Here is a 57671-nt window from a genome sequence, read left to right on the forward strand (position 1 = left end):
CATCCACAGCCCTGATCGCCTCAAGTACCCGCAGGTACGCAAGCCGGGCAGCCAGGAATGGACCCGGGTTTCCTGGGATGAAGCGCTGGACCGCGTCAGCGACCTGATCAAGGCCGACCGCGACGCCAACTTCATCGAGAAGAACGCCCAGGGGCAGACGGTCAACCGCTGGCTGACCACCGGATTTCTCGCCGCTTCGGCGGCGTCCAACGAAGCCGGTTACCTGACCCACAAGGTCATTCGCAGTCTCGGCATGCTGGGGTTCGACAACCAGGCACGTGTCTGACACGGCCCGACGGTGGCAAGTCTTGCCCCGACGTACGGCCGTGGCGCCATGACCAACACCTGGACCGATATCGCCAACGCGAATCTGATCCTGGTAATGGGTGGCAATGCCGCTGAAGCGCATCCGTGCGGCTTCAAATGGGTGACCGAAGCCAAGGCCCACAACCAGGCACGCCTGATCGTGGTCGACCCGCGTTTTACCCGGACCGCCTCGGTGGCCGACTATTACGCGCCGATCCGTACCGGCAGCGATATCGCCTTTATGGGCGGGCTGATCAATTTCCTGCTGACCGAGGACAAGATCCAGCACGAATATGTGCGCAACTACACCGACGTATCGTTTATCGTCAAAGCCGGCTTCGGCTTCGAGGACGGGCTGTTCAGCGGCTACGACGCGGCCAGCCGCACCTATACCGACAAGTCCTCCTGGGGGTATGAGCTGGGCGAGGACGGTTTCGCCAAGATCGACCCGAGCCTGCAACACGAGCGCTGCGTCTACCAGCTGATGAAACAGCACTACAGCCGCTACAGCCTGGAACTGGCGAGCCAGACCTGCGGCATGCCCCAGGACGCCATGCGCAAGATCTGGGACGAAATCGCCACCTGCTCGCAACCGGGCAAGACCATGACGATTCTCTATGCCCTGGGTTGGACCCAGCACTCCATCGGCTCGCAGATCATCCGCAGTGCGGCCATGGTCCAGCTGTTGCTGGGTAACGTCGGCATGCCCGGTGGCGGGGTCAATGCCTTGCGCGGTCACTCCAATATCCAGGGGCTGACGGACCTCGGGCTGTTGTCCAATTCGCTGCCCGGCTACCTGACCCTGGCTTCCGATGCCGAGCAGGACTACGACACCTATATCGCCAAGCGCGCCCTCAAACCCTTGCGTCCCGGCCAGTTGTCCTACTGGCAGAACTACGGCAAGTTCCATGTCAGCCTGATGAAAGCCTGGTATGGCGCCAATGCCACCGCCGAAAACCACTGGGGCTACGACTGGCTGCCCAAGCTCGACAACCCCGGCTACGACATCCTGCGCATGTTCGACCGGATGGGCCAGGGGCTGGTCAACGGCTATATCTGCCAGGGCTTCAACCCGATTGCCGCGCTGCCCGACAAGAACCGGGTGACCGCGGCGCTGGGCAAACTCAAGTGGCTGGTGGTGATGGATCCGCTGTCCACTGAAACCTCGGAGTTCTGGCGCAACGCCGGACCTTACAACGATGTCGACACCGGCAGTATCCAGACCGAGGTCATTCGCTTTCCGACCACCTGCTTCGCCGAGGAAGATGGCTCGCTGACCAATAGCAGCCGCTGGCTGCAATGGCACTGGAAAGGCGCCGAGGGGCCTGGGGAAACCCGCACCGACGTGAAGATCATGAGCGAACTGTTCCTGCGTCTGCGCAAACGTTATCAGGCCGATGGCGGCGCTTTCCCCGAGCCGATCCTCAAGCTCAGCTGGCCGTACAAGATCGCTGATGAACCGTCACCGGAGGAACTGGCGCGGGAAATCAACGGTTACGCCAGCGCGGACTTCACCGATGCCACGGGGACTGCCATGAAGGCCGGCCAGCAACTGGCCGGATTCGCCCAGCTCAAGGACGACGGCAGCACCGCTTCGGGCTGCTGGATCTTCTGCGGCAGCTGGACCGAGCAGGGCAACCAGATGGCCCGGCGCGACAACAGCGATCCCTACGGCATGAAACAGCACCTGGGTTGGGCCTGGGCCTGGCCGATGAACCGGCGCATTCTCTACAACCGTGCATCCGCCGACACCCAGGGCAAGCCCTGGTCGCCGGAAAAACGCCTGGTGTGGTGGAACGGCAAGGCCTGGGGAGGCACCGACGTGCCCGACTACAAACCCGATGTATCGCCGGAAGCCGGGATGAACCCGTTCATCATGAACCCCGAGGGCGTGGCGCGGTTCTTTGCCGTGGACAAGATGGCCGAAGGGCCGTTCCCGGAACATTACGAGCCGTTCGAAACCCCCATCGGCATCAACCCGCTGCACCCGGACAACAAGAAGGTCACCAGCAACCCGGCGGCCCGGATCTTCGATTCGGTCTGGGACAGTCTGGGCGTGGCGAAGGATTTCCCCTATGCCGCGACCACTTACCGGCTGACCGAACATTTCCACTTCTGGAGCAAGCACTGCAAGCTCAACGCCATTGCCCAGCCCGAGCAGTTCGTCGAGATCGGCGAGCTCCTGGCCAAGGAGAAAGGCATCGCCGCCGGCGACCGGGTGCGGGTCAGCTCCAAGCGCGGGCATATCGAGGCGGTGGCGGTGGTGACCAAACGGATTCGGCCGCTGCAGGTCAACAACCAGGTCGTGCACCACATCGGCATCCCGTTGCACTGGGGATTCACCGGGGTGGCGCGGCATGGCTACCTGACCAACACCCTGGTGCCGTTCCTCGGCGATGGTAATTCACAGACCCCGGAATCCAAGTCATTCCTGGTCAACGTGGAGAAAATCTGATGGCCAGCCAAGACATCATTGCCCGTTCGGCGACCACCACCTTGCCGCCCTCCGTGCGCCAGCAGGAAGAAGTCGCCAAACTGATCGACACCACCAAATGCATCGGCTGCAAGGCCTGCCAGGTGGCGTGCTCGGAATGGAACGAGCTGCGCGACGAGGTCGGCCATAACCATGGCACCTACGACAACCCCCAGGACCTGAGTGCCGAAAGCTGGACCCTGATGCGCTTCACCGAGCATGAAAATGCCGCCGGCAACCTGGAGTGGCTGATCCGCAAGGACGGTTGCATGCACTGCGCCGACCCCGGCTGCCTGAAGGCCTGCCCCAGCCCGGGGGCGATCATCAAGCACGCCAATGGCATCGTCGATTTCAACCAGGACCATTGCATCGGTTGCGGTTACTGCATCACCGGTTGCCCCTTCGACATACCGCGCATCTCGCAGAAGGACCACAAGGCCTACAAGTGCACGCTGTGTTCGGACCGGGTGGCGGTGGGACTGGAGCCGGCCTGTGTGAAAACCTGCCCGACCGGGGCGATTGTCTTTGGCAGCAAGGAGGACATGAAGGAACACGCCGCCGAACGCATTGTCGACCTCAAGTCCCGCGGCTTCGACCAGGCCGGCTTGTACGACCCGGCCGGGGTCGGCGGCACCCATGTGATGTACGTGCTGCACCACGCCGACCAGCCGTCGCTGTACGCCGGCCTGCCGAACCAGCCGAGCATCAGCCCCTTCGTCGAATTGTGGAAAGGCATCAGCAAACCCCTGGGCCTGCTGGCGATGGGCGCGGCGGTGCTGGCGGGCTTTTTCCACTACGTGCGCATCGGCCCGCAACGGGTGGAGGAGGACGAGCATCCGGCACCCCCGGACAGCAGCGTCCATCAGGTCGATCCGAGCGTGCATGTCTTTGATCCGAAAACCGGTGAGGAGCCACGGCCATGAGCGACAAGCCGATCCTGCGTTATACCGCCAACCAGCGCACCAACCACTGGCTGGTGGCGATCCTGTTCTTTATGGCCGGTCTGTCCGGGCTGGCGCTGTTTCACCCGTCGTTGTTCTGGCTCAGCCAACTGTTCGGCGGCGGTCCCTGGACCCGTATCCTGCATCCGTTCATGGGCCTGCTGATGTTCGTGCTGTTCCTCGGATTGGTGATCCGCTTCTGGCGGGCCAACTTCTTTATCGCCAACGACCGCTTGTGGCTCAAACGGGTAGATCGGGTGATCCGTAACGAGGAGGAGGGCGTACCGCCGATCGGCAAGTACAACCCCGGGCAGAAACTGCTGTTCTGGACGCTGCTGGCCTGCATGCTGGTCTTGCTGTTCAGCGGCGTGGTGATCTGGCGGGCGTATTTCAGCCAGTACTTCGGCATCGGCAGCATTCGCCTGGCGGTGTTGCTCCATGCCCTGGCGGCGTTCGTACTGGTGTTGAGCATCATCGTGCATATTTATGCCGGTATCTGGATCAAGGGCTCGGTCGGGGCCATGCTGCATGGCTGGGTCAGCCGTGCCTGGGCACGCAAACACCATGAGTTGTGGTACCGCGAGGTGACCCGGAACGAAGCCTCGACCGCCGAGCCACGGAAAAAGGGATAAGCGCTTGAGCACGATATTGGAACCTGGACAGATCGAGGCTTCGGCCAGTTCGCCGCCGTTTCTGCATCTGCCGCCGCCGACGCTGTTCGCCCTGCGCGCAGCGCGGCTGGAGCAGTTGGCGGTCGGGCATCCGCTGGCCGAATATATCGGACTGGTGGCCGGGCTTTGTCGGGTGCAGCAGCAACTGCTGGATCAACCGCCAAGCACCGCGCTTCCCGATCCTGAGCGCCAGCGGTTGTGCCTGGAGCATGGCCTGCCGCCGCTGGCTGCTGACAGCCTGGTGCGCGAGGATCTTTGGCTGCCTTGGCTGGATGCCTTGTTGTCGGCTTATGCCACCCGTGTCCCCACCGTGCGACAGGCCATCAGCACCTTGCAGGACACCCGGGTCGGGCAACGTAAAGTCTGGGCGCTGGCCTTGCTCGGGGGCCAGTATTCCGGCCTGCCGGCAGCCTTGGTGCCGTTTCTCGGGGCGGCCTTGCAGGCGGCCTGGAGCTATTGGCTGCTGAGCGTACCGAACCTGGCCTTGAAAGCCGGCGATAGCCTGAGCCAATGCCCGGCCTGCGGTTCGCCGGCCATGGCCGGGGTGATCCGCCACCGGGGCAAGTTCAATGGCCTGCGTTACCTGGTGTGTTCGCTGTGCGCCTGCGAGTGGCATGTGGTACGGGTCAAATGCATCTACTGCGAACAGAGCAAGGGGCTCAAGTACCTGAGCCTGGGGGATGACGGCCACGAAGCGGGTCATGCACCGTTACGGGCGGAAATCTGCCCGGGCTGTAACAGCTATCTCAAGCTGCTCTATCTGGAAGAAGATGCCGAGGCCGAGGCGCTGTCAGCTGATATCACCAGCCTGGCGCTGGATATTCGTCTCGATCAGGAAGGGTATCTGCGCCAGGCACCGAATCTGTTGCTGGCGCCAGGGGGCGATTAGGCGATGGCGTCCGGATGGGCGCGGCAAGGCTCAAGGGCCTCTTCGCGGGCAAGCCCTGCTCCTACAGTATTTCGTTGTTCCCCGATTTTGTGTACGACACAGCATTGTAGGAGCTGGGCTTGCCCGCGAAGAGGCCAGTAAGTCTTGCCTTGGCTATGCGACCGCCATCGCCGGCAAGCCAGCTTCCACAAAAAACGCCGTCGTGCCCCGCCCTCAAGGAACGAGCGAGGCGTCTACACTCAGGTTTCCGCATCGCGTCTTCAGGAAACCGCTGATGTCCACGAGCCTTGTCGCTGTCCCGCCACGCCTGCCCTCCATCGATAGTCTCCTGCGCGACCCTGCTTGCCAGCCCCTGGCCGAGCGCTACGGTCGGGATGCCTTGCTGGCGACCTTGCGGCAGTTGCTCGACGAACTGCGTGAACCGGTCCGTTCGGGCCAGCTCACGGCCAACGAACTGACCCCGCCCGTTCTGGCGGGCCGAGCTGGCGAACGTCTGTTCAACCAGCACCGCAGCCGTGTGCAACGGGTGTTCAACCTGACCGGCACGGTGCTGCACACCAACCTCGGCCGGGCGCTGCTGCCCGAAGAAGCCATAGACGCCGTGCAAACCGCCGCCCGTTACCCGCTCAATCTCGAATTCGACCTGCACAGCGGCAAGCGTGGCGACCGTGACGACCTGATCGAAGGCCTGATTCGCGAACTGACCGGCGCCGAAGCCGTTACCGTGGTCAACAACAATGCCGCCGCCGTGCTGCTGGCCCTCAACAGCCTCGGGCAACGCAAGGAAGGCATCATCTCCCGGGGCGAGTTGATCGAGATCGGCGGGGCCTTTCGCATCCCCGATATCATGGCCCGCGCCGGTGTCCGCCTGCATGAGGTGGGCACCACCAATCGCACCCATGCCCGAGACTACGAAACCGCCATCGGCCCACGTAGCGGCCTGTTGATGCGGGTGCATGCCAGCAACTACAACATCCAGGGCTTTACTGCCCAGGTGCCCACCGCCCGGTTGGCAGAGATTGCCCATCGCCATGGCTTGCCGTTGCTGGAAGACCTGGGCAGCGGCAGCCTGCTTGACCTCACACGCTGGGGCCTGCCCGCCGAACCCACGGTGCGCCAGGCGCTGGAAGACGGCGCCGATATTGTCACCTTCAGCGGCGACAAATTGCTCGGTGGCCCCCAGGCCGGGTTGATTGTCGGGCGCAAGGAGTTGATCGCGAAGATCAAGAAGAACCCGTTGAAACGGGCGTTGCGGGTCGACAAGCTGACCCTTGCCGCGCTGGAGGCGGTGCTGGGGTTGTACCGTAACCCGGACCGATTGGCTGAGCGGTTGCCCAGCTTGCGCCTGCTGACCCGACCCCAGGCGGAGATCCTTGCCCAGGCCGAGCGTCTGCGCCCGTTGTTGGCTGGCGTCTTGGGGGAGGGCTGGAGCGTCTCGGCGATGCCGGCGCTGGGCATGATCGGCAGCGGTAGCCAACCGGTGGCGCGGCTGCCCAGCGCGGCCTTGTGCCTGCGGGCCAATACCTCGAAGCGCCTGCGCGGGCGCACTTTACATGGGCTGGAGGCCGCGTTGCGGGGGTTGCCGATTCCGGTGTTGGGGCGCATCGATGATGATGCCTTGTGGCTGGATCTGCGTCAGTTGGATGACGAGGCGGTCTGGGTGGCGCAGCTTGCGGGGTTGAACCTCGGGACTGCGTCATCGTTCATCGCGAGCAAGCTTGCTCCTACAAAAAGCGGGCCGCAGGGGAGTCGGACGAGGTGATCGTCGGCACGGCGGGGCATATCGACCATGGCAAGACGAGCCTGCTCCAGGCGCTGACCGGTCAGGCCGGCGACAAGCGCCGCGAGGAGCGCGAGCGCGGCATCACCATCGATCTGGGTTACCTCTATGCCTCGCTGGCGCCCGGCTGCGCGCTGACCGGTTTTATCGATGTGCCCGGCCATGAGCGATTTATCCATAACATGCTGGCCGGCGCCCAGGGGATCGATCTGGTGTTGCTGGTGGTGGCCGCCGATGACGGGGTGATGCCCCAGACCCGCGAGCACCTGGCGATTGTCGAGCTGCTGGGCATTCCCCGGGCGTTGGTGGCGATCAGCAAGTGCGACCGGGTGGACCTTGCGCGCAGGGCCCAGGTGCGCACCGAGATCCAGGCATTGCTGGCGTCCGGCCCTTATGCCCGGGCACCGTTTATCGAGGTTTCCAGTGTCACCGGTGAGGGTATCGAGATCTTGCGTCAGGCATTGCTCGAAGCCCAGGGCGAGGTCCGGCGACGCAGTGATGAGGGCGGCTTTCGCCTGGCGATCGACCGCGCCTTCAATGTACCGGGCAGCGGTATCGTGGTCACCGGCACGGCTTTGTCCGGTCACGTTGGAGCCGGTGATGTCCTGGCCCTTGGACCTACCGGCAAAGCGGTGCGGGTCCGTGGTCTGCACGCGCAGAATCAGGCGGCAAGCAAGGCGTTCGCCGGGCAGCGGGTCGCTTTGAACTTGAGTGCCGAGCGCCTGGCGCTCGAGCAGATTCATCGCGGTCACTGGCTGCTGTCCGAGTGGCTGCATGCCCCGACCCAGCGGCTGGATATCGAACTGCGATTGCTCGCCAGTGAAACCCGCCGGTTCGAACACTTCAGTTCGGTGCATATTCACTTGGGCACCCAGGATGTACTGGGCCGGGTAGCTTTGCTGGATACCACGCAGTTGGCGCCGGGAGGCCGAGCCTTTGCCCAGTTGCTGACCCATGCACCCTTGCAGGCCGTGCACGGTGACCGTCTGGTGTTGCGCGATCAAAGCGCACAACGGACCCTCGGTGGTGGCCGGGTGCTGGATCCCTTTGCGCCAACCCGTCAGCGCCGCAGCCCCGAGCGCCTGGCGCAGTTGCAGGCGTTGGCGCAGGCCCAAAGCCTGGAGACGGCATTGCCGACACTACTCGCCGGCAGCACCGGCGGTCTTGATCCGCAACGCCTGGAGCGTCAGTTCAATCGTCCGCGCAACAGCTGGACGCTGCCCGCCGATATCAGTGTGATCGCCACGCGCCAAGGCTCGTTGCTGTTCAGCAGCACAGGTTGGCAAGCCCAGAAGGACGCCTTGCTCGCGCAACTGGCACGCTTTCACAGCCTGGAGCCCGATCAACTGGGGCCGGACCGCGATCGCCTGCGGCGTTTCGCTGCCTTGGCGCTGGAACGGCCGGCATTTATCAGCCTGCTGGACTCGCTGCTCGACGACGCTGCGATTGCAGCAAGCGGCCCCTGGTTGCATTTGCCCGACCATCAGGTGCGCCTGAGCGCAAGCGACGAGAGCTTGTGGCAACAGCTGCAACCGCTGCTGGACCAGGGCGCAATCGATCCTCCGTGGGTACGCGCCCTGGCACTGTCGACCGGGCAGGATGAAAACGCCGTACGCTTGCTGCTGCGCAAGCTGGCGAGGCTGGGGCAGGTGTACCAGGTGGTGCACGATCGTTTTTACACGGAGGCGGCGGTCCGGCAATTGGCGGCTATGCTGGTGCAATTGGCAGCGGATAATCCGACGGTACAGGTGATCGCCTTTCGTGATCGGCTGGGTCTGGGACGTAAACGCTGCATTCAGATATTGGAGTTTTTCGATCGGATCGGCCTGACCCGGCGTGTCGGCAACTTGCGCTTTATTCGTGCTGACAACGCACTGGCCCGGAGTGCGCCGCAAAACCTGTAGGCGCCTGGCTTGCCAGCGAAGTTTTTAGCGCTCTCAAGGGCCTCTTCGCTGGCAAGCCAGTCTCCTACAGGTTTGCAGCGTGCCCAAGGCCTCGTCCAGGCATACAGATTTCAAGGAAGGCAATCGCGCCCGGTGGCGCGGCCGGGCTTCAAACCCGGTTGGGGACGGCATCCGTTCCCGGGCAGGTTCGACTCCGGCTGCCTTCCGCCACTTTGTGGGAGCGGAGCTTGCCCGCGAAGACGGCCGTGAGGTCGCTAAAAGCTTCGCGGGCAAGCTCCACTCCCACAGGTTCTGCATCAGTCTTTGAAAGACTAGATCTGCAGCGAGCGCCAGGCCGCTTCGGCCAACTCGTTCCGGAAAGTCGCGGGGCGACTCTGGACCCGCCCGGATAACCAGGCCCGGCAATAGTTCTCCGCCTGCCCGACAATCAACGACAGCAACAGCTCGGCCGGAACATTCTTGAGGCCGTCGGCATGGGCCGGCTCGCCCAGCCATTCGCGCAACTGTCGGTTACGCGCCTTGTTACGGGTGGCCAGCTCCGTGGCATGGGGCCCCTGGGCCACGACAAAACGCGCCTGGAACTGGAATCGTGCCCATTGCGGTTGCGCGTCGACCCAATCGACATAGCTGTACACCAACGCCTGCACACCGTCCTGCAATGTCTCGGCAGCCGAGAGATAACGCTCACGCAAACCGGCCTGGTCTTCCAGTGCGGCGAAAAACAGCGCCGCCACCAGCCCCTCCTTGTTGCCGAAGTGGTGATAGATCGCTCCCACGCTGGTATCGCATTCGGCGCGGATGGTTTCGATGGTCGTGGCTTCGATCCCGTGCTCGTTAAAGCTGGACAGGGCCTGCGCCAGGATCGCGCGTTTCAGTTCGGCCCGACGGCCCGGGTAACAGCGTTCGAGAAGATCGAGGTTTTCCATGGAAGCAACAACCTGAAGTCCGGTGGCAAGGCAGCAATCTTATGAAACAGAAGCCTGAGCTTGACAGATTTTCCATTAACAGAATATTGTTCTTTTACAGAATATTATTCTGTTAATCGAACAAGACACCCACCGAGGTACACCCGATGAGCCAGTTCCTGAGTATGTTCACCAGTGCAGGTCCGGAAAAATTCAGTCAGATGGCCTGCCAGATCGCCCCGTACTTCAGCACCATCAACCCGTTGATCAGCGAGCTACGCGCCGGGCATTCGCAGGTGCTGGTGCCGTTTCGTCGGGAAATCACCAATCACCTGGGTACTGTCCACGCCATTGCCCTGTGCAACGCCGCCGAGCTGGCAGCCGGGGTGATGACCGATGTGTCGATTCCCGAGGGTGCGCGCTGGATTCCCAAGGGCATGAGCGTGGAGTACCTGGCCAAGGCCAAGACCGACGTACGTGCCGTGGCCGATGGTAGTGCGGTCGACTGGTCGACGGCGGGAGACAAGATCGTCGTGGTGGACATTCGTGACGAGGAGGGTGTGCAGGTGTTCACGGCGCGGATCACCATGAACGTCAAGCTGGCGTAAGCGTTGAACCCGTGGTGCGGCACCCGATGTGCCATTTTGTCGCACCACCGGCCACAGCGACGGTGTTACATTCTGCGCCCATGAAACCCATCCCGTCCCTTCGACCGTCCGGCCGCCGCCGCACCGGTGCCTGGCTCAGCTTGCTGGCCATGCTGCTGGTCTTCGCCGGCCCGCTGATCGGGCAGGGGCTGAGCCTGGCCCACGGAGCCGGTCCGGCGATCGAGGATATCTGCGGCGCCGTGCCCGGCCTGAACCCGGTGGCGCAGCAAGACTCCGTCCCGGCGGATCATCACGGGACGATGCTCTGGGAAAAGTGCGGTTATTGCTCGCTGCTGTTCCAACACCCGGCCCTGAGCGACTCCCATGCCCTGGCACCTCGCCTGGCACTGGTCCCGAGCAGCTTTGCCCACAACCACTTCATCCCCGAGCAAGCCTCGGCCCCGGTTTTTCCGGGGGCCCGTTCTCGTGCACCGCCTCAGGCCAGCGTCTGATCCGCCGCACCGATCATTGTCGAAACGACCTGCTGCCGATAAACCCGACGCCCTGATGTGCGTCAATGTGCATTTATCCGGCAACGCCAGGCCGCGACATCGCTCCATACGAAGGACTACAGAACATGAATGAATTGCTGACTCGCCGCCAGGTCGTTGCCGGCCTTGGCCTGCTCGGCCTCGGCGCGCTGACCGGCTGCGACAGCTCCAACGGCTTGTCGTACAAATACGGCAAGGACCTGAGCGACGAGATCCTCGGGCGGACCTTCAAGCTGAAGGACACCGCGGGCAACGTCAAAACGCTGTCCAGTTACCGCGGCATGATGCCGATGGTGTTTTTCGGCTTCACCCAGTGCCCGGCCGTCTGCCCGACCGCGCTGGCCAGGGCGGTACAGGCCAAGAAGCTGATGGGGGTGGACGGCGATCGATTGCAGGTGATCTTCATCACCCTGGACCCGGAACGCGATACGCCCAAGGTCCTCGATGCCTATGTAAAGGCCTTCGACCCGAGCTTTGTCGCGCTCTACGGCACCCTGGAAGAAACCGCGGCCACCGCCAAGGAATTCAAGGTGTTCTACGAAAAGATCCCCAGCGGTTCGACCTACACGCTGTCCCATTCGGCGACCAGTTTTGTCTATGACACGCGGGGCGTACTGCGCCTGGGACTGTCGCCATCGCTGTCGGCCAAACAGTGCGCCGAAGACTTGCTCACGGTGATGGAAGTCTGCTGATGAATACTCGAATTTATAAGGTTGCGGCCATGAAACCCTTGAACGTCCTGATGTTGTCCCTGCTCGCGTTGCTGAGTATTCCGGCCTTTGCCGAAACCCGCGTGGATGACGCCTGGGTCCGCGCCACCGTACCCGGTCAGCCTTCGACCGGGGCCTTTATGCGGATCACCTCAAGTGACAACGCCAAGCTGCTGGAGGCGAAATCGCCGGTGGCCAAGATCGTGCAGATCCACCAGTCGAAGATGGACAATGACGTGATGAGCATGCAGCCGGTGGCGTTCGTGCCGTTGCCGGCGGGCAAGACCGTGGCCATCGAGCCTGAGGGGTATCACGTGATGCTGATCGACTTGGTGGGGCAGGTGAAGGAGGGCGACGAAGTGCCGCTGACCCTGGTGGTGGAAAACGCCAAGGGCGTCAAGGAATCCATTGAAGTCAAGGCCCGCGCCCGCGCACTGAACAGCATGGCCGATCACGGCGACATGCACTGAAGGTAGACGCCGTATTCAAGGCAAGACCCCGAGCAGTCGCCAGATCCGCTGGATATCGGGGTCGGCCTTGATCAACTCGCCAAGCAGCTCCGGCAGCTCCATATTCCCCCAATCCACCGCACGGTTGATCAGGTAGGGCACCGGGCTGTGGGGCTCGACCCGTTTCAGATAGTCGGAAATAACCTTCAACTGCCGGTAGGCGGCCTGGCGTGACTCGGGTGCCGAAAGCGGCAGGGGGGCTGTTGTCGCGGCGGGCTCCTCGATCGTCGGTTCAGGGGGCAGGCTGACTTGCACAGGCAGCGGTTCCGGATGCATGGCGATAAACTCCCGCAAAGCTTGAACGTGTAGATCGAGGATGTTTTGCAATGCGGCAAAGCTTGGTGCATCTCCACCCAGTTGGCTGTCGCCCCAGCGGTTCAGTCGCTCAACATTCTGCAAACAGGTATTGAACAGCTGTAACCGTGCGTCGAGCTGATCGAGCGGAATTCGCAGCACAGCCTCGCGCCAGTCACGCAGCAGGTCCTGGGACTCCTGCGCCAGGGCCTTGGCCTTGCGCTCCTCGCTTTTGTTCAGCAGCTGTTTCTGCGCGCGCATCCACTGTTCCAGCGTGAGGGTTTCGAACCCGCGCGCCGCGCCGCCCAGCAAGGGCAGGCGAATATTCAGCAACAGGCTGTACTGGCGCACCAGCAAGCCCAGTGGCGAGGCCAGCCAGCTGGCGTCGTCGCCCCGGGGGTAGAGGGTCTGCCCATAACGCTCGCAAAGCCCGACCACCAGTTCCAGTGCCACACACACACCGGGCAACTGATAACGCTGCAACCAGGCCTCTCCCAGCCAGGTCGCCACCAGCAGGTCCTTGCTCTGCTTGCTTAACAGCTCGCTGGCCAGGTTCTCCACCGTCGACCAGTCCGCGCGCTTGAGGTCGGTCTGCCAGACCCCGGTGGGCAGGCTGGCATCGTCTTCGCGACGGGCCTCGCGCAATACGTCGATCTCGGGCGCCGAGCGCAAGCTGATACCGGCCGGATCGGCACCGGGCAGCGGATCGATCAAGCCCGGCAAACGCAGGCGCAGTTGATCGAGGGAGGGTGTGTCGATCGTCATTGTTGGCTCTCGGTACTGGCCACGGGCAACGGGAAGACCGACCCATAGGGCGAGGCCGGCACGCGTGTCGGCAAGGTGCTCAGGGTCAGCGGCTGCTTGCCGCCAACGGCCTTGAGCGACAGGCGCAGGAACATCAGGGCGTTGGCATTGCCCGGCTGCGGCGAGCGCAACGGCAGTTGCAGGGCCAGCGGCCGGTCACCCTCATCCTGGGTCGCGAAGTGATTGCCGGCCTGGTTGGCGTGGATAAACCGCAGCAAGGCCCAGGTGCCGTCGTATGACCAACTGGCTTGCAAGTCGGCCACGGCCAGCGCCGGTTGTTTCGGATCGTCCAGCGGCCGTTGGCTGCTGCCCTTGGCCCAACGCAAGGCCAGGCGAACCGGTTCGCCGACGGTCCAATTGGCGTGGCTGAGGTTTTCCGCCGGATAGCCGACTTCCCGTGGACCGGTGGCCAGGTTCCAGTCAATCACCTGGTCGGCGCCGCGCTCTTCCTCGCGGTCGGTGCGCCAGCGGACTTCCAGGTCCAGGCCGCGCACGCCGTCCTTGTCACGCAGCAACAACGGACCGAGCCAGGCCCGGGCGTTTTGCAGGTTGAACAGGAACTCGGCGGCCGCGGACGATTGTGGCGAGCGGTTGTTCTCCAGGCCGCTGAAGGCGCTGGGCAGGTTTTTGTCGATCAGGTCGAGGAACTCACGGACCCGGTCGGGGTTGGCATCGACCGGCGTGTCGTCACCGCTGAAGGGAAAACGCCCGGCCAGGTAGGTACTGAAGTAATCGCCCAGGCGCTTCCAGGCCACTGCGGCCGTGTAATTCTGCAAACTGTCGCAGCGTTGCCGCGCCCGGTCATGGGCGCTGCGGGCGAGCAGGGCAATATTGCCTTGTCCCATCGGCAGGATGGAATCGGCAAGGATCTTGGCGCAGTTACCCAGGTCCATGTCATTGAAGTCACGCAGGACCATCTGCTGGTACTGCAGCGGTGAACTCGCCGGGTTCTGGTCGCCGTACTTCTTGAGCTCGGCACTCATGTCGACAAAGCTGTCGAGGGTCCCATCATCGCTGGCCGAGAGTCGATCACGCTGCTGGTCGAGCCACTCGATGGCCGGGCGCGCGGTGCTCAGCGAGTCGCCGATCAGCGTGAATTGTCGGCTCAAGGCCAGTTTCAGCGCCGGTGGATCACTTTCCCGGAAGCTGCGCAGCGACAGGTTGCGGGTACCGTCCCATTGACTGAAGTCGATGGGTTGGCGGAACAGTGGCAGGGCCGCGATCTCGTTCGAGGCACGGCGCATATCGTTCAGCGCACGGGTATTCAACTCTTGCCGCAATAGCTCGATCTGGCGGGAGTCGCCGATATCGCTGAACACTTGCAGCACTTGCAGGGCCTTGTCGGCGGGCAGGTTGAAGGTGGTGCCGCTGTCGATGCTCGGGGGCTTGCTGGCGCTCAGGCTGGAGACGTTGTTCAGGCTTTGCCACATGGCGGTGGCGGTCGCCGAGCGGGCGGCGCTGATCATGGACTTGCGGTAGGGCGCCGGCAGCTCCGCCACATTCTGTTGCAACCAGAGTTGGTAGCTGTCGTGATAGTGCAGCGCCGCATCCAACTTGCCGCTGTCCAGCTCGCGCAGCCCCTGGCCACTCAGCGGTGGGGCATCGTCCTGGTTCAGGGCCATCTGGCTGAAGTCCTGGTGCAACAGCGCCGCAACCACCTGCCCGAGCTTGTCGACGTTGGCTTGCAACTCCAGGGTACCGCTGCTCTGTTGCCGCAAAATGCCCTGTTCCTCGTCGCCCTGTTCCAGCCAGCGATCGTGGAAGGTCCGTTTCGAGGTGTCGGCATAACGCTCGACCTGGTCGACGGCGATGCTGCCGATCAATGCACTTTGCCGGGCCTTTTCGAGCCCTTCCTGATAACCGGGCGCCAACTGTGCGCCGTTGCCCTGGCTCCACGCCGCATTGGTCAGGGTCAGTAACTGGCGCAGTTGGGATATGGAGGCATCCAGTTCTTCAAGCTCGGCGAGACTGTTGCGCTGTCCCCCCTGCAAGGCCCGCAATTGACTGTTCAGGGCGCCGGCCGTGGCACTGAAGTCGGAACTGGCGAACAGGCTGTCAAGCCATAGGCGCATGGCATTGACGTAGCGCGCAGCAATCTGCGGCTTGAGCGGGTCCAGTTGCACGGGGCTGGCCAGCGGGATTTCTGGCGTGGCCAACAGGCTGTTGTAGTCATCGCTCAGCGGCAGGCCCTTGGTCTGGAAATTGAATCCGAACAACTCGTTGGCCAGGGCGATGGCGTCGTCCAGCGGGCGTTGGTCGCCTTGCAGGCTCTGGGCGAAACGTTTGTTGTGGCGTTCCACCGCCAGGGCCTGGTCGAGCACCTGCATGGCTTGTCGGTAGGCCTCTTCATTGCTGCTGCTACCGGCCCTGGGACGCGGCGCCACGCGAGGCGCAATCAGGGTAGTGATTTCGTCCTGCAGCTTGCCCTTGAGCGGCGTGAACAATTGCACCCGGGCCCGGGCGCGCAGCTCCTGCGCCAGTTGCTGGTCCAGTGAGGAGAACCACGAGCCGGGCAGGAGCGAGGTGCGCATATGCCAACGCGGCGCGGCCTGGAGCAGGCGCCAGAAACTGGCGATGCGTTCGCGCGCGGCGTCGTCGTCGACGGTCACCGGGTTATGCGCCTGGTCCTCGTGCAGCAGGCTGCTCAACTGCGTCGCGGCATCGCTACGACCATGCCAGGCCCAGAGCATGCCGATCACCCAGACCAGCCCGATCACGCCCACGGCCAGCGCCACCAGGCGCTGCCAGCGTTGGCGTAATTGCAGGATGCGCGTGATCGGCTGTGCCAGCCCTTGTTCGGCAATGATTCGTTGCCGCCACAGGCGCGCGGTGAACAGTGGCGGCGCCGGGATCGGCGCCGGGCCTTCGGCAAAGGGGTCGGCATCGGCCGCCGGCGCGGCGGGACTGGCCTGGGCACTGAAATAGATGCCGCGCAAACGCGGGGCTTCGCCCATGGCGTTGCCCTGGAATATCGGGTCGCACAAGGAGCGCAGGGGATCATGCAAGGCTTGTAATTGTTTGGGCAGCAAGTACAGCTCGGCATCCACCTGACCACGCAACGTGCCGATTTCCACCAGCAGGTCGGCCAGGGTCTGTTCGACCAGGCCCAGGCCCTGGCTGATCCAGTCAGGGTGCCAAGGGGTTTGCGCCGTGTAGGGCGATGTCCAGCCGAACGGTGCGTCTTTCGCCGCCGTTGGCAGCACTTCCAGCAGTTTGCTGGTACCGGGCAGGCTCTCGAAACCACTCAGGAGCATATACACCGGCAGGCTCAGGCCGAGTCGCTGTTGCAGATCGATGAACTTGCGCCGTACCGCCAGGCCGGCGGCGGCGGTATCCTGATCGGGCGCCAGTTGCTCCAGGTCGCAGAGCCAGATAATGCCATCCGCTGGTCGATTGGCCCGGGCTTGCAGTAGCAGTTCCAGCAGTTGACGCCAGAGCTTGAGCTGCACGCTGGCGCGCTCGCCATGGCTGAACAGCGGCGCGGGCACCACCAGCACCGCGCCGTCGGGGCCGTACCACCAACGTCCGAACCAGGCCGGTTGCGTCGTGCTGGTCAGTCCCCAGCCGGCCAGGAGCGCCTCGATCTGCGGTGCATCGCCGAGCATCAGCACCCACGGCGTCTCATAACGATCGTGCACGCCCAGCGCTTGTTCCCACTCGCTCACCGCAGCGTAGAAGCTGCGATTGGCGCCGTTCAGTCGCGCGGAATACTTCCACAACAGTGCCGCGACCACCACCAGCAGGAGCAGGGCCGCGAGTATTTCACCCAGGTAAGCCATCAGCGCTTGAGCTCCGTGACCAGTGTTTGCCGATCCTGATCAAGAGCAGGCTGCACCCGGTATTGAATGTTCAACCAGAAGCCCTGGCTGATGGCGAGCAACAGCAAGAATCCCAACCCCAAGGCCAGGCCCAGCCGGTAACCGTCGGGCAGGCTGCGGCGTACCGGCAGTTGTTGCGGCGCGATGGCGCTCGGGCGTTGCAGTTGTTGGGCGATGTCGTTGGGTGTGGCGCTGCGCTGGCGGATAAAGGTGAACAGGCTGCGCCGCCATTTTTCGTGCAAGGCCGGGCCACTGCCGTTGCGCAGCCGGCCCTGGAAACCGAGGATCAGGCAGTACAGGTAGACGCTGCCCAGGTCGCGCAGGGCCGGGTCGCGGGTTTCCAGGAGTTTCTTGATGGCGACCGGAATCCGGTCGCCCGCCGAACGCGTACCGAACATGCGGGTTTCCATCGGCAGATCCTGCCAGATCGATTGCCCCGGCCAGTCTTCGAACAACAGGTGTTCGTCCACCAGCCCGACGAAAGCGAAGAGCGTTGCCTTGGCTTGCTGGCCCTGGGCATCGCCGACGGCGGCGAAGGTGCTGCGCCATAGCCGCCGGGCAATCTGACTGACCTGCTCGGCCACTTGCACGACCTGGACCTTGGCTTCGGTGGTATGTGGCAGGGCCTGCCAGAATACCAGCCATTCATTCCAGGCCCGGTTGAAGGCGCTGCTCAGGGGCGCCGCCTCGAAGGTGTCGAACGTCGGCAGTGCGTCATTATCCAACATCGCTCATCAATCCCTGATCCGGTTCAGTCCCGAGTGGCGTCGAATATCATGATTTCAACAGGTTCGACCCTTGCACTGCCCGGTGGCATATACAGGCACAGGTCGGTATCAGGTGCGAACCAATCACCCGCGGCCTGCAAGGTGAACAGACGAATATCCTCGGCAACGCCGTAGGCGACCTGGTCATTGCGCCCCAGCACGTTGAACGCCAACCCATGGGAGCGCTGCTGGATCAGGGGCGGCAATTGTGCCCGGGAGGCCCTGAAGGCGTTTTGCAGCCAATCCCCCGCCGCCTGTGGCGTGGCGCCGGAAGGCATGCGCAGGCCGATGACCAACTGTTGGATCGGCGTCTGGCGGTCCAGCAGGGCGATGGAGAAATGCTTGTCCTTGTAGTCGAAACTGCGTCGAGTGTAGCTGGCGCGAATGTTGTTGAGCTGGCCTTCGATCCAGTCAAGCACCTGGGCGAAGCCTGGCAGCATATCGTCGAACAGCAAGGGGCTGAAACGGGGCAGTGTCTCTTCCGGCTGCAAGCCGTATAGCGCACCCACCAGGCCGGTCAATTGCAGGTACAGCGCCATCGGTGAAGCAACACCGGTATCCAGCGTGGCTTGCAACTCCGGGAGCCGGGAGCCGATCGCGACCAACTGGCCGCGCAGTTCAGCGCCCTCCAGGGTCTTGCCGGCGTCCTGCGCCAGGCGCCAGCGGCCTTTGAGGAAATCGCATTTGCTGCGGGCCAGCAGGCACGCCTTGCTGATCCTTTCGCCGATCACCGAGTCCGGGGTCAACACAGGGCAGGGCGGCACGTAGTCGAGTTGGCTGAACACACCGCCCGAATGGCTGATGCGCAGCAATGGCAGGCAGATCGAGTCGGAGAGTTGGTTTTCCGTGACCAGCCGCACGATGGGGCGCCAGACACATACGGTGTCGGGCGTCGGGGCGTCGCTGCCGTTCAGGTCCACGGCGTTGATATTGAGCGAACGCAGCCGGCCACTGACCTCGCCCAGCAGCCCGGCACGCCACAGCGGATCGACCGCCAGGTAAACCATCAGGGTGCTCTGCTTCTGGAAATCATCGGCAGTCAGCTTGAGTTCGAGCGGATAGTGCTCTTTGTCCTTGACGGCATCCAGGTCGACCACCAGACCGTCGGGCATTACGGCCTCGAGTGCCTTGACGGTGATTTTGCCGCTGTCCTCTACCAGTAATTCAATGTACTGCACACCCCAGTACCAGGGCCTGGCATTGGCTGCGAGCCGGGCACTCACGCCCTCGGCACGCAAGCTCTGCAACTGGAAATGTTGTGGCAGCAGATGCATGCCTTCACTCCAACAGATCGCATCCGGTATAGCATCCGGTATAGCGCGCATCCTTCACTCCTAGCCTTCCTGGAATACGGGTTTCACTGGCCCTGGGCGTCGAGCAGGCGCATCTCGCGGGCGCCGACCTTGAGCCAGATATCCGTTTGTTTGTCGAGCAACAATCGGTGTGCGCCCGGTGTACTGTAGCCCGCGAACAACAACACGCCTTCAGCCTTTTCACCTTGCAGGGGATTGCTCGCGAACGTCACCAGGTTCCCCGGAACCACCTCCAGGCTCCAGATGTTGAAACCCTGGGGGAAATCGCGGCGTAGCTGCTCTCGCTGGGCGAACCACTGGTTGGCCGGCGTGCCCTTGAGACGCTCGAGTAATTGCGGATCGGCGACAGCGACGAAATCCAGGGGCAGTGGTGTGTCGCTGTTGGCTTTGGGCTCGACATCGACTATGACTTTCTGTAGCGCGACCTTGGGCGCGAACAGGCTGCAACCACTTATCTGAAATATCATGAAAAAAGCTAGCGCGCAGCTGCTACCGAGGAACTTAATTCGCTTCATAGGATTCAAATATAGGTTTTGCCAGATATTTCTTGCTTGTCTTATAGACCTCTTCTAAGGTTTTGGACAGTCGATTTTCCTACAGAAAATTCGCACTCAAGCCGTCGGAAAAGGTTTATACCACCAGGAGCGCGTTGCCGTTCGGTAGGCGCGCCAGAAGGAGAAGGGCATGGCCGCTAATCAGGAAAGCAAGCAGAAGTACTTGGGTCGTAACCGCCCCCCGCGTGTGCAAATCACTTATGACGTAGAAATCGGTAACGCCTTCACCAAAGAGGAACTGCCGCTGGTGGTGGGCATCCTGTCCGACCTCTCCGGCAACAACCAGCCGAACAAACCCGACCCACTGTCTTCGCGCGGTTTTGTCGACATCGACCGGGACAGCTTCGACACGGTGCTGAGCCGGATCAACCCGCAACAAAAGTTCAAAGTCGCGAACCTGATCGATCCCCAAAAAGTAAACGACGGCCTGTGGGCCGAGCTGTCCTTCAAGACCATCGAAGATTTCAGTCCGGAAAATATCGTTTCCCAGATCGATGGACTCAAAGACCTCTACAACAAACGTCAGAAGCTGCAGGACCTGCTGATCAAGCTCGATGGCAATGACGATCTGGACCGGAGCCTGATTGCCAGGCTGCACGATGACGCGGCGATTCTGGCCTTCAAGGGCGACCTGCAAAAGGCCCTCGCGCCGCCAGCAGCGGACCCCGCAGCGATTGTCGATCCTGCCAAGACCGACCCCGCGGCCGTCGTCGACCCGGTCAAGGCTGACCCCGCAGTGGCGCCCGTGGATCCCAACAAGCCCCTGGACCCCGCACCGGTTGTCGATCCTACCAAATCCTAGTTGATCAGCTCCCCTCCATGGAGGAATCGCGATGCCTAATGACCCCGCTTTGACGCCCGCAACCACGCCGGCGGCGGCCGCACCAACGGCCGACCAGACAGCTCCAACCCCACTGCTTGAAAGCATCGTCCAGGCGATGATCCTGGGTGCCCAGGATGGCGTCCAGAAGAAGTATGCCCAGCAGATGCTCAGCGTCTTCGCCGACGAAGTGGGCGAAAAGAATGTCCAGGCCGACGAGAACATGCTGACCACCATCAGCAAGCGTATCGCCGATCTCGACACGCTGATCAACGCCCAGCTCAACCTGGTGCTGCACGACCCGTCGTTCCAGGCCCTGGAAGCGTCCTGGCGTGGCCTGCACCAATTGGTGATGAACACCGAAACCGGTGAATCCCTGAAGTTGCGCCTGCTCAACGTCACCAAAAGCGAACTGCAACAGGACCTGGAGAAAGCCATCGATTTCGACCAGAGCGTACTGTTCAAGAAGGTCTACGAGGAAGAGTACGGCACCCTCGGTGGCAGCCCGTTCAGCCTGCTGATGGGCGACTATGAATTCGGTCGCAACAGTGTCGACGTCAAGATGCTCACCAACCTGTCGGGTGTCGCGGCGGCGGCCCATGCGCCGTTGATCACGGCGGCCAGTCCGGCCCTGTTCGACCTCAAGACCTTCGCCGACCTGGGCGTGCCCCGTGACCTGAGCAAGGTTTTCGAAAGCGGCGCGCTGATCGAGTGGAACGCGTTCCGCAAGACCGAGGACTCGCGTTATGTGGCCATGGTCCTGCCCCATTACCTGTCGCGTCTGCCGTACGATCCGCTGAACAATCCGGTACCGGGGATGTCGACCTTCGTCGAGGACGTCAACACCACCGCCGGGGCGACGGCGGCGGCAGCGGCCATTGCCGCCGTTGCGGCGGCCAAAGCCTCGGGCGTACCGCCTGAGAGTGCCGATGTCGATGCGCAAAAGATGGTCGAGCCCGACTCGGCGAAGTTCCTCTGGGGCAACGCCGCCTGGCTGCTGACCCAACGTATCACCAACGCCTTTGCGCAGTACCGTTGGTGTGCCGCGATCCGCGGAACGGAAGGCGGCGGTACGGTCAGCGATTTGCCGGTGTACCAGTTCAATACCCAGGTCGGCGACCTGGCGATCAAGTGCCCGACCGAAGTGGCGATCACCGATCGCCGGGAAAAGGAACTCGACTCGCTGGGCTTCATCGCTTTGTGCCACCGCAAGAACAGCAATGTCGCGGTATTTTTCGGTGGCCAGACCACCAACAAACCGCAGACCTACAACACCTTCGAGGCCAACGCGAACGCACGGATTTCCGGCATGCTGCCGTACATCCTGGCCGCCTCGCGCTTTGCCCATTACCTGAAGGTGATCTTGCGCGACAAGGTCGGCAGCTTCGCCACCCGCGACAACGTGCAGACCTACCTCAACAACTGGATCGCCGACTACGTGCTGATCAATGACAACGCCCCCCAGGAAATCAAGGCGCAGTATCCGCTGCGTGAAGCCCGGGTCGATGTCAGCGATGTGCCTGGACGTCCCGGCAGCTACACCGCCACGGTGTTCCTGCGGCCGCACTTCCAGTTGGAAGAGCTGACCGCTTCGATCCGCCTGGTCGCCGCGCTGCCGGCACCCGCCGCGGCCTGATCCATGCCATGCAGCCCGCCGTGACCCGGCGGGCCCTCCATTTCTGCTAGTCGTGCAAGGAACAACACCCCATGGATGCAATTATTCTCGACCTGGGCACCACGATCAAAGGCGACTCCCTGCTGGAAGGCTATGCCGACAAGATCGAAGTCATGTCCTACAGCCACAACGTGGCCATGCAGGTCACCAACGACGTCAGCAACTCGGAACGGACCTCCGGCAAGCCGCATATCGGTGAGTTCACCCTGACCAAATTCGTCGACTCCGCCACCCCGAGCATCAACGAGTACTGCTGCGGCGGCAAGCCGATCGCCGAGGTCAAGGTCACCGTCGGCCGTAACGCCGCCGAGAGCAACGGCCAGTTGATGCCGTTCATTATCTACACCCTGACCAACGTGGTGGTCTCCAACGTCAGTGTCAGCGGCGGCGCCGGTGGCAAGCCAGTGGAAACCCTGTCGCTGAACTTCACCAAGATCAAGTGGGAACTGACCGCCCAGAAAGACGACGGTACCAAGGAAGGCACTGCAGCCTCCACCTGGGACCTGGCGGCGAACAAACTCATCAAGGGTTGATCGCCTGTTTTCATCCGGTTGGAGATTTTCATGCGTGTTGCGCTGTTCGACCTCCTGGCGGGGGACACGGAGGGCTACTTCGATGCCCGTGATCCGTTGCGGATCGTCGAGTCCATTCGCCTTGAGCTGGAGCGCCTGCTCAATACCCGGCGCACCGAACGGGTTCATGGGTTCGCCCCGACCATCATCGATTACGGGATGAGCGACTGGAGCACCCTGTATGCCGACCGTGAAGAGGATCATCGCATCCTGATTCGCGATATACGGAAGGCCATTACCCGTTTCGAACCACGCCTGGCGCTGGAAGACGTCGATGTACAGGCGCTGCCGGGGCAACGTACACGCATGACGGTGCGCGTGATGGGGCATGTCCGGGGCCTGGAGACGGCCCCGAACATGTCGTTCGTCCTGGAGCTGGGTGAAAGCGGCTTCGAGGTCAGGCATGAGTGATTCGATTGATGCCCGACTGCTGGATTACTATCAGCGCGAATTGACCTGGCTGCATCGTGCCGGCAGCGACTTCGTCGAGAACCATCCGAGTCTGGCCAGCAGCCTGAAGCTGTCGTCCAGTGGCTCCCAGGACCCCCATGTCGAACGCTTGATCGAAAGCTTCGCCTTGCTCGCCGCGCGCTTGCAACGCCGGCTCGACGACGGTTACTCCGAATTCAGCGATGCCTTGCTGGAACAGCTGTATCCGATGGCGCTACGGCCGATGCCGTCCTGCGCCATCGTGCAGTTCGGGCCGGACCCGAGCAAAGGCAGCCTGGCCGCCGGCTATCACCTGCCGCGTGGTACACAAGTGTTCAAGGCCCCGCAGAAAGAGCAGCTCGACAGCCTGTATTTCCGCACCTGCGCCGATGTCACCCTATGGCCCCTGGAGGTTCAGGACGCCAGCCTGATCGAAGGCAGCGCCGCGCAGTCGGTCACCGGGATCGCCAATGCCGAGGCGGCACTGCGTCTGGTGTTGAAATGCAACAATGGCAAGCCCTGGAGCGAATTGCCGATCCAGACCTTGCGCATTCACCTGGCGGGGCCTGCGGGTAATCGTTCCCAACTCTATGATCTGCTGGCCGCCCATAGTCTGGATATTGTCTGCGGCTTGCCCGGCAGCCTCGGCCAGCCACTCGGGGCCCGGCCTTTGCCAGCCGGTTATGACGATAACCAGCGGCTGTTGCCGGAGGAAGACGGCGTGCACCCCGGGCTGCACCTGTTGGTGGAGTATTTTGCCTTTCCGGAGAAGTTCGCCTTTTTCGATCTCGCCCTGAAGATCCCGCCGCAGGCTACGGATCTGCTCGAGGTCTATGTCGCCTTCGATCGCGCCCCCGACAGCCGTATCAGCCTGCAACGCGAAGATATCGCCCTGGGCTGTACGCCGGTCATCAATCTGTTTTCCCGTACCGCTGAAACCCTGCGCCCGGACGGCACGCAAAGCGAATACCGTTTGGTAGCCGACTCACACCGTGACAACAGTGTTGAAATCCACAGCATCCGCAAGCTGGTGGCCGGTACCGCCAACGGCTACCAGACCGTGCCGCCGTACTACGGCTACCAGCATGGGCAAGGGGAGGATGGCCTGTTCTGGCACGCCCGGCGGATCAGTGCCCCCGGTCACTCGCGAGCCGGCACCGACATGATCCTGAGCCTGGTGGACAGCCAGTTCCAGCCGCGCTCCGCGTCGCCTGACGACACCTTTACCGCGCAGGTCTGGTGTACCAACCGGCATATGGCGCAAAACCTGTTGACCGGCACCTCCTTGAAGTTCGAACGCAGCGGTCCGGTGGCCACCATTGCCTTGCTGAAAAGCCCCACGCCGCAATCACTGCCCGACCTGGAGGGGTCTTCACGCTGGCGCCTGATCTCGCAACTCAACCTCAATCATCTGTCGTTGACCGAAGGCCCCCAGGCCCTGGAGGCCCTCAAGGAAATGCTGATTCTGCACAATCTGCGCGACGAGCCCTCGGCTCGCCTGCAGATCAATGGCATTCTCTCGCTGAAAACCGAACGGGTTGTCGGCCGTGCCGGCAAGGATGCCTGGCGCGGCTGGCGCAACGGCCTGGAGGTTCATCTGGAACTGGATCCGAGCAAGTTTTCCGGTAGCAGCCGGGTGCTGTTCTCCGGTGTACTGGCGCACTTTTTCGCGCTGTATGCCAATGCCAACTGTTTTGTTCGCACCGTGCTGGTAGAGGGCGATAAGGAGATCAAGCAATGGAGTCCGAGCAGCAACCCCATCCTGGCTCTCTAGGCGCGCTGCTGCGTCAGGTCCCCCAGCGTTTCGAATTGCTGCAAGCGTTGCTGATTCTGGAGCGCGAGCAGCAAGCGGCTGATTCGCCGGGGACTGGCAGTGACCTCGAAGAAGAGTTGGCGCGTCTACGCGCGCAGCAAACCGTCGACTCGCTGGGTACCGGCAGTGATCCCGAGCGAGAGGTGGTGCGCCTGCGCGGGCCGCTGTTGCCGGAGTTCGCACCGAGTGAGATCAGCAGCTTGCGCCAGGTCCCCAATGCGAAAATGCCCGGGTCCCGGCTGACCCTGCACACCCAGGTGTTCGGCCTCGGCGGCCCGGACGGCCCGTTACCCTATGCCTATCAGGAATGGTTGCAGCAGAGGGCGCGCAACCGCGATCACGGCACGGTGGCGTTTCTCGATCTGTTCCAGCACCGCTTGCTGAGCCTGATGTATCGGGTGCAACAACGCCAGCGAGTAGCCTTGCCTTACAGCCAGCCGGCACTCAGCCCGGTGTACCAACAGTTGCGTGCCTTGTGCGGGCTGTCGTCCAGTTCCGTGGAGCAGCTGACTGTGCTGCCGGAAAGAGCCCTGATCGCCCGCGCCGGATTGCTGGCCAACCGGCGACGATCCCTGGCCGGGTTTCAGAACCTGCTCAAGCACTACTTCGATTTGCCCGTGCAACTGCACGGCTACCAGGGCGCCTGGCAACAGATTGCTTCCAGCGACCAGAGCGTGCTGGGCCGCAAGGGCCGTAACCTGGTCCTGGGACGCAACGCCCTGTGCGGGACCCGGGTCTGGGATGAGCATGCCGGTATTCATATCCGCCTCGGCCCGCAGGAGCCCGAGATGGCCGAGCGCTTTATGCCGGGCCGGGAGGCTCACCAACAGTTGGCGGCGCTGGTGGCCTTCTATTTTGGCGCGCAGCTGCGTTGTACGCTGTCCGTGCACGTCACCAGCAGCGCGACCCTGACGATTGGCCGCGAGCAACCTACCGCTCTGGGTCAGGGAACCCGGTTGAACCGTGTCGCGCGCACGGGAGATTTCCGGATCGACCTGCGTTTGCACGAAGAGGGAAGTGCCTGAGATGGAAATCGCCGTGCTGATCTCACGCTTGAACCATCAGTGCCGCGACGCCATGGAACGGGCCGCCCAGCGCAGTTGGCAGCGTAACCAGCACTTTGTCGAGATCGAACACCTGATGCTGGAATTGCTGGAGATCGAAGGCGGCGACCTGGCTTGCCTGTTGCCGGCGCTGGGGTTGGAGCGCGATCGCCTGGCGAGTGAAATCAATCTCGCCCTGGAGCTGTTCAAGACCGGTAATACCCGCACACCAACGCTGTCCAAACAACTGCTGGCGCTGATCGAGGACGCCGTGGTCCAGGCCAGCGTGTTCGGCACCACGGGGGTGCGTTCCGGGCTGCTGTTGCTGGCGCTGCTCGATCGCGACGAATATCGGGCCCTGCTGCAAGGCAGCATCCCGTCATTGCTCGGAATTGCCCGCGATCCGTTGCGCACCCAGTTCATGGCCTTGACCGAGCACTCCTGTGAAACCGGCCTGCCGGCCCGCCCCGGAAAAGCTTCGTCGCGAGCCGGCGGCGCTGACGCATCATTGCTCGAGCAGTACACCCAGGACCTCACGGAGGACGCCCGCCAGGGGCGCATCGACCCGATCATCGGCCGCGACGGGGAGATCCGCCAGTGCATCGACATCCTCCTGCGCCGTCGGCAGAACAACCCGATCCTGGTGGGGGCTCCCGGGGTCGGCAAGACCGCGGTGGTCGAGGGCCTGGCGCTGCGCATTGCCCAAGGGGATGTGCCGCCGCCCTTGCAGGCGGTCAGCCTGCGGGTACTGGACCTCGGGCTGCTGCAAGCCGGGGCGGGGGTCAAGGGTGAATTCGAACAGCGCCTCAAGGGGGTGATCGAAGGCGTGCGTAACGCCGCCGGCAAGATCATCCTGTTTATCGACGAGGCCCATACCCTGATCGGCGCCGGTGCCGCCGAAGGGCAGAACGACGCGGCCAATCTGCTCAAGCCGGCTTTGGCCCGTGGTGAACTGCGGACCCTGGCCGCCACCACCTGGCTTGAGTACAAGAAATATTTCGAGAAAGACCCGGCGCTGACCCGACGCTTCCAACTGGTCCAGGTCGAAGAGCCGGACGAGCAGACCGCCATACAGATGTTACGCGCCGTGGCCGGCAAGCTGGAGCAGCACCATGGCGTCGAAGTACTGGACGCGGCGATCCAGGATGCGGTGAAGCTCAGCCAGCGCTATATCTCCGGGCGGCAACTGCCGGACAAGGCCATCAGCGTGCTCGACACCGCCTGTGCCCGGGTGGCACTGGCCCAGCACGACGTGCCGCCTGCCCTGGAAAGCCTGCGGCATCGCCAGGCGGCGACCCATGACGAACTGCAACGCCTGCGCCGCGAACAGGCCATCGGGCATGATCATGATCTGCGTATCCGGCCGCTCGAACTTCAGGAGCAGGAAGACCGCCAGGCCATCGTCGAACTGGAAACCCGTTGGCACAAGGAACGCGAGGCCGTGACCGAGTTGCTCAGGGCCCGTCGCGAGATGCTCGCGCTCAACGAAAGCGTCGATCCGAACCGCGATGACGAGGAACTGGACAACCGTCTCGAACAACTGGCCAGCGAACTGGTGCGCCTGGAAAGTGGCCTGAACGCGATTCGCGAGGACGATCCGCTGGTACCGGAACAGGTCGACTCGAAAGTCGTCGCCGCGGTGATTGCCGCCTGGACCGGCATTCCACAAGGCAAGGTGCTCGCCGACGAAGCCTATGCCCTGCGCACCCTGGCCGAGCGCCTCGGCCAACGGGTAATGGGGCAGGGGGCTGCCCTCGGCGCCATCGCCCAACGGCTGCAAGCTTATCGCGCCGGGCTCACCGACCCGCAAAAACCGGTCGGGGTGTTCCTGCTGCTGGGACCCACCGGCGTGGGCAAGACCGAGACCGCCTATGCCCTGGCCGATGCGCTGTACGGTGGCGAGCGCAATCTGATCAGCATCAACCTTTCCGAATACCAGGAAGCCCATACCGTCAGCCAGCTCAAGGGCGCGCCGCCGGGCTACGTCGGTTATGGCAGCGGCGGCGTGTTGACCGAGGCGGTGCGGCGCAAGCCCTACAGCGTGGTTTTGCTGGACGAAATCGAAAAAGCCCATCCGGACGTGCTCGAAGCCTTCTACAACGTGTTTGACAAAGGCCTTATGGAGGATGGCAGCGGCCTGGTGGTCGACTTCAAGAACACCGTGATGCTGGCAACCAGCAATGTCGGGGCCGAACTGATCCTCGACAGCGCCGTTGAGCAACAAACCGCCGAAGCCTTCAACCAGCAGTTGCACACTGTGTTGTTGCAGGCGTTTCGCCCGGCCTTTCTGGCACGCATGACCGTGGTACCGTATCGCGCCCTGGATGAGGTGACCCTGGAAGGGATTGTCCTGGCCAAGCTGGAGAAACTGCGCGCGCGTTACCTGGCGGCCACCGGCAAGCGTTTCGACTACGACGATGGCATCGTCAAGGCCGTGCTGGCCCGTTGCAGTGCGGCAGGCGCCAGGGATGTGGAACATGTACTGATGGAACAGGTGGCAGGGCAGCTGGCGCAATGGGTGCTGGAATGAATACAGGTAGTCAAAGATGATCTTCAAGGAAAACCATGCCCCGTCCCACTGATACCAACACCTCGCTGTCGTTGAGCGGTGCGGTCATGGCGCCGTTGTTCCCCGAAACCCTGAGCGGCGAAGAGTCCCTGAACCAGCTGGGCGAGTTCAGCGTCACCGGCTACAGCACCGAGACAGTGGCCATGGCCAGCGCCGTGGCCACCCATGTGACCCTGACCCTGCATAACGACGCGCTGAAGCGTCCCGTGGATGGGCTTTGCGCGCAGATTCGCCAGCTACCGGCCGATGCCACCGCCGAGCGCTATAGCCTGCAACTGCGCCCGTGGCTCTGGTGGCTGACCCTGGCCAGCAACAACCGGGTGTACCAGAACCTGCCCACCAGCGATATCGTCACCAGTATCTTCAAGGCCCATGGCTTCAGCGACTACGAGTTGAAGCTTTCCGGCACCTACGAACCGCGCGAATACTGCATCCAGTACGGCGAGACCGATTTCGCCTTTGTCTGCAGGTTGCTGGAGGAGGAGGGGATCTTCTGGTTTTTCAGCCATGCCGAAGGGCGGCATACCCTGATACTGGCGGACAGCAACAGTGCCTTTGTCGCCTGCCCGAACGGTGCCAGCATCGCCTATCTTGGCCAGCAGATCGGCAATCGGGAGTTGCAGGGCATCCGCTCGGCGCAAATCAGCCAGCAAGCGGTATCCGGGGTCTACAGTGCCACCGACTATCAGTTCGTCACCCCCACCACTTCGTTGTACGGCCGCGCTGAAGCCGAGTCAGGACCTCTGTCGGTCTATGAACACCCCGGTGGCTACACCGCCAAGGCGCGGGGCGATGCCCTGGGCAAACAGCGCATGGACGCCCTGCGTACCCAGGCGCTGCGGCTGATCGGTGAAAGCGATTGCCGTTGGTTGCAGCCCGGCTACACCTTCGCCCTGACCGGGCACGACGACAGCAGTGCGAACATTGAATGGCTGTTGACCTCGGTCAGCCATGAGGCCAGTCACGAACACTATCGCAATCGCTTCGAGGCGGTTCCCAAGAGCGTCAACTATCGGCCCCTGCGCCTGACCCCGAAGCCGACCATGCATACCCAGACGGCCAGGGTGGTGGGCAAGGACGGCGAGGACATCTGGACCGACGAGTACGGGCGGATAAAGGTCCAGTTCACCTGGGACCGCGAGGGTGAAAAGAACGAGAACAGTTCGTGCTGGGTCCGCGTAGCCCAAGGCTGGACCGGCAAGGGCTTCGGCATGCAGTTCATTCCACGCATCGGCCAGGAAGTGGTGGTGACCTTTATCGACGGCGACCCGGACCGCCCTCTGGTCACCGCCTGTATCTACAACGGCGAAAACACGCTGCCCTATGCCTTGCCGGCCAACCAGACCCAGTCCGGGATCAAGACCCAGTCTTCCAAGGGCGGCGAGGGCTTCAACGAACTGCGTTTCGAGGACAAGAAAGACGCGGAGGAGGTCTTTCTCCAGGCGCAGAAGGACCTCAAGTTCAATGTACTCAACGACACCACCGCCACCGTCGGCCACGACGAAACCCTCACGGTGCAGAATGCCCGTACGCGCACGGTCAAGGAAGGCGATGAAACCGTCACCCTGGAAAAGGGCAAGCGTACGGTGACCCTGCAGACCGGCAGCGACACCCTGGACGTCAAGGGCGATCGTACACTCAAGGTCGGCGGCGACCAGACCCACACCACCAGTGGCAACTACAGCCACACGGTGAGCGGCAATTACCAACTGACCGTGGACGGCAACCTCACCATCAAGGTGACCGGTACCCTGACCCTGCAAAGTGGCGGCGATTTCACGGCGAAGAGCGACGCCAATCTCAGCGCCAAGGCCGGTATGGCCCTGAGCAACCAGGCTGGTACGGCCTTGAGCAACAAAGCCGGGACCTCACTGGAAAACAAGGCCGGTACCACGCTGACCAACGACGCCGGCGTCAGCCTGATGAACAAGGGCGGTGCCGAGCAGACCGTGGACGGCGGTGCGATGCTGACCATCAAGGGCGGCCTGGTCAAGGTCAACTGAGGAGGGGATATGGACAAACCAGCCAAGGTTGAAGTCGTCAGCGGCGACAGTACTCTCAACGCCACCCTGATCGGTGGCCAGTTGGAAGGCCCGGCCCGGGTGAGCGAAAGTGGTCGCCCGCAGGCAGTGCTCAGTTATAGCCAGGGCACGCTGGAGGGGCCGATGGTGATTTATCACCCCAACGGCCAGCCTTCGGCACGGCTGAATTTCCGCAAGGATAAACTCGACGGCCAGGCGGTGTTCCACAACCCGCAAGGCGCCTTGATCCGCGAGGCGCAATACCGCGCCGGCTTGCTGCACGGGCAGGTGCTCAGTTACTTCGAAGACGGCACGCTGGCGTCTCGCGAACACTATCAGCAGGGGCAATTGCAGGGGCTTTACCAGCGATTCCATGGCAATGGCCAGCTGGCGGCGCGGATTGAATACGACAAAGGTCAACCGCAGGACGGCGCACAATCCTATGCCGCGGATGGACGGCCACTCGATGAATCGGGAAAACCCATGGCGCGTTGGAAAGCCTGGTGGTTGAAATGGCGGCAGCCGCCCGATGCCTGATCAGGGAATCAGCATCTGCACCTGGCCCGGGAAGAGGATCTTGATCACCCCGGCCCAGTTGCACATCAGCGTGCTGTTGGCATCCAGCGCGGGCATCGGCCCCAGCAGCATGGTCGGCGCACCACCGGGTATCCAGGGCGCGACGGTCACGGGAATACAGGGCATGGGCACCAGCACCCCGAGTGCCGCCGCCGTTGCGGCCACCACCATGGGGTTGGCCAGGCTCTGGCACATGCCGAAGGGAATGATGTTGACCAGGGGAATATGGTCCATGAGATTCGCTGCAGGCATACCAGACACCAGGGTGCGGTTCTGCGGCAGTACGTTGAGCACGCCGGGCGCCAGGCCGAAGGTGCATTGCAGGGTAGCGCCGGAACAGACTTGGGGACAGCCCATGTAAAACCCCCTATGACGGCTGCCGAGTATAGGTTCGTGGGGCTGTGCGCAACAAGCGCACAGCCCCGAAAAATCGCGGACAACCGAAATCGAAAGAGGGGGTCAAGCTGACCGGGCCAGTAGCTCAAATCCCATTTTCAGGATCGGTACCGCGACACAGATGAAGATCAGGCCAAACTGCCAGCGCAGGATTTTGTTCTGCGACTCCAATCCCGAAATGGAGGCGCGCAGTTCAGCGCCTTGTTCCTTGATCAGTGCGCGCAGTTCGACACCTTGCTCCCTGATGGCGGAACCCAGCTCCGAGATGGATGCTTTCAGGTGCGTCTCGGTTTGTTGCAAGTCAGATTTTGACGCGAGATTTTCCACATCGGCCTCCCAGGCATTTACAACTGCCTTGGCCTTGTTCGCCGGAATGGTGGCAGCTGTCAGTGCATCGTATAAGGTGAGCGATAGTTTCATCATGCCTCCTGCAATTGACCCGCGACCTGGAGGCATCCTCTGACGGCGGCCGCAAGGGGTTGTAGCCGTCAACGTAGCCTTCCTGGCCGAGTGCTGTGAACAACAGCGATCCAGCCCGTATGCTCGACTAAACCTGTTGGGAGAGATAGTCGGACTTTTCCTGGGGTTGCGTAGGCTTGGGCATCGCGTGGGAGCGTATTCAGGAGCGACCCCGGGCCGATGTCTTGCCACATGACTCAAACGTCTGAAAACGGGGAGTTTGCTCCCCGTTCTTGTGTCAAACAGTCATGGCCTCAGTGCGGCGCCCGATGAATCGTCTTGAGCAGATCTTCAGGACTGATATGCCCAACGACTTGCTGCACGCCGCTGCCTGGTAGCGGCAGGTCAAGGATATGCCCCTTGATCTTGCCGACCACATGCATCTCGCAAGGCTTGCAGTCGAACTTCAGCGTCAGCACCTCGTCACCGTGGATCAGCTGCATCGGCGCGACCTTGGTGCGCACGCCCGTCACACCCTTGGCCTGCTTGGGGCAGAGGTTGAAGGAGAAGCGCAGGCAGTGCTTGGTGATCATCACCGGCACTTCACCGGTCTCCTCGTGCGCCTCGAAAGCCGCGTCGATCAGCTTGACGCCGTGACGGTGATAGAAGTCGCGGGCCTTCTGGTTGTAGACGTTGGCCAGGAACGACAGATGCGAATCCGGGTACACCGGTGGCGGCGTGGTCTCGGCCTTGCGGCTGCCCCGTGGGTGCGCGGCAATACGGGCCACGGTCAGCGCTTCGATCACTTCACGGCGCAAGGTCTTGAGCTGCGAATTAGGAATGAAATACGCCTGTGGCGCATCCAGCTTGATATCCGTGGCGTGGTACTGGGTGGTGCCCAGTTGGCCGAGCAGGTCCTGCAATTGCTCCAGGGCCTGTTCCGGTTTGTTGGCCAGACCGAATGGACCGTCCAGGGCAACGCTGGCGCTGACGCCTTCTTCGCTGGTGGCGGTCAGTTCCAGGCGCTCTTCGCGCAGACGAGCCACCCACGAAAGGCCGATCCGGCGTTCGGCGGAGGTCTTGAGCAGGGCTTGCTGCCAGTTGTGGTCCAGGTTACGGCTCAACGGATGGTTCGGCCGCAGGTTGTGCAGCCCGGCCGGCATCTCGTTAGGCTCGACGCGGTAGCGATAGCGCTTCTCGCCATCTTCTTCGAATTCGCCCTTGGGTTCGGCGATGTTGGCGCGGAAGCCCACTACCTCGCGCTTGACCTGCACATTGAGGCCGTCGCCGTTGGACAGCGGCTCATGGGTCACCACCTGCATATCGCGCTTGCCGACCTTCTCCACCACGCCCACCGGCAGGCCGGTAAAGGTTGGGGTGTCGAAGGCGCCAATGTCGATCTTGCGATCACTGACAAAGTAGTCGGTGCTGCCACGATGGAAGGTTTTCTCCGGATCGGGCAAGAAGAAATGCGCAGTACGACCACTGGAAGCACGGGCCAGGTCCGGGCGGTCTTCGAGGACATCGTCCAGGCGCTGGCGGTAGTAGGCGGTGATGTTTTTCACATAGCCCATGTCCTTGTAGCGCCCCTCGATCTTGAACGAGCGCACGCCGGCTTCGACCAGGGCGCGAATGTTGGCGCTCTGGTTGTTGTCCTTCATCGACAGCAGGTGTTTCTCAAAGGCAACCACACGACCCTGGTCATCTTTCAGGGTGTAGGGCAGGCGACAGGCCTGGGAGCAATCGCCACGGTTGGCGCTACGGCCATTCTGCGCGTGGGAGATATTGCATTGACCGGAGAACGCCACGCACAACGCGCCGTGAATGAAGAACTCGACTGCGGCATCGGTCTCGTCGGCGATGGCGCGGATCTCTTGCAGGTTCAGCTCGCGGGCCAGTACCAGCTGCGAGAAGCCGGCCTGGTCGAGGAACTTCGCCCGTGCCAGGGTGCGGATATCGGTCTGGGTACTGGCATGCAGCTCGATGGGCGGAATATCCAGCTCCATCACGCCCAGGTCCTGGACGATCAAGGCGTCGACGCCGGCATCGTAGAGCTGATGGATCAGCTTGCGGGCCGGTTCCAGCTCGTTGTCGTGCAGGATCGTGTTGATCGTGGTGAACACCCGGGCGTGGTAACGACGGGCGAACTCCACCAATCCGGCGATATCGCTCACTTCGTTGCAGGCGTTGTGGCGCGCGCCGAAGCTCGGGCCGCCGATATACACGGCATCAGCGCCATGCAGGATGGCCTCGCGGGCGATGGCTACGTCGCGGGCGGGGCTGAGCAATTCCAGGTGATGCTTGGGTAGGGACATGTTTTTTTAGTCAGGCTTCACGGTCAAGGCGTGCATTGTAGCGGCGAAACGCCTGACCGACACCCGAATGCTGCCAGTCGGCGACCACTCGCTGAGCGCGGCCGCCGGATAAAGCCGCGAACTCAGCCCTTGGCGGCCATCGCGGTGACTTCCACCCGCATGCCTTCGACCGCCAGGGCCGCCACGCCAACGGCTGCGCGCACCGGCCAGGGCTTGGCGAAGAAGCGTTTATAGACTTCGTTGAAGGCGGGGCGATCGGCGATGTCGGTGAGGTAGATGGTCAGGTGCAGAACCCGGTCCATGGAACTGCCGGCTTTTTCCAGTGCCACTTTGAGCGCCTGTAGCGTGCACTCGCTCTGCAGGGTGATGTCGCCCAGTTCCAGGCTGCCGTCGGCACGGGTAGGGATCTGGGTGGAGACCAGCAGGCCGCCGAAACCGGCAACATCGGAGGAGATGGAATCCGCGTCGGGGTCGGGAAGGAAGGTAATGCCTTGGTTCGCCATGAAATTCTCTTGCTTGAGGTGGGATAGGCGGATTATGCCGATTTGCCCGGCTACTCCGCCATCCGCCTGGCGTTATCGACTTCGCTCAAGCCGACTGCGCACCGAGGCCAGGTAGTCCACGCGGTATTGGCGCAAAATGTAGTCTTGGAAATTCTTCTGTTCCAAGTCTTGCCAGGCAAATTTGCGGGCGTCACCCGAGCGCTCGGCGGCGTCCACCAACATGTGCGTGTCAAAGGCGAAATTGGCCTCGGTCATGGGCTCATAGCCATATCGCAACATGAACTCCTTGGCCAGGGTCTCGATAACTTCGATCTCCTGGGTGCTCAGTTGCCCTTTGAATTTATCAATATTCGTGGTGATCGGCGAAGAGCTGTTGGATGACCAAAGCGCCGACATTTTCGAAATCTGCCTTGCTTCCCGGGATTCGGAGATATCGAGCATTTTGTCGAGAAATTCAATGCCGAAAAAATGGCAGATCTGCTTGAGTGTCGATTCTTCATCGAGCAGGAAATCTTCATAGCGTATGGTCAATACGCGCCCGGGGTAACGCTCGATCAAGGATTGCGCCGCTCGATGCGCCGCCACCCAGGTTTGTGCATTGATCAAGGTGTCGAAGTCATGAATGATCGCGCGATTCATTGAAGCGACCTGCGCACGGGGGTCACGGACAACATTGAGCAGCAGCATATTGGGGAAAAGCTGCATGAGTTCATGGGCGTAGTGCACATCGTCGAGCGACTTGTCCATCGCCACATGGGCGTGCTGCTGCTCCGCCGCGCATAACAGCAACTCCCAGGTAATCCGATGCACGCTTCGCGGCTCGTGGCGAACCCGCTCGAAAATATCGATCGGATCGAAAGCGCTGCCGGGCCATTTGACGATGCTGGCGGCCTGCAGACCGACAACATCGACCACCATGCGAAAGTAGGCGTTGTCATCGGCGATATCACCGTACAGGGGAACAATCGGCATATAGTCAGCGATGTGCAACGGATAAGGTGAAAAGAACTGCGGATTGAGATTGAGGCGTAGGCGCAGAGCATGACTACCGCAGCGACGCAACGGGATCATCAAGATGGGCCGTGGGCGCGCATTGCCAGTGGACACGGGTTTGTCGGTCACGTTCACGTCGTTCTCCTTGGAAACACAGCGGGCTCAGGCTACTTGGATGGGTGTATACAAGGCTGTTGTGGTTCAGGGCTCATGAAGGAGAGAGGAGGGGAGATAGTCCAGCTCGACCAGGGTGGCAATGATCAACTCCACCGCCTGGGCCGCACTCAGGGAGGCGGTGTCAATTCGCAAGTCGGGATAGAGCGGTGCTTCATAGGGGGCATCAATACCCGTCATCCCCGGTAGCTTCCCGGCCCTGGCTTTGGCATACAAACCCTTTCGGTCACGTCTTTCACAAACCTCCAGATCCGCCGCTATATATATTTCGAAAAAAGCCGTCTTGTGGGTGCCGGCCAACTCTCGACAGACCTGGCGCGTACTCGCGTAGGGCGCAATACACGCGCAGATTGCGATCCCGCCGGCCCTGGCGATCTCGATAGCCACAAAACCAATACGCTCTACATTGGCCTCGCGGTCCTCTTTTGAAAAACCGAGCCCCTTGCAGAGGCTATGTCGGACCACGTCGCCATCCAGCAAACTCACGGTTCGTCTCCCGTCCTCCCGCAGTCGCACGGCGATGCCATTGGCAATCGTTGACTTGCCGGCGCCAGACAGCCCGGTAAAAAAGAGCACAAAGCCTTGCTGTTGTTTCGGACGATATGAACGACGCAGTTCTGCGACGATATCGGGTGTACTGAACCATTCGGGAATTTCCGCGCCGCTGGCCAGCTTTTCCCTGACGGCGGTTCCCGACAGGCTCAGCACGGCGGCACCTGGTGGCACCTCTGAGGCCGGCGCGTAACGTCGCTCCTCCTTGATATACAACATTTCCTCGAAGGCCAGGATCTGCAGGCCGATTTCCTGCGCATGTGCCAACGCCATTTCCTGGGCGGCATAGGGCGAGTAGAACGCGTTGCCGTGCTTATCGTTGCCGGGACCGGCGTGATCACGGCCAACGATAAAGTGCGTGGCACCAAAGTTCTTGCGAATCAGGGCGTGCCAAACGGCCTCACGGGGGCCGCCCATACGCATGGCCAACGGCAGCAATGACAGCAGGACGGCATCGGCGGGGTAAGACTTCAGGGCGTGTTTGTAGCACCTGACACGGGTGTAATAATCGATATCATCCGGTTTGGTCAGCCCCACGACGGGCTGTAGCAACAAGGCCGCATTGGCCTGTTTCATGGCGCGAAGGGTCAGTTCGACATGGGCACAATGCATCGGATTACGTGTTTGAAAGGCAACGACCGCGTCCCAGCCACGACGGGCTATTTCGCGTTTGACTTGCGCGGGCGACAAGCGCAAATCAGAAAAATCATAGTGCGTCACCGAGTCGACTTTTTTGATGATCCCGCCGACATTGAAAGCATGCTGCCGATACAAGGCTGCCACACCGGGATGGCCCTTGTCCTGGGTGCCAAAAACCCGCAACGCCTCGATGTGATGGTCCGGTTGGTAGATTGACTCAATGGCCAGTACGGCTAATGTGAGGCCTTCCGGATCACGTAGCGCCAACTCGCCCCCGGGTACCAGTTGATCAGCCAATGTCTGCGGGATATCCAGGGTGATCGGCATTGGCCAAAGGGCACCCGAGCTCAGTCGCATGTGGTGGACGACGCTGAGATAATCCTCTAAACCGAGAAAACCCGTCAGCGGCGAAAAGGCCTCGTTAGCCAGAAGCTCCAGGTCACAGAGTTGTCTCGCGGAGAGTACCCAGAAAGGCAGGGAGGAAAGGTTATGCTTTTCTTTGTAGTTCTCCACGATAAGGCGCCCCTCTTTATTCGAATCGACCCAGTTTAGAGCGCACCAAAATCATGATGCGCGCACAATAAAATCAAAGAGTTGAATGCGAATTAACGGCGCTTTTGAGAGCGGGCAAGCTCGATTGCTTCGGCGTCCTTGCGCATGCGTTCATTTCCTTATATGGATATAGCTTTATGTAAGCCGAAGTAGAGCGTGATATCAAATGGCTGTCAATGCATGGGCATAGAACAAAACGGACTTGATGTTTTTTATCCTGAGTATTAACGGGTGTTCAGGGCTGGGGCAGCTCTTTGGTGAATCTGGCGCTTCGGCCATCTTCTACACTGTGGCCAGCCGCCGGAAATCCTCTATTAACAAGGCGTCTCATTCAGTGACGCCCTGGGCGCCGCGGGTGTTATTCCAGGCATCAAAGTGGACATGGGGGCAACGGATCTGGCCGCTCATCCAGGAGAAAAAATCACCGAGGGCCTGGACGGGCTGCGCAACCGGCTCAAGGAATACTTTCAAATGGGCGCCCGGTTTGCCAAGTGGCGTGCGGTCATCACCGTGGGGAGCGGCATTCCCAGCAGCGGTTGCATCGAGGCCAACGCCCAGGCGTTGGCCCGTTATGCCGCGTTGTGCCAGGAGGAGGGGCTGGTGCCCATCGTCGAGCCGGCTTTGGAGATCTGGCGCGGTGAGGAGGCGAATGTGGTGGCCGCTCAACAGGCGCTGTTACACAGACTCAGATGTAACCACACTGAGCATTCTCACCTACGATGCCCACCACCCCGAGGTGGCGATCATCGCACGATGGAACGCGTTATCAGAGCAGGTTGGAAACGACTAAATCACACAATGATCATCGGAACTGGCGCCTTTTTCAGTTACCTTTTCGACCATACGACCTCATCGTCGACCGCATAAGGTCGACAGTCTCGATGGGCTTTTGCACATTCATCCAAAGCAGTTTGCAGTGGTTCGTGACCGCCGGCCGATGCAGACCAGCCGCCATCGGGGGCGATGGTAAAAGCGCGTGGCTTTTTAAGTGCCAGAAACTTTCGATACCCGTCTCGGGCCGTTGTGCTGAGATAGGGAATAGCCGTCGTATCCTCTAGCGTCGCAAAATGCGTGGGGGGTGGAGTTTGTGCGGGTTTAACCCAAACTACGTCATTGTCCACGGCGTAGGGCCGGCAGTTTTTTCCCACTTTTTTACATTCGGCCAATCCCCTGCCAAGCGGATCAAAACCACCTTGCATTGAAGCAGCAGTGCCATCGCCAGCAATCAGAAAGGCGCGTGGAAGCTGTTTTGTTAGAAACTGTTGATAGGTTTGCCGGCCCTGATCGTTGATATACGGTACGGCATTCGCGTCATTGAGTGCCGCGAAATGTGTTGGTGGTGGAACCTGTGTCGGTAATCGCTTCACCCAGACCACTTCATTATCCACCGCGTAGGGGTAGCACGTGGCGCCTTTATTTTTACAGGCGCGAAGCCCGGCACCGAGCGGATCGAACCCACCATGCATGGAAGCGACGCCACCATTTTCGCCGATAAGGAAAGCGCGCGGCATGGATTGGGTCAAGAACTCTCGGTATTTCTGTCGATCCAGGTCGTTCGTAAGCGGCACGGCGCCAATATCCTCGATGGCGGCATACCGGGTTGGCGGCGGCGCAGGTACTGGCAGGTACTCGGGGTGGAGCGGTTGGTGAGGCAGCCCCAATTTGGCCAGGAAGGCGTCTACTTTAGCCCCCCAAATCGCCAGGCCTTCCGGAAAACCCAACAGGTTATGCGAGTCGTCCATGAAGTCGCCATACGCCACTAGTTCGGCCGCACCACCCGCTGCGGTATACCGCTCATAGACGGTGCGCCAGGTCGGCTCAGAAAACACTTTGTCATTGCTGCCATAAAACCAGATGGACGGAATGCTGGTATGTGCGCCGTTGTAGGCAGCGGCAACGGCCATACTTTGCTCCGAGGTGGCACAATCAGACTCTTTGAGCCCACCTGCAAAGTTAATCAGGCCTTTGACGTTAGGGATGTTGAGCGTGCCGAGTGCCAATGTGTTAAAGCCGCCAAAACTTTGGCCTGCGACAACAATGCGCCGACCATCGATGTAGGACTGTGCGGTCATATACTGGATGACTGCGCGGATGTCTTGGGCATTGCTGAGACCGGTCGCTATAAAGTCGCAACCATGGTGCTCTGGTTGTCCGCCCGATCCGGCAAAGCCACGCATCATGGGCAGCGCCACGGCATAACCGCGCGACAGAAAATAATAGGCGGAAAAAGTCAGGTGATAACGGGGATTATCCTTCGGCTTTTTTTTGCCATCGGAGCCGTGATTCATCACCACCAAGGGAAACGGGCCTGGGCCATTGGGCGTCAATATTGTCAGTTGCAGGGCAACAGGACGCTCGCTATCACCGGGAATATTGAGCACACGCTCATTCATGGAGGCCTCTGGCATCTTGCTGGCGTCAGGCTCTTCATTCGCGGCGTAGGCAGGATTAGTCCCTTGTAAAATGACATAAAACAAGAGGGCTATTATTTTTTTATATCGTGCTGGCATATAAGGTGCTCACTGCATCGTCCTGAGCGAAAGAGCCTCAGCACTTCTCAAGGGCTGTCTGTGAATGATGGCCAGCGATATTACCATTCCTCAAAGTGAACGTACCGCTCGTCAAGCGGCATATTGCCATTATTGGCCGGGGTGGTCGAGAAGCTGCCAAAGTACCAACGTGAGTGAGGTCGTCGGAGAGGCCAACAGGCTGAGCCTAAAGTTGGCCATTGACACGCCGATAACCGTTCAGGCCACCAAGAAACCGCCAAGATTGGTGCTCTGTGCAACGTATGCTTGAGTCCGTATAAAAATAAAAGAGGATAGCCATGACCATTCTTCAGCGAGTGATTGGCGGATTTGCCGTGTTGTTGGTGGTGTTGCTCACCATGGTCGGCATCAGCTATCAAAGCACCCACTCGATCAGCGAGCGCTTGACGATCATCACCGGCCAATCTGCGCCGTTGAGCCGGGCGGCCAGCGAGCTTTACGTTCATATTCTCAGGGCCAATCAGGCACTGTTGGCGGTTCTTATCAGCAACGACCCCAAGCAGATCGACGACGGCAAGCAGCCGTTCAACGACAGCCTGGTGCGCTTTACCCAATTGCTCGAGAGTATTCCGACCTATATCGGCGATCACCCGCAGCTACGCGACAACCTGACTCAACAACGCCAACTCAGTGCGGCTTATGTCGAACAGGCCCAGAGCCTGATGGAGACCCATCGCCAGTATGTGGCGCAAGTTGCCCTGACCCACGAGTTGCAAGGTTACAGCAGCAGCCAGGGAGTCCAGCTGACCAGCTATCTGCGCGATTATATCGCCCGTGAGCGCAGTGCCGGTGCCGATGAACACCTGGCCGCAGCGGAGAAGTTGCTGCTGGAAGTCAATAAGTCCTACGACAGTCTGGCCGCCCACGCCGCCAAGCCGGATATCGTGACCTTGCAGCGCCTGCTTAACCTGCAGGACGAGGTGATTAACTCGCGGGTCCAGGCATTTTTGGCGGTTGACCCCAGGGTAGGGCGCATCGTCGCGGTCATGGTCAACCGTTTGCTCAACGACCTGACCGGCAGTGATGGGCTGTATCGTGCCTTTCAGCAGGAAGCCAGCCTGGCCGACCATGTTCGCGAACAACGCCAGACGACGGAAACCCGCCTGCAGGCCACCCTGGACAAGATCGGCGAATTCGGTAGCCAGTCTCTTGACGTGGCCAGCGCGGCGAAGAGCGATGCCGACGCCACCATCAGCAACAGCCTCAGCCTGCTGTTGATCGTCTGTGTGCTGGCGGTGTTGGCCGCCTTGGTGATCGGGACGTGGGTGGCCTTCAGCCTGCGTCGGCCGCTGGCGGCCTTTCGCGAGGTGCTGAAGCAGCTTACCCGGGGTGACATGCGGGTGCGCTTCGATGTCAGTCGCAAAGATGAATTCGGTGAACTCGGCGGCTACCTCAACGAACTGACTCAGTCCTTGCAGACTACCTTCCGTGAGCTGATCGGCTCCGCCGATACCCTGGCCCAGTCCGCGAGCGATAACGCGGTGGTCAGCGAGCAGACCACACGGGTAGTGGATGAACAGAAAGATCGCCTGCATTCCGCTGCTTCGGCGATGACCGAGATGGAGAGTACCGTCGAAGAAGTCGCGCGGCGGGCGCAGGACACCCGTAGCGCGGTGGACGACACCAGCGAGCTGACCCACAAGGTGCAACAGCGAGTAGCCGAGACCATCGTCAATATCCGCCAGCAGGCCGAGCAGGTGAACAAGGCCTCGGCGGTCACCGACGAACTGCAGAAATATGGCCAGAACATCGACAGTATCGTCGATGCGATTCGCACCATTGCCGAACAGACCAACCTGTTGGCGCTCAACGCCGCCATTGAAGCGGCCCGTGCCGGCGAGCAAGGCAGGGGCTTTGCGGTGGTGGCTGATGAAGTGCGTTCACTGGCCAGCCGCACCCAGGCGTCGACCAGCGAAATCCAGGAAATGATCGGCCAGATGCAGGGCAAGATTCATTCCGCCGTGCAAGTGATGAACGAAAGCCAGGTGCAATCCAACAACTGCGTGACCTTGGCCTCTGGCGCCGATGAGCTGCTGGTGGCGATGGGGGAGGCGGTGGGCACCATCCGTGACATGAACATCCAGATCGCTGCCGCCACCGAGGAACAGAGTGCCACGGTGCAGGAAACCAGCCGCATGGTCACCCAGATCAACGACTCCGCCCAACAGGCCGCCGAGGGGGCCGAGCGTACGGCCAGCAGCAGCCAGGGCCTGTCGGACATGGCCAAGGTGCAGCGTGAGCTGCTCCATCATTTCAGCGTATGACGCCGGGGAGACCGAACATGAAACAGTGGTTGACGCTTGCCTTGGGTATCAGTTGCCTTACTGCCGGTTTGGCCCAGGCCGCTACGCCGCTGTTGGGCGTGGCCATGGCCAAATACGACGACAACTTCCAGACCATCCTGCGCAATGGCGTGCAGAAGCATGCCGCCGTGCTGGATACCGATATCTTCATGGAAGATGGTCATGATAGCGCCGAGTTGCAGATGCGCCAGTTTCGTAACCTGGTCAATTCCAAGGTAGACGCCATCGTGGTCGCGATGGTCAATGCCAAGAGCGCCCCTGAAATGCTGCGTTTGGCCACTGCGGCGAAAATCCCGCTGGTGTTCGTCAACCGCAACCCCGGTCCCGATAAATGGCCGGCGCAGACGGCATTCGTCGGATCCGATGAGCTGGAGTCGGGCACGCTGCAAATGGAAGAGCTGGCCCGCCGCGCCAACTACAAGGGCAATGTGGTGATCCTGGTGGGGGACCCCAACAACAAGTCCTCGTTGATGCGCACCGAAGATGTGGAAAAGGTCGTCGCCAAATACCCGAACATGAAAGTGGTACAGAAGAAGGTCGGTAACTGGGAGCGTAGCCAGGCGGCTGCCATTGTTATCGATTGGGTCAAGGCGGGCGTGGACTTCTCGATCATCGCGGCCAATAACGATGAGATGGCTATTGGCGCGATCATGGGGCTGGAAAAGGCCGGTAAAAATGCCAAGGACTATTGGGTCGGTGGCATTGATGGCACGCCTGACGGTTTGAAGCTGATGGCCGATGGCAAGATGGCCGTGAGTGTGTTCCAGGACGCCATCGGCCAGGCGAATGGCGCGGTGGAGGTTGCATTGCGCCTGGCCAGGGGAGAGAGCCTGGATTCACCGCTGATCTGGGTGCCGTTCAAGCTGATCACTCCGGAGAATCGGCAGGAGTTTGAATGAACCAGGTGCACACTTGACCAGCCTTCTTGGTTAGCTGGGTTGGGCCGCCAGGCTATTACTGACGTTACTCCCCAGCACAAGCACAGTAACAAAACCGCAGCCCACCAGGGCCGTCGCCAGGCTCAACAGCACCGAGCTGCCCAGTTGGTCGACGATCTGCCCGCCAAAGAATGAGCCCAGGGCAATAATCACCTGGAACAAGGCGACGAAGAGCGGCATGCCGCGCTCCACATCCTTGGGCGCTACGACAAACATCCAGATGCTGGCGCAGGCCGGAAAGGCGCCGAAGGCGAAGCCCCAGAGCGCTATGAGCATCGCTGCGCCGGTCATGCCCGTGGCGAAATAGGGAAACAGGGCAGTGCTGGTGCCGATCATCAGGGCGACCAGCAACAGGGTGTGACGGACGCTGCGGTTGGCGGCGAAACCGGCGAAAATATTACCCATTACCCCGGCCACGCCATAGAGCAGCAGCAATGAGCCAATAGTCGGCCCGTCGAAGCCGGAACTGTGTTTGAAGAAGGGGGCGACATAGGTGTAAGCGGCAAAGTGCGCCAGGCCAATCAGCAGTACAGCGATCAAGCCAACCCGAGATTGTGGATTGATGAACAAGGCCGGCAGGTCGCTGATGCGAATGGCCTTTTCCGGGGCGAGCCGCGGTAGCAGGAATATCTGCGCCAGTAGCACCGGTACGCCCAACAGCGCGGTGACCAGGAAGGTCATGCGCCAGCCCATCAGGCCACTCAGCCAGGTGCCTACGGGCACACCCAGTACGGTGGCCAATGTCACACCCACCATGATGATCGAGGTGGCCTGGGCTACGCCGACTCCCTTGGGGGCCAGGCGGCCGCTGAGGGCAATGGCAGTGGCCCAGAAACCGCCGATACTGATGCCCAGGAGTACGCGGCCGAACAGCAGCAGACTGAAGTCGCTGGCGTAGGCCACGACCGAGTTGGCGATGATCATTATCAGCGTCAGGCCGATCAGCAGATAGCGACGGTCCATGGCGCCAATGCCGACAGACAGCAATGGCGCGGCGAGGGCGGCCATGATGCCGGGCAAGGTAACCATCAGCCCGGCGTGGCCGGCACTGATACCCAGGTCACTGGCGACGTCGTTGAGTACGCCCACCGGGAGAAACTCACTGGTCACCAAGGCGAAGGCACCCACGGCGACCGAGAGAATCGCCAGCCATTGCTGCTTGACGCTCTGTTGATTATGTTCGGGAAGACCTCGAGGGGCCTGGCTTGCGCTTGGCATGGTGTTGGGTTCCGGGGGTATTCGCCTGAAGCCAGGCGGAAGGGAGAAATTGGAGGCGATTATATGAATCGGTTCTGGCAACCCAATAGGCGGGGGCTTCGATAGTAATCATCAGTGTAATCGATGAGAGGCTCCAAGCAGAGCGTCCGCGGGTTCGATTTGAGGAGGCGACAGAAATTTAAGGCGTAATGTCTGAAGCTGACACCAGGTGGGACCTTATGAATATATCGTATTTAACAAGTGGGCGATGTCAGATGTTCATAAGTAGCTCACAGGCCCGAGAGGAGGGCAGGCACTGATGCTTGCCTGCAGCTATCGAGTCTTCGAAATCAAGTTCAGTAAGGCTTATATCTTTTGACTCTGCCGGTACCGCGAACAATGCTGCTCAAAGCATTGCTGTCTGCGAACGCCAATCGTGCGCGCTTGTCGCTGTTGTGCTTGGCGCTGATCAACATGGCATTGCTGTAAACGGCCGCTCCGCTGGCAGACTTGGCAATAATGTGATCGACCTGAGGTGTGAGATCATGACCACCTTCGACCAGTAGACCAACCCGCTGGCCTGGAATGCGGTACTTGTCGGTGTACACAGGGTCAACGATGTCGTCGCTTATAAGATACCCATCGTTGAGAACGCGGTTGACTGCGCGGATAGTTTCGATCTGTGTGCTTGAGAACTCGGCTGCCTGCGACAGTATTACGCGGTCATTCCAATGCGCAAGCTGCTTGGGGTCATCCTTGACGGACTTCCACTCGGCATAATCGAGGAACGCGTAAGGCCTTGCCGCGGCAGGAAAAACGGGGAGCCGTCGGTAAGAGGGAAACCCTACAGTATTCAACTGGTCCTGGATGTTCCAGCCTGCGTTTGTCATTTCGTCGATGAGTGCGAGGTATTCGGCCTTCTTCGTCGGGTCGGCACCGCCGATGATAGGCGCTGGCTTTGGATGCAGAATAGGCCACGTGCGTGTGCGATTGACGTGCAGGCCGGCCAGGACTTTCGTGATAATCGTGAACCGCGTGGGCACACGCTGTTCTTCGGAAATTTCGGTAGCGTAATCGCAGGTGATGGCCACTTCGCAATTACCTCCTGCGGCATCCACCCAGCTCTCAAGCTCACGCTCGAATTGGCGCCATATACCTCCCGAGTTGAATGAGCCATACATCGGAACCAGGTTGCTCGAGGACTCGGGCCCACCAAACTCCAGAGCAATGAGGTGTCCTCGGTGGCAGTCTTCGTGCCGGGTGTCAGCCACTCCACCTTCATACATCGAAAGAGGCAGGACCGTGTTGTTTCGTGGAGTTGGCGTGTGAGGCTTCACCCCCGGTGACATCTCGGCAACGAGCCGTTTCACACGCTGGCGGGCTCCACCCTTGAAATTTTCAGGAGGATTGCTGAGGAACTGTACGAAGCGCATGGTCCTTCCTTGGAATGAGTGGATAGCCAAACAAACTGGGGAAATCGTACAGGGAGTGTGAACAGCGAAGCAAGGTGTGCGCCGCAGCAGTAACATTCGAAACATATCACTTAATTTAACATAATATACATTATGCGAAGTAACGGATTGAGACCTACGAGCCCTGGCTTGCATAAATCGACGTAACCTCATGGCACCTAAGCCAAGCCACTACGCCGGCATGACTGCTTGCAACGGTTCCGCGCTCTGAACCGAGCCGCTTCACCGCCACGGGCAAAAACGCCCCAGCAACATCGAGCGACGGTGTCAGCAAGCTGACAAGCGTTCGCCCGATGCTTCTCACAGAAAACGATAAACGCCAAGGACACCCGTAGCGCGGTGCCAGGCGTATCAGTCCTCCCCGAACATCGCGAGAAAGTTTGGCTGGCCGTTAGATGCGGCCAAACCGCCGTCGACCGGTATGATTACCCCGTTGACGAAGCTGGCGTCATCACTGGCCAGAAACGCAATGACAGCCGCGACCTCTTCCGGTAATGCCTGCCGACCGGCCGGCAGACGGGCGCGAAACGCCGACATGATGGCCTCGTTCTTCTCTATATCTGCCGTCGCATCGGTGCTGGTGAGGCTGGGAGCGACGGCGTTTACCCGGACGTTCCTAGCGGCGTACTCCAGGGCAAGCGACCGGGTCAGATTGCTGACCGCCCCCTTCGCTGCGTTGTACCCGCTTCCTCCCCAGTCACCACCCAGGCCGGAGGCTGACGATACGTTGACGATTGAGCCCTTGGTGGCGAGCAAGTGAGGCAACGCCTCCCGGCAGCCAAAATAGACTCCGTCCAGGTCAGTGGCGATCTGTCGCCGCCAGTCCTCTGTGGAAAGCTGGGCGAATGGGCCAAAGATGGCGAAGCCGGCGTTGTTGACCAGTACGTCCAGCCGGCCGAACTTGGCGACTGTGTCGGCTATGAGCCGCTTGACGTACGTCTCGTCCGAGATGTCGCCAGGATGGAGCATCACCTTGGTCGGATCGGCTCCTTCCACTGTTTTGGCGAGCTTGTGTTCGCGGCGGCCGTTAAGCACCACCGATGCGCCCTCGGACAAGAACCGGCGGGCCGTGGCGGCCCCAATGCCTGTCCCGGCCCCTGTCACGACTACAACTTTGCCTGCGAAACGATTCATGTTGTTTTCCTCCGCGTATGGTTGATGAACACGGGAGTTGACGTTACGGCGGCCAGGCCAAAAAACTTCGCCCTGGCACTGGTACCACCCGTGAGGAGCGTTTCGAGCCACATGGATTAAAGCTCAGAAGCGTTCGAGCATCTCAGCAATTGCTGTACGATCAGCAGCGGCCCTCAAAAACGCCAAGGACAGAAATGGCGCTCATTCCATCCCTTTGGCCTGCAATAAACTCACGGCTTTTTCTTCACCCAACGCCTTGATCAACTCGAGCGAGTCCTCTGCATGCCGAGAACCTTTCGCCATTGCTGCCGTGTAGGTCGTATAGCTCTGGATTTCGGCCGGGAGCGCTCCAACAAACTGGATGCCGGGTACAGCCAATAATTCGCTGATTTGATGAATGGCAACGCTTGCCTCACCGTCGACGAGCTTCGTACCCACCAGCCCACCATTCACCAGGACAGCCTTTCTGGCAACCTCTTCAGAAACGCCCAGCTTATCGAATAACCCAGTCAGGTAGATCCCCGATGAGCCTCCAGACTTGGGGTCGATATAAGCAATTTTTGCCTCAGAATGCAGCATGGACTTGAAGTCGTTGACCGTGGAAATCACGGGCTTCGGAGCGTTCAACGGGACGGCCACACCGATACCGACCTTCGCGACGTTCTTCGCAGTATCCTTGTCCATACTCCCGGCGGCTTCGAACTTGCTGACCAGCGAGTCCGTAAGAATCGCCACATCAAAACGTTCCCCTGACTCAATCCTTTTGTTCAGTTCCCCAGCAGTACCGTTAGAGATGTTCAGGGTAATATGCTTCGAAGCCTCAAGCTCCGGCGCGATGGCCAATAACACCGGTTTGAATGCTCCCGTGGTCAACACCTTGATTTCAGCGGCTTGCGCACCGTTGAAGGCTGTCAGCAATAAAACAGCGACTGCAAGTTTTGACTTCATAACCCTACCTGAAGATCACGCTAGAACCCCGGGGACATCGCCCTCGGCTGAGACAACACTGGGGCCGGATGAGACTAGCCCTGGGGCAAGCGCATTTCAACCAATCCCCTACGCTTGATCAACCGCCAGAAAAACACCCACAGCCTGATGGAATAAACCTCTTAGCCAAGCGTCCTTTCAGCCACTGTTGCCGGCGATGGAGATGTAGTCGGTATAGAGCTGCGGCGCGCCAGAAAAAGACGCCAGTTCACGCCACTCGTCGTACATACGCTCACTCTCCTGATGCTCGCGCACGAACGTCAGGGCCTTGTCCGTCGAAACGTCCAGCTCAGGGTGGAAGGCGTTCAGGGACTCCAGGCTTTCGATTTCCAGCATGACCGCGTATTGGTCGAGGCGGCTACCGCCCTGCCCTTTGAGCATGTGAAATTTCCAGCCCGGGTAGTCTTCCACGCGGTGAATATTGCCGGTGATGAACGCCTCGAAGGTCTCCGGCGCCACGCCGGAACGCAGGGCCAGATTATGAATCCCCACCACCCGGGCCACCGCTTTGGCCTGATAGTTAGGGCCTTCCGGCAGCGAGCTGTTGGTGTTCTCAGCCACTGTTGAATAGTAGGAGAAGATGGTCGGTAGCTCGGCGAAGGTTGAGAAGGTTTTCCACTCGGCAATCAGAGCCTGTGCCTGCGAATGTTCCCGCCAGAACCCCCGCGCACGGATGGTCTGATCGCCGTTGCGGTCAATATACTGGGCGTACTGTTCCGCGCTGGGTGCCTCCTGCAGCATCAGATACTGGTTTTCCCTTTCACCACGCAGCCCTTTCAATAATGTCCAATGCCAGCCGGGATAAGCCGGAATCCCCACGCCGCGTTCGCGCACGAAATTTTCGAAATGCTCAGCCGTAACGCCCTTTTTCAAATTGAGGCCAATGTAATGCAGGCTGAACACCGGACCGGATAATTGACTCATAAAGACTCCATGGATTGACTACGTCAGGACAGCCCTGTCATAGCCTCAACGCGCAATGCGTCGGGCACTGGAACAGACCAGCAGCATGATCACCACACCCGCGCTGAAAGCCGTGGTCAGGCTGGAATGGTGGGCAACAAATCCGATAAGCGCCGGGCCGCTCAACAACCCCGTGTAACCGATAAGGGTCACGGCCGAAAGCGCGAAGCTCGACGGGACATCCGGCTGGTTGCCGGCGGTGGTGAACAGAATCGGGATGATATTGGACAGGCCGATGCCTGCCAGGATGAACCCGGCGAGGGCCACACCAGGGAGATCGACCGAGACGATCAGCAGCAGCCCGACTGCGGCACATGAACCGCCCAGCATCAGCATGCGTTGCCGGCCGAACGCGTTGACCAGGCGATCGCCGTACAACCTGCCCAGCGCGACGGCGATGGCATAAAGGGTGTAGCCAAAACCGGCATGGCTTTTTTCCATGCCGCGCTCCGAATGAAGGAACACAGCCGACCAGTCCAGCATCGCGCCCTCAATCAGGAAGATGAAAAAGCACAACACGGCAATAAACAGAATCCCCGGGTGTGAGAGCGCCTGAAACGTGCCGCCAGACTCACCGCTTTCCTGCGGCCGCTTGGCGAGCAGATGACCGGAAGCCGTCATCACCACAAGCGCAATCAGCAGCACGATCAGGAAAATGGCCTGCAGAGGCATCAGCCCAGCCCACAGCAGCAGACTGACGCCCCCTGCCCCGGCGACACAGCCAATGCTGTAGAAACCGTGAAATCCGGACATCCTCGCCTGCCCGCTGTCACGTTCGACAATCACCGCCTGGGCATTCATCGACACATCCAACAGGCCGTTCACCGCGCCAAAAACCAGCAATGCGCCGCCAATCTCCACGGCAGAGGTGGCGTGCATCATGAACGGCAGGATCAAACAGAAGACCGCTGCGCAGGCAAGGATCAGCGTCCGACAGCCGAGCCTGGCGATGGCGCGCCCGGTAAAGGGCATTACCAGCATGGAGCCCGCCGCAATACAAAACAGCAGCAGGCCCAGCGTGCCGTCATCAATATCGAGCCGGGCTTTGACAAATGGAATCAACGGCGCCCAGGACGCCATGCCCAGCCCGGCAATAAAGAAGATGCCCCGTGTGGCGTGCTGCTGACGAAGATTCTCGCTGCTCTGCGAGAGGGATACATTTGTACTCACAGGCTTTGCGCCACTGACAGATAGTCGGTATAGATCTGCGGCGAGCCGGAAAACGAGGCCAGTTGCTTCCACTCTTCGTACATCTGCTTGGTGTCCCGGTGTGCCCGGGCAAATTTCGCCGCTTCATCGGTGGCGATATCCGGCTCTGGATAAAACACATCGAGCGCCTTCAGGCTCGCGATCTCCATCAGCACCACGTACTGGTCCAGACGGTTGCCCCGCTCGCCTTTGAGCAAGCGGAATTTCCAGTCCGGATAGTCCTCGATGCGCTGGTGGTTTTGCGCAATAAAGGTCTCGAAGGTCTGCGCCTGGACATCGGGGCGCAACGCGAGATTGTGGATGCCGATAACCCGCGCGACAGGCTCCTCCCCTGCCCGCTCCTGGTAACGCGGGCCATGGGGCACGGTGCTTTTGCTGTTTTCCGCCAGCAGCCGATAATCGGTGTAAAGGGTGGGCAGTTCGCTGAAGGTAGCGTAACGCTTCCACTCCCCGAGAATATCCAGCGCTTCGGGATGTTCACGCCAGAACTGGTGGGCCAGTTCTGTTTTATTACCATCCGCGGCCATATAACAATCGCGCTGCGCGGCGCTGTCGATCTCAAACAGCATCAGGTATTGCCCTGCCCGTTCGCCCCGCAACCCGCGTAACAAGGTCCAGCTCCAGCCCGGATAGCTGGGAATATGTACGCCCTTGTGGCGAACAAAGTGCTCAAACTGTTCTGGCGTCACGCCGGCTTCAGTGTCGATAGCAATGTAGTAGAGGCTGAAGACCGGCACGGATGAGCTTTTTTGCTGTTCCATCGGATACCCCCCTCAGGCTTGCGGCGTCACGAACTGGGTGTTGATGACGGCTTCGACCAGCGTTACGCCGTTGGGCGTCAGGCTGACCAGATCACCATCGATACTGACGAGAGCCTTGTCGACCAGGGTTTTGAGCGTGCCGCCGATAATCGGATTGTCGTAAAAGCTTCTGCCTTCAAAACGCTGTTTGAAGACCTGGTCATTCACTGGAATCAGCGTGGAAAGTGCCATTTTGAAAGCATTCACTTCGCGCTGGAGCGGTGAGAACCCCCGGCTTTCATCAATCGGCAGGCGGCCTTCATCAAGTGCCTGCTTGTACTTGTTGTAGCCGGTGATATTGATGGCTTCGGAGCCCGTGCATTTCGAGCTGCCACCGAGACCGATCGCCACTTCCGGGTACTGTTTATCGAGATCGGTGATAAGCCCCTTCCATTTCTCCGGTTGTCGATGGTTCTGGTGGAAGTACATGGTCGGGTGTTCGCGATAACCGGACGACAGGTGCTGCTCCACCAGCTCGCGCATCTGATACTGCTTGCCAAGACCCGGGAAGCTCATGTCGTTGACACTGATCAGCCCTTTTCTCTGCCAGTGGCTTTCTTTCTCTCCCGACACGCCGGTACGGGTTTTCATGAACTCTTCCATGTGCAGCTTGCTGATGACCACATGGGAAAGCTCGAGCTCGAGGGACTTCTCCATGTCGTATTTGACGTCATCCACGCTTTGGCCGAGCATGCCGTAGATAAGGTCGACGCTGACCCAGTCCAGGCCGATTTCACGGGCGTGATGGATGGTTTCCACGCACTCGTCAGCGGAGTGCATGCGACCGCAGGCCGAGATGATGCGGTCATTGAAGGATTGGGTGCCGAAGCTGATTTTGCTGAACCCCAGCTCCTTCAACAGCGACAGGTAGGGTTTGTTCAGGGTGCCCGGTTCGCCCTCAAAGCGCAGGGTGGCGGCCGAGAAGTTGAAATGGCTCCGGTAGAACGCCATCAGACGACGCAGTTCCTGCTCAGGCAGCAGTGACGGCGTACCGCCAAAAATGTTGAATTCGCCCACTTCTGCCTGAGCCAGACCGGGGACTTTCTGGAGCCACATCGTGGCCTCTTTGATGTTGTAATCCACCAGATCCCGGAACACCTGCTGCGACGAGGCGGCCTTGGGGTTCAGGATAACCGTCGGATACTGGCAAAAATGGCAACGGTAGCGGCAGGTGGGAATATAGGCCCAGAGGTGGATCTGCCTGGCCTGCTTGATATCGCGATCCATGTCGGCAAAAAAAGAGGACAGCGGATAGTCGGGGATATCGCCAGGGAAAACATGGCAGCCGAACGGGTCGTTGAACACGTACTCCAGAAAGGCGCTGTTATCGGGGCGCGAGAGAAAGTCGTAGACCCGCGGCGTTGGATAGTTCGGGTCGATATCGTTCAGTGAGCCCAGCGCTTCGCCATTCATCAGAATACCCCTCCGTTCGCAAAGTAGTTATGGGCTTCACCGGACTCGCGGTCTTCGGCGAAGTAGTAGACAAAGCGCTCGAAGTCTTCCGGTTTGACCCCATCGAAGCAGGCCGGCAATGGCGGCGGGAAACCGATGTCCTCGCCGACGGCACGGCGCAGGGCACTGAAAATTTCCTCGCGGAACTCGAAATAGAGGCGATAGGACGGGGTCTTGTAGGCGTGAATCGGTTTGAAATCGATGACCCGCGAGCCCTGTTTGATTTCATCGATACGCTGATACATACGATCGGCCACCGGCTCGCTGAAAAACTCACGTACCGCCGGGCTTTCCAGCAGAATCCGCGGGTTGAGCAGCGCCGGCAGCACGATGTTTTTGGGCACATAGTCCTTGATCGAGTAGTCCCAGGCCTGTTGCGACTGCACAGGCGTGGTGTCCCGCAGCGTTGGGGTTTGCTCTTCGACGTCGGGGCGTACGTCCTTCATGATGATGATTCCATCCTGCCCATAGGCGTTGCCGGTAATCACCTCATCCAGAATGGTATCCACACGACGGCTGTTGATCTCGATACGGGAATCGTGGGCGTAGACCGGCTTGCCGCCCCAGGCGATCACCCGGATCCCGAAATCCCAGTCATCGGAGAGGTGTTCGACAAAGCGGCCCTTGTCCAACTGGTAGAAAATCTCGATGCCGCCCACTTTGTCGTAGAGACCCCGCTCGACGGCAAACCCCTTGCCGTCCGGAAAACCGCCAAACAGTGAAAATGACATCTCGCGGCAGCGCAGGGTCTTCTGGATCTCGTTGAGCAGGTTCGGCCGATGGCGAAAGGACGCTTCGTTGTAATAGTAATTACAGGTGCCCAGATCGCCGTTCTCCTCGAGCATTTTTTCAATCAGCGCGTGCAGCCAGTAAGGGTCCACGGTGCAGTCCGCATCGGCGGAAGCAATGTAGTGTTTATTCTTGACTCCCAGGCGGATGTCGCGCTGTTTTGAGCGCAAGGAGGCATAGTCCATGCCGCGTTTTCTGGCAGATGAAACACCTTGGGTGGTCTCCTGGATAACGTGAATATCCAAGGTCGGGTTTTCAGCCTTGAAGGCGTTGATTTTTTTTACCGAGTTATCCGTGGAGTTGTTATCCACGATGATCAGTTCATAGGTGGCGTGGGTAATCAGGCCACCCCGTGTTTTCTGATTGAGTAAAGAATCCAGCACACTATCGATGCGATCACTTTCGTTATAAACCGGCAGCACAACCGAGACAAAGACGGCCTCACGCATATTTCCTCCAGAAGGACTCAAGTCCAGCATGCCAATGACGTTATTGGAGAGCACCTGCTGACCGATGGTGAAATTTTTATGAGCCATTTCAGCCATCAGCGTCTTGTTATTCAGCAACTGATAGACATCGTCAATAAAGTCATCATCAGGCAGGCCATCCTGATCTTCCGAGATCGACATGACTGGCGCTTCAAAACCATGCTGGCCATAGACTTCCTGATAATATTCGTAGCGGCTCGTGATATAGCAGCGCCGGCTGCTGATCGCCTCCCCCACGGGATTGCCGTAGCTGTCATACCCCCAGGAAGTGAGAAAGGAAACCAGGTCGCAGGAGTAATACAAATCTTCAATGGTCGTGGACTTTTCCTTTGTCGGCATAGAGTCATGGGGCAACGAGCCGATGAACTTGATAAAGGCCTCGATCTGTAGCTCCCGGGCCAGTTTATTCAAGGCTTCAAAATAGCCAGGATGTTCATGGGGATCGCCGGCGACCGCGAGATATACTCTTCGGCGGCTACCGTTCCGAGCAAAAAGCGCGTTCAACCGATGGACCAGGTGGATATCCCTGTCCTGTCGTTTTTGCGGAATGATGCGGGTCGTGCGGGCAATCAGGACGTCGCTGTCGCGGATATCCAGGCTTTCCTTGATGTTCGTGCAGGTCCCCTGCCCGCTGAAATCATAGGTATTCTTCCTGACTTTGACGTCGACGGCGTGATCGCACCATTCCTCGAGTTTGTTCTTCAGGTGCTGATTGAGGGTCACATAGGTGATGTAGCGGGATTGAACCGGCTTGACGGCATGGGGATACGGCTCCGGACCGTATTTCATCACGGTCTTCTCACTGTTCCACATCAGGTCATGATCGCGCCAGATAACGAAATTCCCCAGGCCATGCTTTTGCCCATAGGCGTCGATGGCCAGGTACAAGGCTCGGGTGTAAATAATGTTTTCCGGCAACGTTCCGTTTTCAACGATCACATAACGGATATCCAGTGTTTCCCAAAACTGCACCATTCGATGAGCCAGTGCCTGTGACGACTCGCGAATGGCGATTAAAAGCCGTTCCTGCTCTTCTGGAGAAACCGCAGTCTTTTGACCGATCAGGACACTGTGCGAATACTCTATGAAATCACGGCTGTAATGCGGGACAGTCTCTATGTCTTCGATGCGAACCAGGGTAAACACGCCCTGATAGATATTTTTCTCGTGATCATAAGGCCTGTTGAAATTGCCTTTGTCGATCTTGATGTCATAGCCCAGGTCGAGATAGGACGTAATCTCACTCTGCTCAAGGCATTTGGCCATCTTTAATGCTTCGACCGTAATGCCCGATACCGCGACAGCATCAAATGATATAAATATGGCTCCAGCCTGCATGCTCATACCCCTCAAACCAATAGGAAGTCATTGATTACCACGCACTCGAAACGGCTAGCCTTGAATCATGCTTTATCCATTTTTTGTTTTATGAGAGGGTCATAAGTAACCTCTCGAAATTAAAATACTCGTCTGTACGAGTCGAATCAACAACTCATACAGACGAGTATTGGTTTTATTTATTCATGGCCTGGAAAAGGGGGACAAGGTATTTCCAGCATCCAGGACAACAGCGTCATCCGCGTAAAAGGCAGCCTGTTACGGGCCCCTGCTCCAGCGTGATGCGGTACTGCCGCCTTCGGTCGGCGCGCGGCTGGCGGTTGAATTGCGTGCGCCAAGGCTGGGAGCGCTATATTGGTAGTGATGGCACGGCCCTCATCAGCAGGCACAACCCCGGAAAGAGGCTAAATCGTGAACAAACAAGACACCGCCTTCTACAGTCTCCTGAATGAAATCGCCCAGGGCAAAAGTGAGATCAAGGATCCTGCCGAGGTCGATACGCTGGAACGCTTGATCAGCTTCAACTATGCGCAAGCGCTGGCCGACGTCAGCCATCCGCAACTGATCTATAGCGGTGCTCAAATGACCCCCATGGGAAGGGCTTTCCTGGCGGAATGCAAGGCAGCGGAACATCCCGTCAGGTAAAGGCACTTCCAGCCAAATCCTACCCTCCTTCGTCTCGATCCGAACCGGTGCTCACAGGCCCCGGTTTCGGACGAGCTTGCATTACAACTTTGTCATTGTTTTGTTCGTCGGCTGTTTGAGTGGCCTCGTTATTGTGAACCCACTGCCAGACAACAGGCAGCCCACTCAGACAGAGAGACAATGCCATGAAACTTCTTATGCTCGGATTCGCCGCCCTCCTCGCCACCGGTTCAGCCTTCGCCAGCACCACCGATAGTCCTACGGTGATTCATGACAAGACTGGTTTTTTCGTCCAGATGGACGTGGCGAAAGTCTTGTCCATGACCGACCTCTCGGATCAATGCGGCGTGATCCCGGCAAAGCTCGATTACCTGGATCATCAGGGTCGGGAACATGTGTTGGACTATCAGGTTCAAGGGCACTGCTCGAACGAAAACTGATGGGGAGCTTTACGAAGATGGCTGACAAGGAGCGGGGGCCACACGCAGTATCAGCTGATGATCGGGCTATACTCGCGCCACCTGCTCGCGGCTTTCTGGTCCGCTTTCGTGAATCGAATACCGAAACTGAACCAAGGTAATACCCATGAATATCCTGGTAGTGGAAGACGAACCCAAGGCGGGCAACTATTTACTCAATGGCCTGCAGGAGCAAGGCTACTCCGTCAGCCTGGCCCGCGATGGCGTTGACGGCTTGCACCAGGCCCTGGAAACGTCCTTCGACGTCATCGTGCTGGACGTGATGATGCCGAAGATGGGCGGCTGGGAAGTCCTGCGCCGCCTGCGCAAGGAGGCCGACACGCCGGTCTTGTTCCTGACCGCGCGAGATGATATCGCCGACCGTATCAAAGGCCTGGAACTGGGGGCCGACGACTACCTGATCAAGCCCTTCTCTTTCGCCGAGCTGGTCGCCCGCCTGCGCACACTGACCCGACGCGGTCCGACCCGGGAGGAAGAGCAACTGCAGATCGATGACCTGCAGATCGATGTCATCAAACGCCGCGTCATCCGCGCTGGCGTGCGAGTGACGCTGACCAACAAGGAGTTTGCCCTGCTGCACCTGTTTGCCACGCATCAGGGGCAGGTGTTATCCCGCTCACTGATCGCCTCTCGAGTCTGGGACATGAACTTTGATAGCGACACCAATGTGGTGGACGTGGCGGTGCGCCGCCTGCGCCTGAAAATAGACGATCCTTTCCAGCTCAAGCTGATCCACAGCGTGCGTGGCATTGGCTACCGCTTCGATACGCAACCATGAAGCGTCGTCATTATTCCCTGACACTGCGCCTGGCCTTGGTGTTTGCCTTGCTGGCCTTTGCCCTGCTGGCGACCATGGGGGTCGAGCTGTACCGCGAACTGGAGAGCGAGCTGATACACCGTGACGAAGCCGCCCTCGTCTTCCGCGTCAATCAGTTGCGTAACCTGCTCAATGACAGCAACACCCGGGATCTGATCAGAACCAAGCCCGCGCTGTTTCAGAACATGATGGGCAACCGCGAATCGGTACTCAGCATTGGTGCTCCAGGGGGGCCTCCGTTGCTCGTGGTCAATCCCGGGAACCTCGATATTCCCCAGTTGGTTCCGGTCGCGA

Annotated in this window: 47 protein-coding genes, 1 tRNA gene and 1 pseudogene (2 of these 49 running past the window's edge); 27 read left to right on the forward strand and 22 right to left on the reverse strand. The window is 60.3% G+C overall.

Annotation, left to right across the window (positions count from 1 at the left end; all coding sequences use genetic code 11):
• The 7 genes from fdnG to M5C01_RS12555 form a co-directional block, all read left to right on the forward strand.
• A protein-coding gene (gene fdnG, locus M5C01_RS12525) for a formate dehydrogenase-N subunit alpha (protein WP_152738975.1) crosses the window boundary here: on the forward strand, nt 1–2761 show its 3' portion. 305 nt of this gene lie to the left of the window's left edge; the window shows 2761 of its 3066 coding nt (coding positions 306–3066); the start codon falls outside the window, past its left edge; it ends in the stop codon at nt 2759–2761.
• A complete protein-coding gene (fdxH, locus tag M5C01_RS12530; protein ID WP_103494104.1) occupies nt 2761–3702 on the forward strand; it encodes a formate dehydrogenase subunit beta in 942 nt (313 codons plus the stop codon). The genes fdnG and fdxH overlap by 1 nt, the downstream gene beginning before the upstream one ends.
• Nucleotides 3699–4352: a formate dehydrogenase subunit gamma gene (locus tag M5C01_RS12535; protein WP_103494105.1), complete on the forward strand. Its 654-nt coding sequence runs from the start codon at nt 3699–3701 to the stop codon at nt 4350–4352. The genes fdxH and M5C01_RS12535 overlap by 4 nt, the downstream gene beginning before the upstream one ends.
• Before the next feature lie 4 nt (nt 4353–4356).
• Nucleotides 4357–5280 (forward strand): formate dehydrogenase accessory protein FdhE, encoded by a 924-nt coding sequence (gene fdhE, locus M5C01_RS12540; protein ID WP_152738978.1) that lies wholly within the window; start codon nt 4357–4359, stop codon nt 5278–5280.
• A gap of 274 nt (nt 5281–5554) precedes the next feature.
• Nucleotides 5555–7042, forward strand: coding sequence for an L-seryl-tRNA(Sec) selenium transferase (gene selA, locus M5C01_RS12545; protein ID WP_248764315.1), 1488 nt, complete (start codon nt 5555–5557; stop codon nt 7040–7042).
• Complete coding sequence (selB, locus tag M5C01_RS12550; protein WP_178129829.1) at nt 7039–8964, forward strand: selenocysteine-specific translation elongation factor; 1926 nt, start codon at nt 7039–7041, stop codon at nt 8962–8964. The genes selA and selB overlap by 4 nt, the downstream gene beginning before the upstream one ends.
• Nucleotides 8965–9078: 114 nt before the next feature.
• Nucleotides 9079–9174 (forward strand) — tRNA-Sec (locus M5C01_RS12555).
• Nucleotides 9175–9275: 101 nt separating this feature from the next.
• Here M5C01_RS12555 and M5C01_RS12560 read toward each other — a convergent pair.
• Nucleotides 9276–9890, reverse strand: coding sequence for a TetR/AcrR family transcriptional regulator (locus M5C01_RS12560; RefSeq protein WP_152738984.1), 615 nt, complete (start codon nt 9888–9890; stop codon nt 9276–9278).
• A gap of 146 nt (nt 9891–10036) precedes the next feature.
• Between M5C01_RS12560 and M5C01_RS12565 the strand changes: the two genes are divergently transcribed.
• From M5C01_RS12565 to M5C01_RS12580, 4 genes are all read left to right on the forward strand, one after another.
• The gene (locus M5C01_RS12565; protein ID WP_103494110.1) at nt 10037–10477 is read left to right on the forward strand and encodes a hotdog fold domain-containing protein; all 441 of its coding nucleotides are present in this window, start codon (nt 10037–10039) and stop codon (nt 10475–10477) included.
• Nucleotides 10478–10557: 80 nt separating this feature from the next.
• Complete coding sequence (locus M5C01_RS12570) at nt 10558–10968, forward strand: DUF2946 domain-containing protein (protein WP_152738987.1); 411 nt, start codon at nt 10558–10560, stop codon at nt 10966–10968.
• Between the two features lie 125 nt (nt 10969–11093).
• Complete coding sequence (locus M5C01_RS12575; RefSeq protein WP_152738990.1) at nt 11094–11699, forward strand: SCO family protein; 606 nt, start codon at nt 11094–11096, stop codon at nt 11697–11699.
• A 29-nt stretch (nt 11700–11728) separates the two neighbouring features.
• Nucleotides 11729–12187 carry a copper chaperone PCu(A)C gene (locus tag M5C01_RS12580; protein ID WP_152739312.1) on the forward strand — a complete coding sequence of 153 codons (459 nt, stop codon included), beginning with the start codon at nt 11729–11731 and terminating at the stop codon, nt 12185–12187.
• A 15-nt stretch (nt 12188–12202) separates the two neighbouring features.
• Here M5C01_RS12580 and tssA read toward each other — a convergent pair whose 3' ends face one another.
• From tssA to M5C01_RS12605, 5 genes are read right to left on the reverse strand one after another with little or no spacing between them, the layout of a single operon-like run.
• Nucleotides 12203–13285, reverse strand: a complete 1083-nt coding sequence (tssA, locus tag M5C01_RS12585) for a type VI secretion system protein TssA (protein ID WP_152738993.1) — start codon at nt 13283–13285, stop codon at nt 12203–12205.
• The gene (locus M5C01_RS12590) at nt 13282–17103 is read right to left on the reverse strand and encodes a type VI secretion protein IcmF/TssM N-terminal domain-containing protein (RefSeq protein WP_152738997.1); all 3822 of its coding nucleotides are present in this window, start codon (nt 17101–17103) and stop codon (nt 13282–13284) included. Before M5C01_RS12590 ends, tssA begins: the two co-directional genes overlap by 4 nt.
• Nucleotides 17103–17870: a DotU/TssL family secretion system protein gene (locus M5C01_RS12595; protein WP_152739000.1), complete on the reverse strand. Its 768-nt coding sequence runs from the start codon at nt 17868–17870 to the stop codon at nt 17103–17105. The genes M5C01_RS12590 and M5C01_RS12595 overlap by 1 nt, the downstream gene beginning before the upstream one ends.
• Nucleotides 17871–17893: 23 nt before the next feature.
• Entirely contained in the window at nt 17894–19234 is a 1341-nt protein-coding gene (tssK, locus tag M5C01_RS12600) for a type VI secretion system baseplate subunit TssK (protein ID WP_152739003.1), read from the reverse strand.
• A 32-nt stretch (nt 19235–19266) separates the two neighbouring features.
• Complete coding sequence (locus M5C01_RS12605) at nt 19267–19689, reverse strand: type VI secretion protein (protein ID WP_248764316.1); 423 nt, start codon at nt 19687–19689, stop codon at nt 19267–19269.
• A 217-nt stretch (nt 19690–19906) separates the two neighbouring features.
• On the opposite strand from M5C01_RS12605, the gene tssB reads away from it, so the two are divergent.
• From tssB to M5C01_RS12650, 9 genes are all read left to right on the forward strand, one after another.
• Nucleotides 19907–20578 (forward strand): type VI secretion system contractile sheath small subunit, encoded by a 672-nt coding sequence (gene tssB / locus M5C01_RS12610; protein ID WP_152739008.1) that lies wholly within the window; start codon nt 19907–19909, stop codon nt 20576–20578.
• Nucleotides 20579–20609: 31 nt separating this feature from the next.
• Nucleotides 20610–22232, forward strand: a complete 1623-nt coding sequence (gene tssC, locus M5C01_RS12615) for a type VI secretion system contractile sheath large subunit (protein ID WP_152739012.1) — start codon at nt 20610–20612, stop codon at nt 22230–22232.
• 71 nt (nt 22233–22303) lie between these two features.
• The gene (locus M5C01_RS12620) at nt 22304–22804 is read left to right on the forward strand and encodes an Hcp family type VI secretion system effector (RefSeq protein ID WP_100943178.1); all 501 of its coding nucleotides are present in this window, start codon (nt 22304–22306) and stop codon (nt 22802–22804) included.
• 30 nt (nt 22805–22834) lie between these two features.
• Nucleotides 22835–23254: a type VI secretion system baseplate subunit TssE gene (gene tssE / locus M5C01_RS12625; RefSeq protein ID WP_152739015.1), complete on the forward strand. Its 420-nt coding sequence runs from the start codon at nt 22835–22837 to the stop codon at nt 23252–23254.
• The gene (tssF, locus tag M5C01_RS12630; RefSeq protein ID WP_152739018.1) at nt 23247–25046 is read left to right on the forward strand and encodes a type VI secretion system baseplate subunit TssF; all 1800 of its coding nucleotides are present in this window, start codon (nt 23247–23249) and stop codon (nt 25044–25046) included. The genes tssE and tssF overlap by 8 nt, the downstream gene beginning before the upstream one ends.
• On the forward strand, nt 25010–26110 hold the full coding sequence (gene tssG, locus M5C01_RS12635; RefSeq protein WP_152739021.1) for a type VI secretion system baseplate subunit TssG: 1101 nt from the start codon (nt 25010–25012) through the stop codon (nt 26108–26110). Before tssF ends, tssG begins: the two co-directional genes overlap by 37 nt.
• A gap of 1 nt (nt 26111) precedes the next feature.
• Nucleotides 26112–28658 carry a type VI secretion system ATPase TssH gene (gene tssH / locus M5C01_RS12640; protein ID WP_152739315.1) on the forward strand — a complete coding sequence of 849 codons (2547 nt, stop codon included), beginning with the start codon at nt 26112–26114 and terminating at the stop codon, nt 28656–28658.
• Nucleotides 28659–28693: 35 nt separating this feature from the next.
• Nucleotides 28694–30700 carry a type VI secretion system tip protein VgrG gene (gene tssI / locus M5C01_RS12645; protein WP_152739024.1) on the forward strand — a complete coding sequence of 669 codons (2007 nt, stop codon included), beginning with the start codon at nt 28694–28696 and terminating at the stop codon, nt 30698–30700.
• 9 nt (nt 30701–30709) lie between these two features.
• Nucleotides 30710–31255, forward strand: coding sequence for a toxin-antitoxin system YwqK family antitoxin (locus tag M5C01_RS12650; RefSeq protein ID WP_152739027.1), 546 nt, complete (start codon nt 30710–30712; stop codon nt 31253–31255).
• Here the strand turns inward: M5C01_RS12650 and M5C01_RS12655 are convergent, their stop codons facing one another.
• The 6 genes from M5C01_RS12655 to M5C01_RS12680 form a co-directional block, all read right to left on the reverse strand.
• A complete protein-coding gene (locus M5C01_RS12655; RefSeq protein ID WP_152739030.1) occupies nt 31256–31651 on the reverse strand; it encodes a DUF4280 domain-containing protein in 396 nt (131 codons plus the stop codon).
• A gap of 102 nt (nt 31652–31753) precedes the next feature.
• Nucleotides 31754–32110, reverse strand: a complete 357-nt coding sequence (locus M5C01_RS12660) for a DUF1640 domain-containing protein (protein WP_152739033.1) — start codon at nt 32108–32110, stop codon at nt 31754–31756.
• Nucleotides 32111–32403: 293 nt separating this feature from the next.
• Nucleotides 32404–34404, reverse strand: a complete 2001-nt coding sequence (locus M5C01_RS12665; RefSeq protein WP_152739036.1) for a U32 family peptidase — start codon at nt 34402–34404, stop codon at nt 32404–32406.
• A 122-nt stretch (nt 34405–34526) separates the two neighbouring features.
• Complete coding sequence (locus M5C01_RS12670) at nt 34527–34907, reverse strand: RidA family protein (protein ID WP_152739038.1); 381 nt, start codon at nt 34905–34907, stop codon at nt 34527–34529.
• A 72-nt stretch (nt 34908–34979) separates the two neighbouring features.
• Complete coding sequence (locus tag M5C01_RS12675; protein WP_218171190.1) at nt 34980–36035, reverse strand: sulfotransferase; 1056 nt, start codon at nt 36033–36035, stop codon at nt 34980–34982.
• Nucleotides 36036–36101: 66 nt separating this feature from the next.
• Entirely contained in the window at nt 36102–37778 is a 1677-nt protein-coding gene (locus M5C01_RS12680) for a bifunctional sulfate adenylyltransferase/adenylylsulfate kinase (RefSeq protein ID WP_152739041.1), read from the reverse strand.
• 369 nt (nt 37779–38147) lie between these two features.
• On the opposite strand from M5C01_RS12680, the pseudogene M5C01_RS12685 reads away from it, so the two are divergent.
• Nucleotides 38148–38684, forward strand: a pseudogene (locus M5C01_RS12685) (class I fructose-bisphosphate aldolase); the annotation flags it as partial.
• Here the strand turns inward: M5C01_RS12685 and M5C01_RS12690 are convergent.
• Nucleotides 38645–40210 (reverse strand): CocE/NonD family hydrolase, encoded by a 1566-nt coding sequence (locus tag M5C01_RS12690; RefSeq protein WP_177098995.1) that lies wholly within the window; start codon nt 40208–40210, stop codon nt 38645–38647. The pseudogene M5C01_RS12685 and the gene M5C01_RS12690 sit on opposite strands and share 40 nt — an antisense overlap.
• Nucleotides 40211–40644: 434 nt before the next feature.
• Here M5C01_RS12690 and M5C01_RS12695 point away from each other — a divergent pair, with 434 nt between their 5' ends.
• Both M5C01_RS12695 and M5C01_RS12700 read left to right on the forward strand, forming a co-directional pair.
• The gene (locus M5C01_RS12695) at nt 40645–42630 is read left to right on the forward strand and encodes a methyl-accepting chemotaxis protein (RefSeq protein ID WP_152739046.1); all 1986 of its coding nucleotides are present in this window, start codon (nt 40645–40647) and stop codon (nt 42628–42630) included.
• A gap of 17 nt (nt 42631–42647) precedes the next feature.
• Complete coding sequence (locus tag M5C01_RS12700) at nt 42648–43568, forward strand: substrate-binding domain-containing protein (protein WP_152739049.1); 921 nt, start codon at nt 42648–42650, stop codon at nt 43566–43568.
• 30 nt (nt 43569–43598) lie between these two features.
• Here M5C01_RS12700 and M5C01_RS12705 read toward each other — a convergent pair whose 3' ends face one another.
• The 9 genes from M5C01_RS12705 to M5C01_RS12745 form a co-directional block, all read right to left on the reverse strand.
• Entirely contained in the window at nt 43599–44825 is a 1227-nt protein-coding gene (locus M5C01_RS12705) for an MFS transporter (RefSeq protein ID WP_152739052.1), read from the reverse strand.
• A gap of 335 nt (nt 44826–45160) precedes the next feature.
• Complete coding sequence (locus M5C01_RS12710) at nt 45161–46237, reverse strand: DNA/RNA non-specific endonuclease (protein ID WP_177098998.1); 1077 nt, start codon at nt 46235–46237, stop codon at nt 45161–45163.
• Between the two features lie 390 nt (nt 46238–46627).
• Nucleotides 46628–47410 (reverse strand): SDR family oxidoreductase, encoded by a 783-nt coding sequence (locus M5C01_RS12715; RefSeq protein ID WP_152739057.1) that lies wholly within the window; start codon nt 47408–47410, stop codon nt 46628–46630.
• A gap of 201 nt (nt 47411–47611) precedes the next feature.
• Nucleotides 47612–48358, reverse strand: a complete 747-nt coding sequence (locus M5C01_RS12720) for a substrate-binding domain-containing protein (protein ID WP_152739060.1) — start codon at nt 48356–48358, stop codon at nt 47612–47614.
• 177 nt (nt 48359–48535) lie between these two features.
• Nucleotides 48536–49321, reverse strand: coding sequence for a hypothetical protein (locus tag M5C01_RS12725; protein ID WP_152739063.1), 786 nt, complete (start codon nt 49319–49321; stop codon nt 48536–48538).
• Between the two features lie 45 nt (nt 49322–49366).
• Nucleotides 49367–50530 carry an MFS transporter gene (locus M5C01_RS12730; protein ID WP_178129830.1) on the reverse strand — a complete coding sequence of 388 codons (1164 nt, stop codon included), beginning with the start codon at nt 50528–50530 and terminating at the stop codon, nt 49367–49369.
• Nucleotides 50527–51330: a hypothetical protein gene (locus M5C01_RS12735; RefSeq protein WP_152739066.1), complete on the reverse strand. Its 804-nt coding sequence runs from the start codon at nt 51328–51330 to the stop codon at nt 50527–50529. Before M5C01_RS12735 ends, M5C01_RS12730 begins: the two co-directional genes overlap by 4 nt.
• A 12-nt stretch (nt 51331–51342) precedes the next feature.
• Complete coding sequence (locus M5C01_RS12740) at nt 51343–52782, reverse strand: radical SAM protein (protein WP_152739069.1); 1440 nt, start codon at nt 52780–52782, stop codon at nt 51343–51345.
• A complete protein-coding gene (locus tag M5C01_RS12745) occupies nt 52782–55436 on the reverse strand; it encodes a glycosyltransferase (RefSeq protein ID WP_152739072.1) in 2655 nt (884 codons plus the stop codon). Before M5C01_RS12745 ends, M5C01_RS12740 begins: the two co-directional genes overlap by 1 nt.
• Before the next feature lie 411 nt (nt 55437–55847).
• Here M5C01_RS12745 and M5C01_RS12750 point away from each other — a divergent pair, with 411 nt between their 5' ends.
• From M5C01_RS12750 to M5C01_RS12765, 4 genes are all read left to right on the forward strand, one after another.
• Nucleotides 55848–56081: a hypothetical protein gene (locus tag M5C01_RS12750; RefSeq protein ID WP_152739075.1), complete on the forward strand. Its 234-nt coding sequence runs from the start codon at nt 55848–55850 to the stop codon at nt 56079–56081.
• Between the two features lie 185 nt (nt 56082–56266).
• Nucleotides 56267–56521 (forward strand): DUF2790 domain-containing protein, encoded by a 255-nt coding sequence (locus M5C01_RS12755; RefSeq protein WP_103497434.1) that lies wholly within the window; start codon nt 56267–56269, stop codon nt 56519–56521.
• 145 nt (nt 56522–56666) lie between these two features.
• Complete coding sequence (locus M5C01_RS12760; protein ID WP_152739077.1) at nt 56667–57338, forward strand: heavy metal response regulator transcription factor; 672 nt, start codon at nt 56667–56669, stop codon at nt 57336–57338.
• On the forward strand, nt 57335–57671 hold the 5' end (the start) of the coding sequence (locus M5C01_RS12765) for a heavy metal sensor histidine kinase (RefSeq protein ID WP_152739080.1). Its footprint extends 1052 nt past the window's final position; 337 of the gene's 1389 nt are visible here — the first part of the coding sequence; the start codon lies at nt 57335–57337; its stop codon lies off the right edge, out of view. Before M5C01_RS12760 ends, M5C01_RS12765 begins: the two co-directional genes overlap by 4 nt.

The organism is Pseudomonas sp. MWU12-2319 (assembly GCF_023242525.1).
In the GTDB taxonomy this organism is placed as follows: Bacteria; Pseudomonadota; Gammaproteobacteria; order Pseudomonadales; family Pseudomonadaceae; genus Aquipseudomonas; species Aquipseudomonas gingeri_D.

Bases quoted from the DNA above. Each gene is read 5' to 3' on its own strand.
- M5C01_RS12710 (WP_177098998.1), bottom strand. From the start codon at position 46,237: ATGCGCTTCGTACAGTTCCTCAGCAATCCTCCTGAAAATTTCAAGGGT.
- fdxH (WP_103494104.1), top strand. From the start codon at position 2,761: ATGGCCAGCCAAGACATCATTGCCCGTTCGGCGACCACCACCTTGCCG.
- M5C01_RS12595 (WP_152739000.1), bottom strand. From the start codon at position 17,870: ATGTTGGATAATGACGCACTGCCGACGTTCGACACCTTCGAGGCGGCG.
- M5C01_RS12660 (WP_152739033.1), bottom strand. From the start codon at position 32,110: ATGAAACTATCGCTCACCTTATACGATGCACTGACAGCTGCCACCATT.
- M5C01_RS12735 (WP_152739066.1), bottom strand. From the start codon at position 51,330: ATGGAACAGCAAAAAAGCTCATCCGTGCCGGTCTTCAGCCTCTACTAC.
- selA (WP_248764315.1), top strand. From the start codon at position 5,555: ATGTCCACGAGCCTTGTCGCTGTCCCGCCACGCCTGCCCTCCATCGAT.
- M5C01_RS12580 (WP_152739312.1), top strand. From the start codon at position 11,729: ATGAAACCCTTGAACGTCCTGATGTTGTCCCTGCTCGCGTTGCTGAGT.
- M5C01_RS12755 (WP_103497434.1), top strand. From the start codon at position 56,267: ATGAAACTTCTTATGCTCGGATTCGCCGCCCTCCTCGCCACCGGTTCA.
- M5C01_RS12650 (WP_152739027.1), top strand. From the start codon at position 30,710: ATGGACAAACCAGCCAAGGTTGAAGTCGTCAGCGGCGACAGTACTCTC.
- tssH (WP_152739315.1), top strand. From the start codon at position 26,112: ATGGAAATCGCCGTGCTGATCTCACGCTTGAACCATCAGTGCCGCGAC.
- M5C01_RS12695 (WP_152739046.1), top strand. From the start codon at position 40,645: ATGACCATTCTTCAGCGAGTGATTGGCGGATTTGCCGTGTTGTTGGTG.
- M5C01_RS12740 (WP_152739069.1), bottom strand. From the start codon at position 52,782: ATGAATGGCGAAGCGCTGGGCTCACTGAACGATATCGACCCGAACTAT.
- tssA (WP_152738993.1), bottom strand. From the start codon at position 13,285: ATGACGATCGACACACCCTCCCTCGATCAACTGCGCCTGCGTTTGCCG.
- M5C01_RS12535 (WP_103494105.1), top strand. From the start codon at position 3,699: ATGAGCGACAAGCCGATCCTGCGTTATACCGCCAACCAGCGCACCAAC.
- M5C01_RS12620 (WP_100943178.1), top strand. From the start codon at position 22,304: ATGGATGCAATTATTCTCGACCTGGGCACCACGATCAAAGGCGACTCC.
- M5C01_RS12715 (WP_152739057.1), bottom strand. From the start codon at position 47,410: ATGAATCGTTTCGCAGGCAAAGTTGTAGTCGTGACAGGGGCCGGGACA.
- M5C01_RS12725 (WP_152739063.1), bottom strand. From the start codon at position 49,321: ATGAGTCAATTATCCGGTCCGGTGTTCAGCCTGCATTACATTGGCCTC.
- M5C01_RS12700 (WP_152739049.1), top strand. From the start codon at position 42,648: ATGAAACAGTGGTTGACGCTTGCCTTGGGTATCAGTTGCCTTACTGCC.
- M5C01_RS12590 (WP_152738997.1), bottom strand. From the start codon at position 17,103: ATGGCTTACCTGGGTGAAATACTCGCGGCCCTGCTCCTGCTGGTGGTG.
- M5C01_RS12670 (WP_152739038.1), bottom strand. From the start codon at position 34,907: ATGGCGAACCAAGGCATTACCTTCCTTCCCGACCCCGACGCGGATTCC.
- M5C01_RS12575 (WP_152738990.1), top strand. From the start codon at position 11,094: ATGAATGAATTGCTGACTCGCCGCCAGGTCGTTGCCGGCCTTGGCCTG.
- M5C01_RS12570 (WP_152738987.1), top strand. From the start codon at position 10,558: ATGAAACCCATCCCGTCCCTTCGACCGTCCGGCCGCCGCCGCACCGGT.
- M5C01_RS12690 (WP_177098995.1), bottom strand. From the start codon at position 40,210: ATGAATGAGCGTGTGCTCAATATTCCCGGTGATAGCGAGCGTCCTGTT.
- tssF (WP_152739018.1), top strand. From the start codon at position 23,247: ATGAGTGATTCGATTGATGCCCGACTGCTGGATTACTATCAGCGCGAA.
- M5C01_RS12655 (WP_152739030.1), bottom strand. From the start codon at position 31,651: ATGGGCTGTCCCCAAGTCTGTTCCGGCGCTACCCTGCAATGCACCTTC.
- M5C01_RS12565 (WP_103494110.1), top strand. From the start codon at position 10,037: ATGAGCCAGTTCCTGAGTATGTTCACCAGTGCAGGTCCGGAAAAATTC.
- M5C01_RS12705 (WP_152739052.1), bottom strand. From the start codon at position 44,825: ATGCCAAGCGCAAGCCAGGCCCCTCGAGGTCTTCCCGAACATAATCAA.
- M5C01_RS12760 (WP_152739077.1), top strand. From the start codon at position 56,667: ATGAATATCCTGGTAGTGGAAGACGAACCCAAGGCGGGCAACTATTTA.
- M5C01_RS12605 (WP_248764316.1), bottom strand. From the start codon at position 19,689: ATGATATTTCAGATAAGTGGTTGCAGCCTGTTCGCGCCCAAGGTCGCG.
- tssE (WP_152739015.1), top strand. From the start codon at position 22,835: ATGCGTGTTGCGCTGTTCGACCTCCTGGCGGGGGACACGGAGGGCTAC.
- tssB (WP_152739008.1), top strand. From the start codon at position 19,907: ATGGCCGCTAATCAGGAAAGCAAGCAGAAGTACTTGGGTCGTAACCGC.
- tssK (WP_152739003.1), bottom strand. From the start codon at position 19,234: ATGCGCGCTATACCGGATGCTATACCGGATGCGATCTGTTGGAGTGAA.
- M5C01_RS12665 (WP_152739036.1), bottom strand. From the start codon at position 34,404: ATGTCCCTACCCAAGCATCACCTGGAATTGCTCAGCCCCGCCCGCGAC.
- tssI (WP_152739024.1), top strand. From the start codon at position 28,694: ATGCCCCGTCCCACTGATACCAACACCTCGCTGTCGTTGAGCGGTGCG.
- tssG (WP_152739021.1), top strand. From the start codon at position 25,010: ATGGAGTCCGAGCAGCAACCCCATCCTGGCTCTCTAGGCGCGCTGCTG.
- M5C01_RS12745 (WP_152739072.1), bottom strand. From the start codon at position 55,436: ATGCAGGCTGGAGCCATATTTATATCATTTGATGCTGTCGCGGTATCG.
- M5C01_RS12720 (WP_152739060.1), bottom strand. From the start codon at position 48,358: ATGAAGTCAAAACTTGCAGTCGCTGTTTTATTGCTGACAGCCTTCAAC.
- tssC (WP_152739012.1), top strand. From the start codon at position 20,610: ATGCCTAATGACCCCGCTTTGACGCCCGCAACCACGCCGGCGGCGGCC.
- M5C01_RS12560 (WP_152738984.1), bottom strand. From the start codon at position 9,890: ATGGAAAACCTCGATCTTCTCGAACGCTGTTACCCGGGCCGTCGGGCC.